General features: G+C 62.6%; 56 protein-coding genes and 1 tRNA gene (2 of these 57 only partly in view). 38 read left to right on the top strand and 19 right to left on the bottom strand.

Annotated features, from left to right (window positions below; translation table 11 throughout):
• The 14 genes from MF606_RS19090 to MF606_RS19025 all read left to right on the top strand — a co-directional run.
• Positions 1–576 carry the 3' portion of an ABC transporter permease gene (locus MF606_RS19090; protein WP_420842268.1) on the top strand. It extends 369 nt beyond the left edge of the window, so 576 of the gene's 945 nt are visible here — the last part of the coding sequence; its start codon lies off the left edge, out of view; its stop codon occupies positions 574–576.
• The gene (locus MF606_RS19085; RefSeq protein WP_240230909.1) at positions 573–1301 is read left to right on the top strand and encodes an ATP-binding cassette domain-containing protein; all 729 of its coding nucleotides are present in this window, start codon (positions 573–575) and stop codon (positions 1299–1301) included. The genes MF606_RS19090 and MF606_RS19085 overlap by 4 nt, the downstream gene beginning before the upstream one ends.
• Before the next feature lie 75 nt (positions 1302–1376).
• Positions 1377–2273 (top strand): MurR/RpiR family transcriptional regulator, encoded by an 897-nt coding sequence (locus MF606_RS19080; protein ID WP_240230908.1) that lies wholly within the window; start codon positions 1377–1379, stop codon positions 2271–2273.
• A 51-nt stretch (positions 2274–2324) separates the two neighbouring features.
• The gene (locus tag MF606_RS19075) at positions 2325–3047 is read left to right on the top strand and encodes an SDR family NAD(P)-dependent oxidoreductase (protein ID WP_240230907.1); all 723 of its coding nucleotides are present in this window, start codon (positions 2325–2327) and stop codon (positions 3045–3047) included.
• 47 nt (positions 3048–3094) lie between these two features.
• A complete protein-coding gene (locus MF606_RS19070; protein ID WP_240230906.1) occupies positions 3095–4255 on the top strand; it encodes a Gfo/Idh/MocA family protein in 1161 nt (386 codons plus the stop codon).
• Positions 4252–5166: a sugar phosphate isomerase/epimerase family protein gene (locus MF606_RS19065; protein WP_240230905.1), complete on the top strand. Its 915-nt coding sequence runs from the start codon at positions 4252–4254 to the stop codon at positions 5164–5166. The genes MF606_RS19070 and MF606_RS19065 overlap by 4 nt, the downstream gene beginning before the upstream one ends.
• Positions 5167–5211: 45 nt before the next feature.
• Entirely contained in the window at positions 5212–6237 is a 1026-nt protein-coding gene (locus MF606_RS19060) for an ABC transporter substrate-binding protein (RefSeq protein WP_240230904.1), read from the top strand.
• A 111-nt stretch (positions 6238–6348) separates the two neighbouring features.
• On the top strand, positions 6349–7815 hold the full coding sequence (locus tag MF606_RS19055; protein WP_338084390.1) for a sugar ABC transporter ATP-binding protein: 1467 nt from the start codon (positions 6349–6351) through the stop codon (positions 7813–7815).
• Positions 7812–8783 carry an ABC transporter permease gene (locus MF606_RS19050; RefSeq protein WP_240230902.1) on the top strand — a complete coding sequence of 324 codons (972 nt, stop codon included), beginning with the start codon at positions 7812–7814 and terminating at the stop codon, positions 8781–8783. The genes MF606_RS19055 and MF606_RS19050 overlap by 4 nt, the downstream gene beginning before the upstream one ends.
• Entirely contained in the window at positions 8783–9760 is a 978-nt protein-coding gene (locus MF606_RS19045; RefSeq protein ID WP_240230901.1) for an ABC transporter permease, read from the top strand. Before MF606_RS19050 ends, MF606_RS19045 begins: the two co-directional genes overlap by 1 nt.
• 16 nt (positions 9761–9776) lie before the next feature.
• A complete protein-coding gene (locus MF606_RS19040; RefSeq protein WP_240230900.1) occupies positions 9777–10556 on the top strand; it encodes an SDR family oxidoreductase in 780 nt (259 codons plus the stop codon).
• A gap of 382 nt (positions 10557–10938) precedes the next feature.
• Positions 10939–11649, top strand: a complete 711-nt coding sequence (locus MF606_RS19035; protein ID WP_240230899.1) for a GntR family transcriptional regulator — start codon at positions 10939–10941, stop codon at positions 11647–11649.
• 220 nt (positions 11650–11869) lie between these two features.
• The gene (locus MF606_RS19030; RefSeq protein ID WP_240230898.1) at positions 11870–12634 is read left to right on the top strand and encodes an SDR family NAD(P)-dependent oxidoreductase; all 765 of its coding nucleotides are present in this window, start codon (positions 11870–11872) and stop codon (positions 12632–12634) included.
• Entirely contained in the window at positions 12631–13359 is a 729-nt protein-coding gene (locus MF606_RS19025; protein ID WP_240230897.1) for an SDR family NAD(P)-dependent oxidoreductase, read from the top strand. The genes MF606_RS19030 and MF606_RS19025 overlap by 4 nt, the downstream gene beginning before the upstream one ends.
• Before the next feature lie 87 nt (positions 13360–13446).
• On the opposite strand, the gene MF606_RS19020 is transcribed toward MF606_RS19025, so the two are convergent.
• From MF606_RS19020 to MF606_RS18970, 11 genes are read right to left on the bottom strand one after another with little or no spacing between them, the layout of a single operon-like run.
• Positions 13447–15117: a M14 family metallopeptidase gene (locus tag MF606_RS19020; protein WP_240230896.1), complete on the bottom strand. Its 1671-nt coding sequence runs from the start codon at positions 15115–15117 to the stop codon at positions 13447–13449.
• Positions 15118–15138: 21 nt separating this feature from the next.
• The gene (locus MF606_RS19015; protein ID WP_420842224.1) at positions 15139–16143 is read right to left on the bottom strand and encodes an ABC transporter ATP-binding protein; all 1005 of its coding nucleotides are present in this window, start codon (positions 16141–16143) and stop codon (positions 15139–15141) included.
• The gene (locus tag MF606_RS19010) at positions 16140–17165 is read right to left on the bottom strand and encodes an ABC transporter ATP-binding protein (RefSeq protein ID WP_240230895.1); all 1026 of its coding nucleotides are present in this window, start codon (positions 17163–17165) and stop codon (positions 16140–16142) included. Before MF606_RS19010 ends, MF606_RS19015 begins: the two co-directional genes overlap by 4 nt.
• 30 nt (positions 17166–17195) lie before the next feature.
• Positions 17196–18593: a dihydroorotase gene (locus MF606_RS19005; RefSeq protein WP_240230894.1), complete on the bottom strand. Its 1398-nt coding sequence runs from the start codon at positions 18591–18593 to the stop codon at positions 17196–17198.
• Positions 18593–20020 carry a hypothetical protein gene (locus tag MF606_RS19000; protein ID WP_240230893.1) on the bottom strand — a complete coding sequence of 476 codons (1428 nt, stop codon included), beginning with the start codon at positions 20018–20020 and terminating at the stop codon, positions 18593–18595. Before MF606_RS19000 ends, MF606_RS19005 begins: the two co-directional genes overlap by 1 nt.
• Positions 20017–21198, bottom strand: a complete 1182-nt coding sequence (locus MF606_RS18995) for a pyridoxal phosphate-dependent aminotransferase (protein ID WP_240230892.1) — start codon at positions 21196–21198, stop codon at positions 20017–20019. Before MF606_RS18995 ends, MF606_RS19000 begins: the two co-directional genes overlap by 4 nt.
• A complete protein-coding gene (locus MF606_RS18990; RefSeq protein ID WP_240230891.1) occupies positions 21198–22427 on the bottom strand; it encodes an amidohydrolase family protein in 1230 nt (409 codons plus the stop codon). Before MF606_RS18990 ends, MF606_RS18995 begins: the two co-directional genes overlap by 1 nt.
• A 17-nt stretch (positions 22428–22444) precedes the next feature.
• A complete protein-coding gene (locus MF606_RS18985; RefSeq protein ID WP_240230890.1) occupies positions 22445–23626 on the bottom strand; it encodes a M24 family metallopeptidase in 1182 nt (393 codons plus the stop codon).
• The gene (locus tag MF606_RS18980) at positions 23623–24705 is read right to left on the bottom strand and encodes an Ldh family oxidoreductase (protein WP_275693101.1); all 1083 of its coding nucleotides are present in this window, start codon (positions 24703–24705) and stop codon (positions 23623–23625) included. The genes MF606_RS18985 and MF606_RS18980 overlap by 4 nt, the downstream gene beginning before the upstream one ends.
• 3 nt (positions 24706–24708) lie before the next feature.
• On the bottom strand, positions 24709–25587 hold the full coding sequence (locus tag MF606_RS18975) for a DUF4438 domain-containing protein (protein WP_240230888.1): 879 nt from the start codon (positions 25585–25587) through the stop codon (positions 24709–24711).
• Positions 25584–26465, bottom strand: coding sequence for a DUF4438 domain-containing protein (locus tag MF606_RS18970; RefSeq protein WP_240230887.1), 882 nt, complete (start codon positions 26463–26465; stop codon positions 25584–25586). The genes MF606_RS18975 and MF606_RS18970 overlap by 4 nt, the downstream gene beginning before the upstream one ends.
• A 195-nt stretch (positions 26466–26660) precedes the next feature.
• Here MF606_RS18970 and MF606_RS18965 point away from each other — a divergent pair, with 195 nt between their 5' ends.
• From MF606_RS18965 to MF606_RS18885, 17 genes are all read left to right on the top strand, one after another.
• The gene (locus MF606_RS18965; RefSeq protein WP_275693100.1) at positions 26661–28181 is read left to right on the top strand and encodes a carboxypeptidase M32; all 1521 of its coding nucleotides are present in this window, start codon (positions 26661–26663) and stop codon (positions 28179–28181) included.
• Positions 28182–28201: 20 nt separating this feature from the next.
• Positions 28202–29398: a pyridoxal phosphate-dependent aminotransferase gene (locus MF606_RS18960; RefSeq protein WP_240230885.1), complete on the top strand. Its 1197-nt coding sequence runs from the start codon at positions 28202–28204 to the stop codon at positions 29396–29398.
• A 9-nt stretch (positions 29399–29407) separates the two neighbouring features.
• Entirely contained in the window at positions 29408–29893 is a 486-nt protein-coding gene (locus tag MF606_RS18955; protein WP_240230884.1) for a VOC family protein, read from the top strand.
• 5 nt (positions 29894–29898) lie between these two features.
• Complete coding sequence (locus MF606_RS18950; RefSeq protein WP_240230883.1) at positions 29899–30900, top strand: succinylglutamate desuccinylase/aspartoacylase family protein; 1002 nt, start codon at positions 29899–29901, stop codon at positions 30898–30900.
• A 25-nt stretch (positions 30901–30925) separates the two neighbouring features.
• Complete coding sequence (locus tag MF606_RS18945) at positions 30926–31834, top strand: polysaccharide deacetylase family protein (RefSeq protein ID WP_240230882.1); 909 nt, start codon at positions 30926–30928, stop codon at positions 31832–31834.
• Positions 31831–32316: an ureidoglycolate lyase gene (locus MF606_RS18940; protein ID WP_240230881.1), complete on the top strand. Its 486-nt coding sequence runs from the start codon at positions 31831–31833 to the stop codon at positions 32314–32316. The genes MF606_RS18945 and MF606_RS18940 overlap by 4 nt, the downstream gene beginning before the upstream one ends.
• Positions 32313–33212, top strand: coding sequence for a dihydrodipicolinate synthase family protein (locus MF606_RS18935; RefSeq protein WP_240230880.1), 900 nt, complete (start codon positions 32313–32315; stop codon positions 33210–33212). Before MF606_RS18940 ends, MF606_RS18935 begins: the two co-directional genes overlap by 4 nt.
• Before the next feature lies 1 nt (position 33213).
• Positions 33214–33891: a GntR family transcriptional regulator gene (locus MF606_RS18930; protein WP_240230879.1), complete on the top strand. Its 678-nt coding sequence runs from the start codon at positions 33214–33216 to the stop codon at positions 33889–33891.
• Positions 33888–34802, top strand: coding sequence for an NAD-dependent epimerase/dehydratase family protein (locus tag MF606_RS18925; protein ID WP_240230878.1), 915 nt, complete (start codon positions 33888–33890; stop codon positions 34800–34802). Before MF606_RS18930 ends, MF606_RS18925 begins: the two co-directional genes overlap by 4 nt.
• Entirely contained in the window at positions 34799–35875 is a 1077-nt protein-coding gene (locus tag MF606_RS18920; protein WP_240230877.1) for a Gfo/Idh/MocA family protein, read from the top strand. The genes MF606_RS18925 and MF606_RS18920 overlap by 4 nt, the downstream gene beginning before the upstream one ends.
• A complete protein-coding gene (locus MF606_RS18915; RefSeq protein ID WP_240230876.1) occupies positions 35872–37431 on the top strand; it encodes an ABC transporter substrate-binding protein in 1560 nt (519 codons plus the stop codon). Before MF606_RS18920 ends, MF606_RS18915 begins: the two co-directional genes overlap by 4 nt.
• A gap of 102 nt (positions 37432–37533) precedes the next feature.
• Positions 37534–39078 carry an ABC transporter substrate-binding protein gene (locus tag MF606_RS18910; protein WP_240230875.1) on the top strand — a complete coding sequence of 515 codons (1545 nt, stop codon included), beginning with the start codon at positions 37534–37536 and terminating at the stop codon, positions 39076–39078.
• A 66-nt stretch (positions 39079–39144) separates the two neighbouring features.
• Positions 39145–40119, top strand: coding sequence for an ABC transporter permease (locus MF606_RS18905; protein ID WP_240230874.1), 975 nt, complete (start codon positions 39145–39147; stop codon positions 40117–40119).
• A 10-nt stretch (positions 40120–40129) separates the two neighbouring features.
• Positions 40130–41056, top strand: coding sequence for an ABC transporter permease (locus MF606_RS18900; RefSeq protein ID WP_240230873.1), 927 nt, complete (start codon positions 40130–40132; stop codon positions 41054–41056).
• Between the two features lie 23 nt (positions 41057–41079).
• Positions 41080–42156 (top strand): Gfo/Idh/MocA family protein, encoded by a 1077-nt coding sequence (locus tag MF606_RS18895; protein ID WP_240230872.1) that lies wholly within the window; start codon positions 41080–41082, stop codon positions 42154–42156.
• Positions 42153–42911, top strand: coding sequence for an SDR family NAD(P)-dependent oxidoreductase (locus MF606_RS18890; RefSeq protein ID WP_240230871.1), 759 nt, complete (start codon positions 42153–42155; stop codon positions 42909–42911). Before MF606_RS18895 ends, MF606_RS18890 begins: the two co-directional genes overlap by 4 nt.
• Positions 42912–42928: 17 nt before the next feature.
• Positions 42929–43372, top strand: a complete 444-nt coding sequence (locus MF606_RS18885; protein WP_240230870.1) for a GlcG/HbpS family heme-binding protein — start codon at positions 42929–42931, stop codon at positions 43370–43372.
• A gap of 224 nt (positions 43373–43596) precedes the next feature.
• Here MF606_RS18885 and MF606_RS18880 read toward each other — a convergent pair whose 3' ends face one another.
• On the bottom strand, positions 43597–44274 hold the full coding sequence (locus MF606_RS18880) for an outer membrane protein (RefSeq protein WP_240230869.1): 678 nt from the start codon (positions 44272–44274) through the stop codon (positions 43597–43599).
• Between the two features lie 202 nt (positions 44275–44476).
• Between MF606_RS18880 and MF606_RS18875 the strand changes: the two genes are divergently transcribed.
• Complete coding sequence (locus MF606_RS18875; protein ID WP_240230868.1) at positions 44477–44971, top strand: DUF6985 domain-containing protein; 495 nt, start codon at positions 44477–44479, stop codon at positions 44969–44971.
• Positions 44972–44985: 14 nt separating this feature from the next.
• Here MF606_RS18875 and MF606_RS18870 read toward each other — a convergent pair whose 3' ends face one another.
• Positions 44986–45903 (bottom strand): LysR family transcriptional regulator, encoded by a 918-nt coding sequence (locus MF606_RS18870; protein WP_240230867.1) that lies wholly within the window; start codon positions 45901–45903, stop codon positions 44986–44988.
• 41 nt (positions 45904–45944) lie between these two features.
• Between MF606_RS18870 and MF606_RS18865 the strand changes: the two genes are divergently transcribed.
• Positions 45945–46997: an NADP-dependent oxidoreductase gene (locus MF606_RS18865; RefSeq protein ID WP_240230866.1), complete on the top strand. Its 1053-nt coding sequence runs from the start codon at positions 45945–45947 to the stop codon at positions 46995–46997.
• A gap of 30 nt (positions 46998–47027) precedes the next feature.
• On the opposite strand, the gene MF606_RS18860 is transcribed toward MF606_RS18865, so the two are convergent.
• The 3 genes from MF606_RS18860 to MF606_RS18850 form a co-directional block, all read right to left on the bottom strand.
• Positions 47028–47111, bottom strand: a tRNA-Leu gene (locus tag MF606_RS18860).
• A 54-nt stretch (positions 47112–47165) separates the two neighbouring features.
• A complete protein-coding gene (locus MF606_RS18855; RefSeq protein WP_240230865.1) occupies positions 47166–47474 on the bottom strand; it encodes an AzlD family protein in 309 nt (102 codons plus the stop codon).
• Positions 47464–48171 (bottom strand): AzlC family ABC transporter permease, encoded by a 708-nt coding sequence (locus MF606_RS18850; RefSeq protein WP_240230864.1) that lies wholly within the window; start codon positions 48169–48171, stop codon positions 47464–47466. The genes MF606_RS18855 and MF606_RS18850 overlap by 11 nt, the downstream gene beginning before the upstream one ends.
• Positions 48172–48476: 305 nt before the next feature.
• Between MF606_RS18850 and MF606_RS18845 the strand changes: the two genes are divergently transcribed.
• Positions 48477–49835, top strand: coding sequence for an MATE family efflux transporter (locus MF606_RS18845; RefSeq protein ID WP_240230863.1), 1359 nt, complete (start codon positions 48477–48479; stop codon positions 49833–49835).
• Between the two features lie 30 nt (positions 49836–49865).
• Here MF606_RS18845 and MF606_RS18840 read toward each other — a convergent pair whose 3' ends face one another.
• Complete coding sequence (locus tag MF606_RS18840; RefSeq protein WP_240230862.1) at positions 49866–50465, bottom strand: TetR/AcrR family transcriptional regulator; 600 nt, start codon at positions 50463–50465, stop codon at positions 49866–49868.
• Between the two features lie 106 nt (positions 50466–50571).
• Between MF606_RS18840 and MF606_RS18835 the strand changes: the two genes are divergently transcribed.
• A complete protein-coding gene (locus MF606_RS18835) occupies positions 50572–51321 on the top strand; it encodes an SDR family oxidoreductase (protein WP_240230861.1) in 750 nt (249 codons plus the stop codon).
• Positions 51322–51391: 70 nt separating this feature from the next.
• Here MF606_RS18835 and MF606_RS18830 read toward each other — a convergent pair whose 3' ends face one another.
• Positions 51392–51811 (bottom strand): winged helix-turn-helix transcriptional regulator, encoded by a 420-nt coding sequence (locus tag MF606_RS18830; protein WP_240230860.1) that lies wholly within the window; start codon positions 51809–51811, stop codon positions 51392–51394.
• 174 nt (positions 51812–51985) lie between these two features.
• Between MF606_RS18830 and MF606_RS18825 the strand changes: the two genes are divergently transcribed.
• Positions 51986–54442, top strand: coding sequence for a beta-glucosidase (locus MF606_RS18825; protein WP_240230859.1), 2457 nt, complete (start codon positions 51986–51988; stop codon positions 54440–54442).
• A 148-nt stretch (positions 54443–54590) separates the two neighbouring features.
• On the opposite strand, the gene MF606_RS18820 is transcribed toward MF606_RS18825, so the two are convergent.
• The gene (locus tag MF606_RS18820; RefSeq protein ID WP_240230858.1) at positions 54591–55160 is read right to left on the bottom strand and encodes a DJ-1/PfpI family protein; all 570 of its coding nucleotides are present in this window, start codon (positions 55158–55160) and stop codon (positions 54591–54593) included.
• A 79-nt stretch (positions 55161–55239) separates the two neighbouring features.
• Here MF606_RS18820 and MF606_RS18815 point away from each other — a divergent pair, with 79 nt between their 5' ends.
• Together MF606_RS18815 and MF606_RS18810 are read left to right on the top strand one after the other, a co-directional pair.
• The gene (locus MF606_RS18815) at positions 55240–55932 is read left to right on the top strand and encodes a helix-turn-helix transcriptional regulator (RefSeq protein WP_240230857.1); all 693 of its coding nucleotides are present in this window, start codon (positions 55240–55242) and stop codon (positions 55930–55932) included.
• Positions 55933–56400: 468 nt separating this feature from the next.
• On the top strand, positions 56401–56733 hold the start of the coding sequence (locus MF606_RS18810) for a D-alanyl-D-alanine carboxypeptidase family protein (protein WP_240230856.1). Its footprint extends 822 nt past the window's final position; the window shows 333 of its 1155 coding nt (coding positions 1–333); the start codon lies at positions 56401–56403; the stop codon falls past the right edge of the window.

Here is a 56733-nt window from a genome sequence, read left to right as displayed (position 1 = left end):
CTGTTGTTCTGGCGCGGCGCGGTGCTGCTGATCAATGGCGCCGTGCAGGTGCGGTTCGACCCCAACCCGGTCTTCAACGAGCTGTTTTCAGGCACGCTGTTCGGCATCAATGCGGCTTTCCTCTGGTTCATCGCGCTATGCCTGGTGTTCTGGGCGCTGCTGCATCGCCACCGTTTCGGCAACCACGTCTTTGCCACCGGCGGCAACCGCTCGGCGGCTACGGCCATCGGCGTCAATACCGGCCGCATCAAGCTCATCGCCTTCGCCCTAGCCGGTTTCATGGCTGCCTTTGCCGGCATTCTTGCCACGACACGCGTCGGCTCGGTGCAGCCGGGGCAGGGCGCTGGTCTCGAACTCCAGGCCATTGCCGCCTGCGTTATCGGCGGGCTGTCGCTGCGCGGCGGTCGCGGCTCGATCCTCGGCGTCTTTCTCGGCGTGATGCTGATTTTCACCATTACCGACGTGCTGCTGCTGATGCGGGCGCCGGGCTTCTATCTCGACATGTTCATCGCCACCCTGATCGTGGCGGCCTCGATCTTCAATCACAGCCTTGACCGCCGGGGAGCCGCATCATGAGCCTGCTGGCCCTGCACAATATCAACAAGTCGTTCGGCCCGCTCAGGGCGCTGACCGATCTCAGCTTCGAAGTCGGCCATAGCGAGGTCGTTGGTCTGCTCGGCGATAACGGCGCCGGCAAGTCGACCACGGTCAACATGCTCTCTGGTATCCATCGGCCCAGTTCGGGTCATATCAGTGTCGATGGCATCAAGCAGGATTTCACCTGCCGGCGGGATTCCGCCGATGCGGGGATCGAGACAATCTATCAGAACACCGCCCTGGTCGACTGCCTCTCCATCTCGCGCAACATTTTCCTCGGTCGCGAGCTGACCGGCCGCTTCGGCTTTCTCGATCTCAAGAAGATGCGCGACATCGCCATGCAGGTGCTGGAAAGCGCTGTGCATATTTCCGGCATCGACTCGCCGGACAAGCTTGTGGGCGATCTCTCGGGTGGGCAGAAACAGGCGGTCGCCATTGCGCGTGCCGTATTCTTTAAGCGCCGGGTATTGCTGCTGGACGAGCCGACATCGGCCCTGTCGGTGCGGGAAACCGAGGCACTCCTCAACCAGGTCACCAGGCTCAAGGCCGAGGGCGTGTCGAGCGTGCTGGTGACCCACAACCTCTACCACGCCTACCAAGTCTGCGACCGCTTCGTGATCATGAGCCATGGCACCAAGGTGTTCGACGTCGCTAAGGCTGACACCACCATCGAGGAACTGACGCAACATGTCGTGCTGACCTGAGGCGTGGACTGGCGACGATGGCCTTGCTGGTGATATCGGGGTCATGCGACGGTCAACTGCGTCGCGGAGACTCAGGTGGCCAGCACGATCAAGGATTATGAAAGTCTGGGTGCGGAACTAGCCGCCCGGCAGGGTTCGCTGAGCCGGCGGCTAGAGCAGGTTGCGCGGTTCTTTCTCAACCATCCCGAGGAAGTTGCCATCAGTACGCTGGTGACGTTGGCCAACCACGCCCAGGTGCCGCCGGCGACAATCACACGCTTCGCCAAGGAACTTGGCTTTGCCGGCTTTGCCGAGTTGCAGGCGGTGTTCCGCGAACGGCTGGTGGGTCCGCGCGCGCCCTATGCCGAACGGGTCAGCAAGCTCCGCCAGGGCAATGGCGCTGCCGAAATCGCCGATGCCGACCTCCAGGATTCGGGACGCATGTTCGAGGGCTTCGTGCAGGCGGCGGTCAATTCGCTGGTGCGCATCGAGGAGAGCCTCGATCGGTCGGAACTGGCGGCGTTCGTCGATGCGCTGGCCGCCTGCGACGCCGTGCATGTCGCGGCCGCGCGGGGCGCTTTCAGCATCGGCGCCTATTCGGTCTATGGCCTGGCCAATGTCGGCAAGCGGGCGCATCTGGTGGACAATCTGGGCGCCATGCGGGCCGAGCAGATCGGGGCCATGGGACCCAATGACCTGCTGCTGGCCGTGACTTTCGATGATTACACACCCGAAACGGTGGAGGCGGCAAAGCTGGCGGCGGCGCGCGGCCGTACCGTGCTTGCCATCACCGATAACGAGCTCAGCCCGGTCGTCGGTGTGGCCAGCCATGTGCTCTATGTCACCGAGGCGCGGCTCGGCCATTTTCGCTCGCAGGTGCCGGCCCTGGTCGTTTGCCAGGCCATCATCGTCAGTCTCGGTCGCCGGCTGGGCGAAGGCGCGCCGTCACCCAAGATGAAAATAAAGAACCAAAAACAGAAAAACGAGAAATAGATTGCAAACGGTGATCACCTCGGCAATTGTGTTGGCGGGGGGATTGGACGGATGCAGGCCAGTTTCGATTTTTCGGGAGCTTCGGTGCTCGTGGTCGGAGCCAGCCGGGCGGGCATCGGGGCATCGATCGCGCGGTCGTTTCAATCGGCCGGCGCCGAGGTGACCATTACCGGCGTCGAGGACCAGCCAGCCGAGGAAGACCGCGGTCGCTTTCGCTATGAAAAGCTCGATGTGAGCGATACTGCCGCGGTAAGGGCGCTGGGCGGCGCGTTCGACAAGCTGGACGTTCTGGTCAATTGCGCGGCCATCACGGCGCGTGGCGAGGAGATGGAGCCGAGCTTTTTCGAGAAGGTCGTCAACGTCAACCTGCACGGCACCTTCCGCACCGCCGAAGCATTTCACCCGCAGCTCAAGAGCAGCGGTGGCAAGCTGATCAATATCGCCTCGATGTATGCGCGCTTCGGCAGCCCCCGCAATCCGGCCTATGGCGCCAGCAAGGCAGCGGTCGAGCAGTTGACCAAGTCACTGGCCATTGCCTGGGCGCCCGACGGCATAAGGGTCAATGCGGTGGCGCCGGGTTTCATCGTCACCGAGCAATCGGCGCGCAGCCGCACCGACCCGGTGCATGTCGCCAATGTGACTGCTCGGACGCCGCTCGGGCGTTGGGGACAGCCCGACGATCTTGCCGGAGTGGTGCTGTTTCTGGCCTCGGAGGCTTCGGCCTTCATCACCGGCGCTTGCCTGCCGGTGGATGGAGGATATTCGGTCGCATAGCCTGCGGGAGCGGAAGAGGAGCCGCGCCCGGGTCATGGGAGGGAGACATGCAGGGGTTGAGCGATATCGGCGTTGCCGTTATCGGCACGGGCTTCATCGGCACGGTGCATCTATGGGCGCTGCGCAGGCTTGGCGTTCGCCTCACCGGCGTGCTGGGATCGAGCGCCGGGCGCGGCGCCGAGCGGGCGGCGGCGCTTGGCGTGGCGCGCGCCTATGCTTCGCTCGATGAGTTGCTGGCCGATCCTGATGTCGACGTGGTCCACGTCACTTCCCCCAATCACGCCCATTACGCGCAGGTGAAGGCGATCCTGGCCGCCAGCAAGCACGTGATCTGCGAAAAGCCGCTGGCCATGACCTCGGTGGAATCCGCCGAGATGGTCGAATTGGCCCGTTCCAGCGGCCGGATTGCGGCGGTTTGTTACAATACCCGCTTCTATCCGCTCAACCAGCAGGCGCGCGGCATGGTCGGCGCGGGGGAGCTGGGCGACATCAGGCTGATCACGGGGCACTATCATCAAGATTGGCTGGCCAAGCCCGGCGATTGGAACTGGCGGCTGGAGGCCGATGAGGGCGGCACGCTGCGTTCGGTCGCCGATATCGGCACACATTGGGTCGATCTCACCAGCTTCATCAGCGGCCTGAGCCCGGTCGCGGTGCTGGCCGAGCTGGCGACGTTCATCCCCGAACGGCAAAAGCCGCTGGGCCCGGTCGAAACTTTCGCGAGGACGAGCGACAGGGCCAGCGAAACCCGCCGCATCCAGACTGACGATGCCGGGTTGATCCTGCTGCGCTTTGATAATGGCGCGCGCGGTTCGGTCACCACCAGCCAGGTCAGCCATGGGCGGAAGAATGCGATGAGCTGGGAGATTTCCGGCGCCAGCGCATCGGCGTCCTGGCATTCCGAGCATCCGGACCATTTGTGGCTCGGCCATCGCGATGAACCCAACCAGATGCTGCAGCGCGATCCGGGCCTGATGAACGCCACCGGCAGTGCCGCCGCCAGTCTGCCGGGCGGGCATGTCGAGGGCTTTGGCGATACGTTCTTCGCATTGTTTCGCGCGGTCTATGCTGATGTGCTGGCGGGACGGCGCTCGCCGCAGTCCAATTACGCCAGCTTCGAGGACGGGCATGACGAAATGCTGTTCTGTGACGCAGTGATCAGGAGCGCCAGGGACGGGCGCTGGGTCGAGGTGGGGGGACGAGAATGAAGCTGGGAATCCTGACGGCGCCATTTGCCGATATCGGGTTGATGGATGTTGCCGATTGGGCGGCCGGGAGTGGCTTTTCAGCGCTCGAAATTGCCTGCTGGCCCCGCGCCGGCGGCGAGACACGGCGCTATGCCGGCACGTCCCACATCGATGTCGCCAACCTGTCCGCCGCTGAGGGCGACGAGATTGCCTCGGCATTGTCCTCGAAGGGGATCACGATCTCCGGGCTGGGCTATTACCCCAATCCGCTGCATGCGGATGCGGCCCATCGCGACGAGGTCATCGGCCACCTCAAGCAGGTCATCACCGCCGCGCCGCTGCTGGGGGTGAAGGTCGTCAACACCTTCATGGGCGGTGATCGCAAGCTCAACGTCGATGAGAACTGGGCGCGCGCCAGGGACATCTTTGCCCCGATCGTCGCGCATGCGCGCAACGCCGGCGTCACGCTGGCCTTCGAAAATTGCCCGATGATCTTCAGCCACGACGAATGGCCCGGCGGGCACAATATTGCGTACTCGCCCAAGATCTGGCGGCGCATCTTCGAAACCTGGGGCGACAGCGTGGGCATGAACTACGATCCCTCGCACCTGGTCTGGCAGATGATTGACCAGCCGCGCTTTATTCGCGAATTCGGCCCGAGGATGGTCCATGTCCACGCCAAGGATGTGATGATCGACCGCGACGGGCTCTACGAAAACGGCATCATGTCATCAGGTATGGGGTGGCAGGTGCCGCGCATGCCGGGTCTGGGTGATATCGACTGGGCCCAGTTCTTCTCCGGCCTCTATCGCGCCGGCTATGACGGACCGGTCATCATCGAACACGAGGACCGCAATTTCGAAGGTACGGACGACAAGCTCAAGCGGGGCTTCCTGCTGGCGCGCGACGTCCTCAATCCATACGTGAAGTAACGAAAATAATGTGCAACGATACGTCAGTCTCAAGGGAGGACTAAGATGAAAAAACTGCTCGTGGCCGCCAGTGTGGCATCCATTCTGGCCGGGCTCGGCGGCGTCGCCGCGGCCCAGGAATATACGATCGGCATTTCGAATACCGTGCAGGGCAATGGCTGGCGCGAGGAAATGATCTGCGCAATGAAAGCGCAGGCGCTCGATTCAGGGCTGGTCTCGTCGCTCAACATTGCGCACCGCAATACCGATGCGGCCGGCCAGCTCGAAGACATCCGCAACCTGATCCAGGCCGGTGTCGACGCCATCGTGGTCAACCCGGCCAATCCTGACGGCATCAATGCCGCCATCAAGGAAGCCACCGATGCCGGCATCGTGGTGGTGGCCGTCGACCAGGCCGTGACCGAACCGTCCGCCTATGTGGTTTCCAACAACCAGGAAGAATACGGCTATGTCGGCGCCAAGTGGCTGTTCGAGCAGCTGGGTGGCGAGGGCTCGGTCGTCTATATGCGCGGCGCTGCCGGTGCCTCAGCCGACAATGACCGCGATGTGGGCTTCAAGCGCGCGCTTGCGGAATATCCGGGCATCAAGGTGGCCCAGGAAATGTTCACCGGCTGGCAACAGGACCAGGGCAAGCAACAGATCCTCGACTACATCGCTGCGGGCATTCCGTTCGACGGTATCTGGACCTCGGGCATCGACAATGTGATCGTCGATGCGCTGGTGGAATCGGGTGCCGAGCTGGTGCCCGTCGTGGGCGCCGACAATGCCGGTTTTGTCGGCCAGCTCGCTTCTGTCGAAGGCCTGGTCGGTGCGGCTGTGACCAATCCGGGTTCGATCGGCGGCGCCGGCGTCACCGTCGCTCTCAATATCCTCAAGGGTGAAAAGCCGGCCGAACAGACCGTGTTGGTCACCCCGGCGCTGTGGGACAATGTGAGCGACGAGGGCAAGGCCAATATCGCCGCAGCACAGAATCCGAACCTCGATCCGGAATGGCCGGTGAGCGTGTCCATTGAAGGCTACACCACCTACACGATCGACGAAGTCATCGCCTGCAAGGGCCCAGGCGAGTGATCTGATCCTGGTCCCCGGTCGCAAGGCCGGGAACCGTCTTTCGACCAAGGGCAGGGTGTCGTCGGTATGACGGAACAAGCGGCTGGGCGTCCGGTTCTGGACGCACGGGGCGTGGCAAAGCGGTTCGGCGCTGTCGCCGCGCTCAAGGATGCATCGCTCACGGTAAGCGCCGGCGAAGTCGTGGCCCTGATGGGCGCCAACGGCGCCGGCAAATCGACTTTCGTCAAGATTCTGACGGGCGCCTTGCGGCCCGATACCGGCTATATCAGGCTCGATGGCGAAGACCGGCACTTTCGCTCGCCAGCCCAGGCACGGCGCTCGGGCATCATGCCTGTTTATCAGGAGCCGTCGCTTATTCCCGATCTCGACGTGGCCGACAATCTGCGGCTGCTCGGCATTCCCATCGATCCGGTGCGGCACTGGGTGGGCGAGCTCGGCATCGCCGATCTGCGGGTCGACGAAACCGTTCGGCACCTGCCGCTGGCGACACTGCGTATTCTGGATCTGGCGCTGACTTTGGCTAGCGAGCCCAAGGTGCTGATGCTCGACGAAATGACGGCGGCACTGCCGACCGACCTGGTCGAGCGCGTGCTGAAGGTTATCCGCAGCCAGGCCGATAGCGGGCGTTCGGTCATCTATATTTCCCATCGCTTCGCCGAGATTGCGCAGGTCTGCGATCGCGCCTCGGTGCTGCGCGACGGGGTGACGGTGGGCGACTTTGCCATCGCTCCGGGCATCGAGGAAGAAATCGTCGAGCTGATGTTGGGCGGCGTGCCGGCTCGCGCCGAAGTGACTGATAACCGTGTGCAGGGTATTGCGACCGGCGCGCCGCGCCTACGCGTGCGCGACCTTGCCGCCGGCTCCAAGCTGGCTGACGTATCGTTCGAGCTTCGCCGCGGCGAAGTGCTCGGCGTGGTCGCGCTGGAAGGGCAGGGGCAGGACGAGTTGTTCGACGTGCTGGCCGGTTTCCGCCGCGCGCAAAGCGGCAGCATCGAGGTCGATGGCAAACCGGCCGCTTTCCACCATCCCGCCGATGCTATCGCGGCAGGCCTGACGCTGGTCCCGGGCGACCGCAAGGATGCGCTGTTGATGCAGCGCTCGGTGCGGGAGAATATTGCGCTGCCGCTATTGGCGCGACCCAGCAAGTGGGGCGCCATCCCGATGCGCCGCGAGGCCGAGCAGGTTGCTACCGCTGTGGAGCGGCTGCAGATCGACATGCGCGCGCAGGGCGAGGTCCGGCGGCTATCGGGCGGTAACCAGCAGAAGGTGACGATCGGCCGCTGGGTCGCGGCGGGCGTCGAGACGCTGCTATTGTTCGATCCCACCCGCGGCATCGATGTGCGCACCAAGCATCAGATCTATCCGCTCCTGCGCGAGCTCGCGGCACAGGGGGCGTCCATTCTCTTTTACACCTCCGAACTCGGCGAGATTGCGCTGGCTTGCGACCGCACCATCGTCATCTTCGGCGGGCGGGTGGTCGACGTCATCGATGCCGGCGATGCCACCGAACAGAACCTGATGCGGGCCGCCTACGGCCTCACAGCCAAGGACCGCGCAACGGCGGGAGAGCTGGCATGATCCGCTCGCTGGGCAGGCATGGCTGGGCCATCGGGCTCATGGCCATTTTCATCATCCTGCTGATCGCCACCCGTGTGATCCAGCCCAATTTCGGGGTGACGGGCCTCGATTCCCTGTCGCGGGCTGCATTGCCCTTTGCCTTTGCGACGGTGGGCATGGCGATCGTGGTTATCGCCGGCGGCATTGACCTGTCCATCGCGTCGATCATGTCGGTAGCCGGCGTCACTGCCGCTGTGCTGATGCAAGGGGCAGGAGACGTGCAGGCAGGCTTCATCGTCCTCGCCGTACTGGGTGTCGGTGCTGGCATGGGGGCGATCAACGGTACGCTCATCGTGCTGACCCGCGTCCCCGATATCGTGGTGACACTGGCCATGCTGTTCGTCTGGGAGGGGGCGGCGCTGCTGATCCTCAATGCGCCGGGCGGGACGGCGACGCCATGGCTGCGCGACGTGATTGTCGGCGCGGTGACGCTACCGGGTGTGCCGTCCCAGTTCACCGCCTGGCTGCCCAAGTCGTTCGTCGTATTGCTGGCCTGCGTAGCAATCATCTGGCTGCCGCTGCGCCGGTCGCGGCTTGGCCTATCCATCTATGCCATTGGCAGCGACCAGAATGCGGCCTTCCGCTCCGGCGTGCCGGTGGGGCTCACCCGCATCGCCGCCTATGCCCTGGCTGGTCTCTTCGCCGCGCTGGGTGGGTTGTCGATCACCCTCAGTACCGGCATCGGGGAGCCCATACCCGGCCCCTACCTCTTGGCCAGCGTGGCTGCCGTGGTCCTGGGCGGCGTCGCGCTGACCGGCGGCATTGGCGGCATTCTGGGGCCGATCATCGCCGTGTTCATCCTGCGCACGCTGCGACTCGACCTGACGCTGCTGTCGGTCGATCCTAACGTGACCACGATCGTCGAAGGCGCCATCATGGTCGCCGTGGTGATGGCTGGTGGCCTGTTGGCAATGAGAGGACGGCACTGATGGCTGGTGTGGCCGAGACGACGTCGCCGCTGCAGCGCATTGGCGGGATCATTCGCGACAATCCGGTGCTGCCGCTTATCGCGCTGCTCTTTGCCCTGGTGGCGCTGCTCGAATTCCTGCAGCCCGGCATCTTCAACGAGCGCTGGGTCGGCAACACCATCCGCTTCGCCATTCCGCTCGCCATGCTGGCGGCGTGCCAGACGTTGACCATGCTGACCGGCGGTATCGACCTTTCTGCCGGCGTCGCGGCCACCGTCGCCGCTTTCGTGGTGGCCACGCTCACGCCTTTGGTGGGCGCGCCTGCCGCCATCGCGCTGTCGCTAGCGGCGACCGTGCTGATGGGGCTGGTCAACGGCTTTGGCGTCGGCGTGTGCCGGGTGCATCCGCTGATCATGACGTTGGGTACGGGGCTCATCGCCACCGGATGCCTGCAGGTCTACCAGCGCTACGTCATCAATACCGGTTCGGTCATCCCTGATATCTTCGAATGGCTGGGCACCGGCCGTACTTTGGGCATGCCCAATGCGCTGTTCCTGTTCGTGCCCTTCGCCATCCTGCTGCTGTGGAGCCAGCGCCGCACCGGCTTCGGCCGCCTGCTCTATGCGCTCGGGTCCAATGAGAACGCCTCGCGCCTTTCGGGCGTACGGTCCTGGCAGGTCATGCTGGCGCTCTATACGCTGTCGGGGCTCATCGCCGGCATTACCGGGCTGCTCTATGTCGGGATTATCAGGGCGCCGTCGCTGTCGCTGGCCAATTCGCTGATGCTGCCCTCCGTCGCGGCGGCGGTGATCGGCGGCACGTCGATCTTTGGCGGGCGCGGCAGCTATTCGGGCACCATTGTCGGCGCGCTGATTTTGACGGTGCTGGGCACGCTGCTGACCCTGCTGCAAATCCCCGAAGGCGCGCGGCGCATGCTGTTCGGCGCCATCATTCTGGCTGTCACCGCGCTCTATGTGCGTATTACCGACCAGACCTGACGCACGGAGAAAATCGATGACTGAACCCTTCGGCCGCTGCCTCGCGGGCAAGTCGATCCTGATCACGGGCGGCCTGCAGGGCGTCGGTCTCGAAGTCGCCCGGCACGCTCAGGCCAATGGCGCGGCTCGCATCGTGCTGGCCGGCCGCGACCCGGACAAGGCGGCGGCGGCGCGGGCCGAAATTCCCGGTGCCGAATTCGTCTTCGGCGAACTGGCCGACCCAGCGACGCCCGATCGCCTGATGGCGGAAGCGCTGGCGCACGGTCCGATCGACGGGCTGGTCAATGCGGCGGGCATCACCGACCGCGCCAGCTTTCTCGATGGCGACGCGGCGCTGTGGGACAAGCTCTTCGCGGTCAACGCTCGAGCGCCCTACCTGCTCATGTCGGCCTTTATCCGTCATCGGCTGAACAGTGGCGCCCCCGGTTCGATCGTTAATATCCAGTCGATGAACGCCCATTGCGGCGCGCCGGACCTGGCGATCTATTCGGCGAGCAAGGGTGCCCTGGCCACGCTGACGCGCAATGCCGCCAATGCGCATCTCAGCGATCGTATCCGCGTCAATGGCATCAATATGGGTTGGGCCGCGACGCCCGGCGAACAGAAGATGCAGGGCGAAACGCTTGGCAAGGGCTCCGACTGGAGCGCCAAGGTCGCTCAGCGCCAACCCTTGGGTCGCATGCTGGAAGCCGCCGAAGTGGCGCGCCTCGCCGTCTACCTGCTATCGGACCTGTCGGGCCTGCAAACCGGCACGCATATCGACCTCGAACAGCGCGTCGTCGGCGCACCGTCCTGAGCATAGCGCGACGGTCGCCCGAAGAGACCATCAGGACGGCCGTTAGCCGTCGGCTCGCGCATCTTCCGCCCACGAGGTCTCTTGCAGACCAATGGATTGTTATCACCTGTACACTGACCCTGCGGCTAGCAGTAGCCGGCCGCCACGCGCCAAGCAGGCCAGGATCAACAGGGCGAATTCGTATGCGGCTATTTCCTGCCGGCCGCAGATAGGTGGCCGCAATTAGACCACGACGACCGGACGTGGACCGATCTTGTGTGTTTCCAACACAATGCTGTAGGAGCCCACGACCTCTTGTTGGATGATGCCACAATCCTTGGCGTGACAAATCGACCAAATAGGCGGATTTTCAACGGCAACGCGGACCTCTGGGAGAATGAGCGTGAACGGCGATTCGGTTCGGTTTGAGCTCCCCCAGCCTAAGCGGATATCTCTGTCGGAAAGCGTGGCCGATACCATCGCGCAGGCGATCTCAACGCGGATCATCTCGCCAGGCGAGCGGATCGTCGAGACATCACTGGTCGAAAAGCTCGGCGTAAGCCGGGTGCCAATTCGCGAGGCGCTCAAGGTGCTGCACGCCCAAGGCATCATCAGCGGCGGCGGCCATCGCGGCTATCGCGTCGCCGCTTTTGACGCCAGCGTGACGCAACAAATCATGGAAGTTCGGCTCAGCCTTGAATCCTTCATGTTGCGCGATGCAATCGAGAACTGGCGCCAAGGTAGGGGTTCCCCGAGCATTCTCGAGCCTTGCATCGACCAGATGCGTGCTTCGGCAAAGGCGGGGAGCCTGCGCAATTCGTTGATTGCCGATCTCGAGTTTCATCGCATCATCCGTCAGGCTGCCGACAATCCTATCGTGGGCACGCTTTGGGATACGATCGCGCGGCACGTGCTGATCGTCTTCAACTTCGAGCGCTTTCGCGATGAAGACCTTGAGGCCATTCCCAGGCAGCACGAGGAATTCCTCGACTGGATCAAAGGACAGGTAGCCAAGTCCGAGACTGCTTTTGGCGATATCCAGACCGCCCTGGAAAATCACATGCTGCTGATCGCCCGCAAGAAGAAGCAGGGCGCCGTCTCGCTAACCCGCTGAGCCGATTTCGCTACTGGCGAGCCTCGCGCCGGTGATGGCTGGGTTCTGTTTGCCCGTTGTCTAATTGTATACTGTATGACAATGTCTGGTGACTGGCGCCCGTATCGTTTGCGCTCGGCCATGCTGTGGCTGAACGGAACTGGCTTGTCCGCGCCACAAGCTTTGGCCATGGCGCTGGTTGTTTCAGCGGCCGAGGTCGTCTCGAGGGAAGGATTATTCAGTGAGACTTGCGGGTATGGTCGCAGTGGTGACCGGCGGAGCAGGGGGCATGGGTCGTGCGACGGCAATGCTCTTCGCGCGCGAAGGCGCGTCGGTAGTGGTGGGGGATGTTGATGCAGACGGCGGGGCCGCGCTCGTCGCGGAAGCCGTTGCCAACGAGCTCAAAGTGAGCTTCCTGCGCACCGACGTGTCCCGAGAGCGCGATGTGGCAGCGCTTGTCGCGAAAGCCGAGGCAGATCACGGCAAGCTTGATACGATCTTCAATAATGCAGGCATCGAGCAACCCGTCACCGCCTCGGATGCTATCACTGAAGACCTGTTTACACGCGTCATCGACATCAACCTGAAGGGGACGTTTTTTGGCTGCAAGCACGCCATTCCGGCACTGTTGCGCAATGGCGGCGGCACCATCGTCAATAACTCCTCGGTGAGTGCCTTCGCCAATGTCGGCGGCAATCTCAGCTACGCGGCGTCGAAGGGCGGCATCATGTCGATGACGCGCGTAATCGCCATCGAATATGCCGCGCGCAATATCCGGTGCAATGCCATCAATCCCGGCGTGATCGATACCGGCATGAACCAGCGAAACCTGGACAAGGCTGAGGACCCCGACGCGCTTGAGCAAAAATGGCGTTCCATCACGCCGCTGGGCCGCATGGGCACGGGCGACGAAATCGGCGAAGCGGTGCTTTACCTGGCGTCCAAGCAATCGTCTTTCGTTACGGGTATCGGGCTGGTCATTGACGGCGGAAGGATTGCCACATGACCGGGAAGCTCGCCGGCAAAATCGCCGTTGTTACCGGTGCCGCACGCGGCCTTGGCCGTGCCGTGGCTCGGCTCTATGCCCAGGAGGGCGCCGTAGTTTATGCGCTCGACATGTTGGGCGATGAGGTCGCAACGCTGTCGGGCGAGGCAGGCGATATCCGGCCGCGCCAGATGGACGTCACTGACGCCAACGACGTTTCTGCCACGCTGGCCGCGATCGAGGCCGAGGCTGGGCGCATCGACGTTCTGGTCAATAATGCCGGGATCATCTTCTTCAAGCCGGTCGAAGAGGTTGCCGTCGAGGATTGGGACCGGCTACTGGCGGTCAATCTGCGCGGCCCATTCCTCTGCGTGCGGGCCGTTGCCCCGGGTATGAAGCGCAGGCGTTCCGGCGCCATCATCAACGTATCGAGCAATGCCGGCATCGTCGGCGGGCTCGATGAATCCACCTATTGCGCATCCAAGTTCGGCCTAGAAGGCTTGTCGCGATCCCTGGCGCAGGAATTCACGCCTTATAACGTCTCGGTCAATACCATTACCCCGGGTCATCCCATGCATACCGCCATGAGTGAGGTCACCTACAGCGCGGAGACTCGCAAGATCTGGAAGGACCCCATGGAGCTGGCTCCGGCTTTCGTCCACCTCGCCCTTCAGAACGCGGCAGGCATCAACGACCAGCGTATTCGCGCCTGGGACATGGTTCAGGAACTGGCCGTTCAGGCCTAAAAAAAGGCCCCGAACCTTGCGGTCCGGAGCTGAGTGGGACGGGAAACGAATTCGGAACGGCAGGCCCCAGCGGGCCTGCCGCTTGGACTAGGTCGACTGTGTCAGGCGATGCGTACCGCCCTTTTCCGACCGGCTTGTCACGGTGATGGCGCTGCCCGCGGGCGCACGAACCAGCCATTCGACCGGGCGGCCATTGGCTGTCCACTGCTGGCCCCAGGGCGACCACGGATAGAGCCGCTCATTGCGCCCCGCCAGGTTGCCAAGATCGGCGATTTGCGGGTTCATTACCAGCTCGCCGCCGTCGACCGTTATTGTGACCTGCACAGGCTTTGCGACCTTGTTGGCGATCGCGACATCAGATAGGTTGGAGGGCAGGTAGCCGTGGTTCGAGACCACGGCGCGGACCTTGTACAGGTCGGTGCCGAGTGGGGTCACGCTGACCTCGTCGACCTTGATCTGTGGCGCGGCAGCGGCGTGGCGCAGATTGAACAGCACGTTCTGGCGGACCATTTCCTCTAGCAGATTTCCGGGCGGGTTGCGGTAGCTCCAGATATTGACCATGCCGCCGATCTCGACCTTGCCCAGTTGGGGATGGTCAAAGCTCTTCCAATCGCGCCAGCCCTTATCGGCCATGTTGGCCTTGACGTAGTCGTAGACCTTCTGCTGGACCTCTTCGTTGCGGGGATAGAGGTTGTAATAGCCCTCCTTTGGCACACCGGCGGAGCGCTCAAGGTCCCAAAGCTCGGTCCCGAACGAGATGATGCCCATCTCCTCATAGGTCCAATCCATCAGGCCGCCGCGGCGGACCACCGACTTGTCGGGCGTAAACTCCTCATAGATCGAGACGGTTGGATAACCGGTCAGTTCCGTGCCGACCTTGCCGATTTCCTTGTAGAGATTGATATCCCGCGCGCTCATGGCGCTGTCCGGCCGGGTCATGGACGGACGCAGGATGATGCCACCATGCGTGTGATAGGCGCACATGCCACAGATATTGGGGTGGTCGAGAATGAACTTGGCCATGCCGAAGGATTCCGGCTCGGACAGCGGGTGGATGCCCGCCCCATATTCCTGGGGCGACCAGTTCGTCGGGAAATTGCGGTTCATGTTGCCATCGAACGGTTTCTCGACCGGCACGTTGACGCCGTCGTAATTGCGCACCGTTCCTTCGGGGTAGAGCCGATAGTATTCGCCGCCCTCTTCGCCGGGCTTGCGCTGCACCATGATGTCGGGATTGCTTGCGCTCTTCTTCCATTCGCCCTTGCTGTCGGGCACGCGCATCCACACGATATAGCCATCCCCGTCGATATCCTCAGGAATGAGGCCTTCGAGGCGGTCTGCACCCGGCATGAAGCGGCCGTTGCCGCACCAGTTATAGTATGGCGGCACGAGGGATAGCTCGGCACCATCAGGATTGATGCGCGGCAGAATGTAGAAGACCTGGCTGTCGACCAGACGCGTTGCTTCCTCGTCGGTCCCATATTTGGTCAGAAGGTGCCAGACCGCATAGAGCGCCGCTGCCGACGTTGCGTGCTCCTCGGCATGAATCTGGCCGTCGATATAGTAGCCAGGCTTTTCCGATGCGGGACCGGTCTTGGGATTGGTGATCTCGATCAGCCAGACATCGCGGCCCTGGAAGCTCTTGGCGAGCGAGGTCATGGTGGCGAGTTCGGGGTGGGCATCGACCATCGCGCGCAGGCGTTCAGTCATTTCATCGTAGGTGTAGTAGCGGTCAAATTTGACGTCGAGAACGGTCATTATGAGGTCCTGGTCGGCAGGTTATGGGGCGGTGCGGATACAGGCACTGAACTGGCCGGGCGAGACTTCCTTGAGCTGGGGTACCACCTTGGCGCAGTCAGGAATTGCCGATGGGCAGCGGGTACGGAACACGCATCCGGAGGGTGGGTTGATCGGGCTCGGAATGTCGCCAGTCAGAATGATTCGTTCCTTTCGGGCATGAATATCCGGGCTGGGCACGGCCGACAGGAGGGCCTTGGTGTAGGGATGATTGGGGGAGCGATAGAGCTTGCGCGTCGGCGCAATTTCCATGATGCGCCCCAGATACATCACGATGACCCGATCGCTGATATGCTCGACCACCGCCAGATCGTGGGCGATGAACAGCATTGTCAGGTTGAACTTGGCCTTCAGATCATCCAGCAGGTTGACCACCTGGGCCTGGATCGAGACGTCGAGCGCAGAAACCGGCTCGTCGGCCACGATGAAGTCCGGTTCGACGGCCAGGGCGCGAGCAATGCCGATGCGCTGGCGCTGGCCGCCTGAAAACTCGTGTGGGAAGCGATCGAGATAGTCGCCACTCAGGCCCACCTGTTCCAGCAGCTCCACGATACGCTGTTCGCGATCTGCGGACGTACCGACATTGTGAACGGCCAGAGCGTGACCCAGAACGGTGCGGATCTTTTCGCGGGGGTTGAGGCTTGCGTACGGGTCCTGGAACACGATCTGCATCCGCTTGCGGTGGCGGCGCATCTCATCCTTGGGCAAGCGGCCGATATCGACCCCGTCGAACTCGATGAGGCCGGACGTTGGTTCGAGCAGGCGGAGGATTGTGCGCCCGACAGTGGTCTTGCCCGAGCCAGACTCTCCCACCAGTCCAACCACTTCGCCGCGCCTGATGTCGAAGCTGACGTCGTCGATCGCCTTGATATTGTTGACGACGCGACGGAGCATACCACCGCGGATAGGGAAGTACTTCCGGAGGTCCGAGACCTTGAGCAGTACGTCACGCGGCTCCGCATTTGCCATGTCAGGTGTGTCGGTCATGCCGTGGCTTTCGTCTTGAGTTCGAGTTCTTGCCAGCGAATGCAGCGCACGCTGCGGCCGCTTTCGAGCGTTTCGAGCGGTGGTTCCGCGGCCGCGCAACGCTCATCGGCGAAGGCGCAGCGCGTGCGGAAGCGGCAGCCGCTCGGTAGTTTGGTGAGAAGCGGCACGTAGCCGGGGATCGTCTGCAGACGGCCCTTGTTCTCGGACTCGCCCATGCGCGGAATGGATTGCATCAGGCCCGCGGTGTACGGCATCAGCGGACGGGTGAAGATTTCTTCGACCGTTCCGGTTTCGACCACCTGGCCGGCATACATCACCACGACGCGGTTGGCCATTTCGGCCACCACGCCCAGGTCGTGGGTGATGAAGACGATGGCCATGCCCATCTTCTTCTGCAGGTTGCGCATCAGATCGAGGATTTGCGCCTGGATGGTCACGTCGAGGGCCGTCGTCGGTTCGTCGGCAATCAAAACGCTCGGCTCGCAGGCCAGGGCCATGGCGATCATGGCGCGCTGCCGCATGCCGCCACTCATCTGGTGGGGGTATTGGTTAGCCCGCCGGTCGGGTTCTGGAATACCAACCAGCTCCAGCATTTCGACGGCCCGCTTGTGCGCATCGGCCTTGTTGAGCTTGTCGTGCTGCTTCACCACTTCGGCGATCTGGGCGCCGATGGTGTGAACCGGGTTGAGGCTGGTCATCGGTTCCTGGAAGATCATCCCGATGTCGTTGCCACGCACGGCGCGCATTTCGCGGTCCGACAAGGTCACCAGGTCCTTGCCACGGAGGCGGATGGTGCCGCGTGAAATGCGGCCGACCTTCTTTGGCAGCAGTCGCATGATGGACAGGCTGGTGACCGATTTTCCGGATCCCGATTCTCCCACGATCGCGAGCGTCTCGCCGGCCCGCACGACGAAATTGACGCCGTCAACTGCACGCACATCCTGGCCTTCGCCGACGATGAACGAGGTCTGCAGGTCATCCACCTCGAGCAACGGTGGTTCATTGACGGGCGTCTGGGTCATTTGGGCCTCCGACGGCAATAGGACAGGCATTCAGGACGTGGTTTCGGTAGTGGAGCGGCCAGCGGGACGAACATAGGCCCCCCAGCCCGGGTGACTTTGCACAGCGCCGTCATAAACCGTTTGGCCGCCGACAATGGTTCGGGTGACACGCCCTGAGAATTCGGCGCCGTAGTAGAGTTGAGCGACATCCCGCGCAAAGGTCAGAAGGGTATCGGGACCGATGCTGGTCTTACCGTCGAGATCGACGAGAATGAGATCGGCGTCGGCGCCCACCTCTATGCGGCCCTTGTTCGGCAGCCCGAAACGGTCGGCGGCATTGCCGCTGAGCAAGGCCACGACCTGCTCAAGGGTAATCCGGCCCCTGGCGGCGGCGTCGAGCATTCCGGGGACGAGTATTTCCGAGCCTGGGCTGCCCGGAGGGGCAGTGACCATGTTCTTTGACCCCGCCAACTTCTCGGCCCGGGAGAACGCCGCGTGATCGGTGGTGACATGCGTGATGACGCCATCCGCAATGGCTTGCCAGAGCGCGTCCTGATCCGCCTTTAGGCGGACTGGCGGATTGATCTTGGCGAATACACCTGCAGAGCGGACGTCATCGTGGGTCCGCAGCAAGTAATGCGGGCACGTCTCGGCGCTGAAGTCCGAAGTCCCTGCAAAGCGGCGCAGCACCGATACCGTCAGCGCGCTAGTGACATGGGCGATGTGCAGCTTTGCGCGCGCCTCGATATTCATGGTCAGGAGCTTTGCCACGGCAACGGCCTCGCAGATGGCAGGGCGCGAGGCGAGGTGAGCATCGATATTGCCCAAATCCGTGCCCTCAAGGTCGGCCTCGGCCCGGGCCAGCAACTGAGCGCTCTCAGCATGAACCACGATCGGCAGACCGGTGGCGGCTGCGGCTTTGAGGGCGCGCATCTGGTCCGCTTCATCGGGGAAGGACAGGCCGAAGAATTCGTCGTCTCGGCCCTCCGGGGCCGGCGTCGTGAAGATCTTGAACCCGACGATGCCGGCAGCCGCCATGGCCGCCACGCTGGCTTCAGTAAGATCGCCAGGAGCAGCGTAAAGCCCGAAGTTGATATGCGCGTGTTCGGCGAAATGTGCGCGCCGGATTTCTACACGCTCCGCTGTGTTACAGCAGGGCTTGGAAATGGGCATTTCGAAGAGGGTCGTGATGCCTCCGGCGGCGGCGGCGCGCGTCTCGCTGTCGACCGTGCCGCGATCGGGGTAGGCGGGCGCCCGGATGTGAAAATGAATATCGATGGCGCCGGGCAAGAGGTGCTTGCCCGACGCATCGATGGCTTGCCTGGCAATGCCTTCACGGCGCGGAAGCAAAGCTGCAATCCGCCGATCGGAAATCGCCACGTCAAGAGGCTGCGCCCCACTCGGCGCCATGACGATCGCGTTGCGGATTATGGTGTCGTACTCGGCCACTACTTGAGCCCCAATTCCGTCAAGGCCTTGGCGACACCATCCAGATTGGTCAGGTGCATGCTGGCATAGTTGGGCGCGAGCACCACACCGTGTCCGCCGGCGCGATAGGTCGCCATGACCGAGCGATAGGCAATGTCCGGCGTCATCTTGGCCGTATCCGCTTTGGTGCGCGGGGCGTCTACTCCGAGGCCCATGAACACCTTTGCCTTGCCGTTGACGCCTTTGACCGCATCCAGGCACTGGCCGAAGACATAGGTGTCGGGGTCCATGCCGGCCGCGATGACATCGTCATAAGGCGCCTCGTTAAGCCCGAGCACGCGATAGAGGACAGCCGTCGCCTCATCGGGCGAGAAGTCGCGCAGGATGGTCTTCTGGAAGAAGCTCAGTTCCTTAGTGAAGACCTCGCCAGCCTGGTGTTGATACGTGATCGGCTTGACCCAGTCGGCATACATGGTCTGCTCTTCCCACGGCCATTGAGCGCGCCGGAAGATGTTGAAATGATTGCGGTTCCAGACATTGAGCCCGAAGCTCATACCCGGCTTGCACCATTTCACCAAACCATAGAGTTCCCGATCCAGGTCTTTGTTGCGCTCGAGCCAGAACTTTTCCCAGATCAGTGCTTCTGGGTTGGCCAAAAGGGTGCGGATGAAGGTGATGAAGGCGCCGTCGACAAATTCCTTGCCCGATGACGCTTCCTGCATGAAGTCATAGAGGTTGAGCAGCGCACGACGGCAGGCTTCGACGTCGATGCCGCGCTCCATGGCCTCCCTGCGGGCATGGGTGGAGAAATCCCCCGGCGCGCCACCCTGGATCAGGGTGTCGAGCGGAGAGTTGCGCTCGTTGCACCACATGACACCGTCGATGTCGTAGTTGCGCACCTGATCCTCGACCATTGAGAGGATCCAGTTGCGATAGTCGGGGTGGCTGGTCGAGGGATCACTGCCGAGGCGGCCAAAGATGTCGACCTCCATGGCTTGGGCCAGGTTGGGGATATCGACCGTGTTGGTTGAGCCGTGCCCGGTGTATTTGAAGAAGGGCTCCATCAGCTCGATGAAGACCTTCATGCCGCGGTCATGCGCCGGCTGGATCACCATGTCGAGGATGTCCTTGCCCTCGAACTCCGGGTCGTTGGCGCGATAGTCCTTGATGAATGTGCCGGAATAGTATGCTGGATCGGGCTTGAAATAGGCGCCGCCCTTCATCGCGAAGGGTTCCGGAACGCCATGGTCGGGCCAGCCATCGAGCTTGTAGGAGATCGAGCGGCCGGTCTTGAGGCCGAGCCAGGAGACCGTCCCCAGCATCAGCACGTTGACGCCGACGCGATCCTTGAGAATATCGAGGACAGTATCGACACCTTCGTCAATGAAGTTGATCGGGCTGACCTGGATGCCCACGAACTTCTCGGCCGGATTAGGCTTTTGGGTCATGCCGCAGCCTTTCCATGCTTGGCAATGAAGCCCTTCATGCGTTCGACCGCTTCCTTGATCAGCGGCAGCGGCTGCAGGAATGACATCCGGATGTAGCTCGGATCATGGTCGCCGAACATGGTGCCGGGAAAGAGCATGACGCCGGTTTCGCGCAATAGCCGCTCGCAGAAGTCTGGCGTGCTCATGCCGGTGCCCGAGACATTGATATAGACGTAGAAAGCACCGCCAGGATTGCCATAGGTCAGGCCCATTTCGTCGAGCGCCGGCAGCAGAAAGGCCCGGCGCTGGGCGTATTCGTCGATCATCGCCTGGATCGGTTCGTGCGGCCCCGTAACGGCAGCCAGCGCGGCATATTGGGAGATGGTGCAGGTGTTGATCGAGAGGGTGTGGCGAACCTCGGTCACCTTGGTGACGAAGTCGGCGGGAGCGGCCAGGTAACCAACACGCCAGCCGGTCATGGCATAGGTCTTGGAGAAGCCATTGAGCGTGATCGTGCGCTCTTTCATGCCGGGCAGGGTGGCAATGGAAAGGTGCTCGTTACCCTCGTAGATGATCTTGGCGTAGATCTCGTCGGAGATAATCAGGATGTCGTGCTTGATCGCCAGCTCGGCGATCTTGCGGATAACATCGGGCGGCGTGACGGCGCCGGTAGGGTTGTTGGGCGAGACCAGCACGAACATCTTGGTCTTGGCAGTGATGCGCTTTTCGATCTCGCCGATATCGAGGGCAAAATCGTCCTTCTGGAAGGTTGGGACGGGCACCGGGACGCCACCCGCAAGGCCGACGGCCGTGTCATAGGTGGTGAACCGGGGGGAGGTGATCAGCACCTCATCGCCGGGATTGATCAGCGCCAGCATGATCAGCGTGATGGATTCCTGCACGCCGGCGGTGACGACGATGTCGTCGGCGCCATAGTCCAGGCCGTATTCCTTCTTGAGGTCCGCCGCGATCGCTGTGCGCAACTGTGGCAAACCGGTGGGACCGGTATAGTGGTGCTGGTTATCATCGATCGCCTTCTTGGCGGCAGCGGTGATGTGGGCCGGCGTGTGGAAGTCCGGGTCGCCGCGGCCCATGGCGATGACGCTTGGCAGCGTGGCGGCGATGGCCAGCATCCTGGTGCGGAATGAACCGTCTTCCTCGACGATGCGGCCGGTCAGCTTGTCAGCGATAACGCTCATCAGTGCATCCTCTTCCCAGCGATGAAGGTCATCTGCACGCGCTCAAGCGCGAACAAATCCTCGTCGGGTTTGCCGTCGACAACGATCAGGTCGGCTTCCTTGCCGGCTTCGACCGTGCCGATCCTGTGGTCCATCTTGGATAGCTGTGCCGCGCGGATCGTAATAGCGCGCAGGGCGTCCATACGGTCGGTGCAGACGCCGACCTCGACCATGAAGTCGAGCTCGGGGGCGATGACGTTGTGTTCGACGGCCGGACTGCCGGCATCGGTACCGAATACGATCGGAACGCCTGCTCTGGCAGCCCGCACCAGACCATCGAAGCGCGACTTGTCGGCCACCGCTTTTTGACGTTCGGCGATCTTCCACTCTGGAATGCCAAACGCGCGAGCGATCTCAGGCTTAGCCTGCATCACCAGGGCGGAGAACGTCGTAACGATCGGCACCTTCTTGTCGAGCAATAACTGGATGGTGGCATCGCTCATGGCGCCGCCATGCTCGACGCAATCGACGCCGAACTCCACGACGCGCTTGATGCAGGCGTCGTAGGTGGCATGGGCCGTTATCGGCAGGCGATTGCGATGAGCCTCGTCGATGACGGCTTCAAGTTCGGCGTCCGTAAACTCGAGCGTGTCGTGGCACGCCATGATCTTGATGAGATCCGCGCCGCCTTTGACCTGGTCACGCACCGCACGGCGCATTTCATCGGCGCCAGACGCTTCGCGACATACCCAATAGGTGTGTCCGCCGGTCTGGATGATGCTCTCGCCCGACACCAGCAGGCGCGGGCCCGGGAAAAATCCCTGCGCTACGGCCTGCTTGGTGAAGAGGTTGGAATTGTGGACGCCGAGATCGCGCACCAGCGTCACGCCGGCGCGCAGGGACTTGAGCATATTACCCGCCGCCTTGTAGGCGCGGATTTCGGGGCTGTCATACATGGACTGCCAGCTCAGCTCGTGCACCCCATCCCACGAAAGGTGGCCGTGCGACTGGATCAGGCCGGGCATAATGGTCTTGCCACCGGTGTCGGTGACAGTGACCGTCGGCGTGCCGATTTCGGCACGCGTGCCGACGCGGGTGATCTTGCCGCTGATGACTTCGACGAAGCCATCCTCGATGATCTCGTCACCCTTGGCGGTGATGACGCGCCCCAGCAGGATCTGATCGACCGGCTTGAGGTCGAACATGGGCTTGGTGATCTTGGTATAGTGCCAGGCAGCGGGTTCGGGCATGATCTTGTCTCTCGGTGCTAGAGCGCGATTGCGCGCTGATCGATGGGAGTTGTCGCAAGAAAGCGGCTGGGAATTTCCACGTGATCGGGATGGACCAGCATGGTGTTGATGGTGCGGAAGCCGTCGAGGCCAGGGCGGTAGACGCCCGGTTCATTGGAAAAGACCATGCCGGGCAGCACTTCGGTCATGTCGCCCGGAGCGAGCCAGGGGGCTTCGTGCCCTTCCAGGCCCATGCCATGGCCAATCCGATGACGGATTGTGTCGCCGAGGTCCGCCTGCCGAAGGGCGTCGAGTGCCGCCTCGTTCACGTCCTGGCACCGACTCCCCGGCTTCAGGGCGCCAACACCGGCGTCGTTGCAGGCTTCCATCGCGATCATCACGCGGCGCTGTTCGGCGCTGACGTCGCCGACGATCAGCGTGGCGCCGCTTTCCGCGTGGTAGCCGCCCAGGCTCGCGCCGACCCCGGAGATCAGGGTGTCTCCGACTTGCGGCCGACGCGAGCTGGTCGAGCCATGCGGCAGGGCAGCGCGCGGGCCCGAATGAACTGAAGCCGATATGCCCAGCTTGGTGCCGGCAAAGGCCAGGCCGTAATCGCGCTTCAACGCCGCAAGCGCGAAACCGGTACAGTCGGCCAGCAAATCGAGTTCGCTGCCACCCTGGCTGATGATGTTGCCTGCTTCCGAATGTAGGCGCGCGAGGCAGAGGTCGGCATAGCCAGCGGCTATGCGTGTCAGCTCGAGCTCGGCCTCGGTCTTGATGAAGCGGAGTGGCAATGCCAGGTCTTCGAGCAGGACCTCGTCGAGCAGTGTCCGGAGCGGATCCAACTGGCGGGCATCCAGCACGTCGATGGCAACACGGCGGGCCTTGGCCTGGTCAAGCATCCAGACGACCGGATGCACAAGCCCGGGGAATTCCTCGTAGATGCCAAGCTCAACGCCGTCGACCGGCTCGGCATTCTCAAGCTCAAGCAGGGGTATGTAGAGCTTTGCCTCGCCCTCCACCGGTACATAAAGGCCGATCGGGCGCTCGTTGACCGAGAAATTGAAGCCACAGGCGTAAAAGACATTGGCAGGGGACAGTAACAGCACGCCGTCGAGGCCCCTGGCCGCTGCGCTTTTGCGCAGGGCGTCGCGCACGGACTGTCGGAATGCAGTCCCGAGCGGCGTGACCGGCCTGACGGTGGGCGAAGCGAGGATCACAGCCGATCCTCCTGATATCGATCAAGCACGCCAATCTCGGACTTGAGGCCCAGCTCGCGACCAAGGGCCTGCAGGTCCTCCAAGACCTCATCATCCAGCGGAACGCCGCCGGCGGACTTCTTGGCAACGCGACGCGCTTCCTGTTCCCCGGGAATGAGGATTTCCGAGAAACCGGGACGCGTCTGGCGGGACTTCACCATCTGCGAAAACTCGCCCATCCGCGCCTTGAACTCGTCGAGTGGCATGAACCACTCGATATCGATCGCGGTGAGGCTGTGGGACACGTCGAGCTTGGCCTGGTTGGCGTAGGGTGTAAGCCCGAAGCCGCCGCCGCCAATAACGCCGGTCAACACGTCCGTCATGAAAGCGAGACCGTAGCCCTTGTATTCGCCGATACCCAGCAGCGGACCCTTCATGGCAGCATCCGGATCGTCGGTGATTTCGCCGTCGGGGGTCAGCGCCCAATCGAGCGGCATCTTTTTGCCCTCGCGCGAGTGCCACAGCATCATGCCCTTGCCGGCGGTGGTCAGCGCAAAGTCCATTACGGCCGGGAAGCCGAGATTGGTGGGAGCGGCGATGCCCCAGGGATTGGTGCCAACAGCGCCTTCACGTCCTCCCCATGGCGCCATCTCCGGGCCGGCATTGGTATAGGCAATGCCGATGCAGCCTGCTTCCATGGCCTGGCAGGCATGGACGGCCGACGAACCGTAATGGGTCGAGTTGCGGACTATGACCTGGCCGATGCCGGAGACCTTCGCCTTCTCGATCGCCAGTTTCATCGCCTTGGCCGCGGCGACCGTGCCGATGCCGTTATGGGCATCGACCAATGCCAAAGCCGGGCTCTGCTTGATGACTTCGAATTGGGCGCGCGGGTCCACCAGCTTTTCGCCGATGCGCTCCTGGTAGCGCCGAAGCCGCCGCACGCCCTGGCCGTGGCCGGGATGAAAGCGGAGCTCTGAGAAAATCAGAGCGTCGGCGAAGAGGCGGGCGTCTTCGCCCGGCAGGCCAAGGGCTTCGAATCCCTCCGCCATAAAGCGTTCCAAGCTGGACCGTTCAACATTCGTCAGCGTGATCGCCATTTGCTATGCCTCGAGCTTGAGAAGCGCGGCGATATTGGCGGAGGCGTCCGTATAGGCGCCAAGTTCGCCCATTGGAGCGGTCATGATCACCGTCATGCCAGGGCCGTAGCCGGAGCGAGGCCCGTCGGTCTGGCCAACGATGCCAATGCTCATCGCCCCGCGCAGGTAACCGTGGTTGTAGCGGCTGTCAGTGTTCTCGATCGCCACGATGTCGCCCAGCTTGAGCTGGTCCAGACCGGCTTCCTCAAGCGCCGCCCAATCGGTGGACTGCATGTGCAGACTGCCGCCCTCGCTGGTCAGGCCAGCGCCTGCGCCGACGAGGAAGGCGGGCACCGTCGCAACCGTGCCAAACTTCAGCACGCCATCCTCAACCTTGTGGGGCAGCACCTTCAACAGATCAGGCGACAGGCCCTTGCAGCTGATGGCTTCGTGGCCTGCGATGCTGATGCCGGTGCCATGGGATTTGACCAGTATCTGGTCGCCAACGGCCATCTTCCTCCGCATTTCTTTCGGGAAGTGGATGATCACCTGCTCGGAAAAGCGGCCGGACTTGCCCGTCACCACGCCCTTGGCGCCCTGCGCCTGGCCGGTCATCACCGTCGCGGTATTGCCCAGGCAAGCGAAGACGTTGAGGCCACGATTCTTCAGGTCGTCGGTGCCGCGGATCGAAACGCCCGGGTGGATGCAGTCGGCAGCCCAGCCAAAGGCGCGATCGCCCACCGACACATTGTAGACGATGCCGCCCCATGCGGGCAGCAGGAAGGGCGTGCCGTCTGCAGCAAGGCGATATGGTTCGGCCGGCAGGCCGGGAAAGCCGGGATGAGCAATGACGCCACCGACCGAAACGGCAACGAGATCGGCTTCGTTGAAACTGACGGTCATTTGGCGGCTCCGATCTGGAAGTAGTTGGAAATATTGGCGGTCGGATCGAGCTCGAACTCGATCCCGCCTTCTGCGCAGCTCATGATCGTCATGATGCCGGGGCCGTGGCCGGTCATGATCGAGTCGCCATGGATGCAGATGGCGATCGAAACGGCGCCCTCGCGATAGGATCGGCCAAAGTGATGGTCGGCATGGCGGATGGCGATGATGTCCCCGAGCCGCATCTGGTCGACTCCGAGGTCCGCCATCAGCTGGCGGTCGCCGCTCATCAGATCCTGATCGACATATTCCGAATTGAGCTCGGCGCCCGAACCCATGATCTCGATGGGGAGTTCGATCGCCACAGGTAGCTTCAGCGCCCCATTGGCGGTTCGGGTCAGGCGCAGTGCCTGGAGCAGCTTCGGGCTGGTCTTCTTGAATTCGACAAGAGGAAAATCATCGAGGGCAATGCCGCGGCCGACAGCTTCAATCTGGATCTGGTCGCCGATGTTCAGCAGTTCGTCCACTTCGGGGGAGAACGCCACCAGCAGGCGGGCGTGTTCTCCGGTCACCACGCCTTTGGCGCCCTTGGCAAGGCCCGTCATGACGGTCGCTTCATTGCCGACACAGCTCAGGTAATGCAGCGCCATGTCGGACTTTTCGTCCGGGTGGGCGATAGAGACGCCGGGCTCGACATGGTCGCCTGCCCAACCGAAGGCGCGGTCGCCGACATGGGCATTGTAGGTCACGCCAAACATGCCGGGCAGGATCACGCCCTTCCCATCGGGATAGTGCGTGTAATGGCCCGGACGCAGGCTCGGGGTGCTGACAAAGCCGCATACGGCCATGGCCACAAGGGCCTCGGAATTCGAGGTCATCGCCCCGAGATCGGTGCTCATTTTTGCGGTCCCACTATTTTCTGACGCCCCGTTTCGCATCGCTTGACAACCACGACATTCCCTGTCCAAAGTTAGTTCGTTAGATTGTCGACAATCTGATAAACGACAAATGTGCATACGGAATGGGCGTCGTCAAGGCACCCGATCAACGAAGCGGCAAAAACTGTCGCACAAAGAGGAAAGTTAGCCAGGCCAATGAGTTACGCGCAGCTTATGGAAAGTGTGGGCAAGGTGAACGACCTTCTCAACACGCAGTCGATCCTGAGCTGGGATGCTCGCACCATGATGCCGCATGGCGGTCATGAGACGCGCGGCAAGCAGTTGGCGACGCTGTCGGTTTTGACGCGGGACCTTCTCGTTTCTACCGAAACCCGCAGCCAGCTCGACAAGGCCGAGGCGGAAGTTGCCGCCCTGCCCGACGGCGCTGTGGAAAAAGTCATGGTTGCCCAGGTGCGTGAAGCCATCGACTATCACCTGGCCATTCCCGCCGAACTTACTCGCAAGCGAGCGGAGCTGGGCTCCAACGGTCATGCCGTCTGGGCCAAGGCGCGCGCAGAGAGCGACTTCAGCCAGTTCATCCCGATCCTCGAGCAGACGGTCGCGCTCAATCGCGAAATGGCCGAGTGCATTGGCTACAGCGCCCATCCCTATGACGCGTTGATGTATCGCTTCGAACCGGGCGAAACGGTCGCCAGTCTCAAGCCCCTCTTTGCCCGCCTACGCGAAGCGCTCATGCCGCTGGTCAAAGCAATCGGGGAAAGAGAGCAGCCGCGATTCGACTTCCTGGAACGCCACTATCCTGTCGACCAGCAGCACGCGTTTGCCTTGGCGATGTCGCAGAAGGTTGGCTACGACCTCAATCGCGGGCGCCTCGATACCACGCTGCATCCGTTCGAGGTGTCGTTCACGCGCAATGACGTACGCATCACCACCCGCTTCAACCCCAACTACATGGCAGCCAGCCTCTTCGGGGCGCTGCATGAAGCGGGTCACGCCCTCTACGAACAAGGCGTCAATCCTGCCTATACCCGGACACCCTTCGCTACCGATCTGGTCGGTCTCTATGCGGTCGGCGGCGTCAGCTTCGGTGCGCACGAGTCGCAGTCGCGCCTGTGGGAAAACCACGTCGGGCGGAGCCGCGAATTCTGGGAGGTGAACTTCCCCGAAGCCCAGAAATTCTATCCAGACCAGTTATCGGACGTGACGGCGGAAGAGTTCTTCCGTGCGGTCAACCGGTGCAAGCCAGGCTTTATCCGCGTCGAAGCCGATGAGCTGACCTACGACTTCCACGTCATGCTGCGCACCGACATCGAGGCTGGCCTCATCGACGGTTCGCTGGCGGTAAAGGACCTGCCGGAGGTTTGGAACGCCAAGATCAAGGAATACCTGGGTCTCGACGTGCCAAACGACGCCAACGGGGTGCTGCAGGACGTTCACTGGTCTTCGGGCCAGATCGGTACCTTTTGCAACTATACCATCGGCAATGTGATGGCCGGCCAGCTGTTCGAGACGGCCAGCAAGGACGCCGCCATCGCCAATGGCCTGTCCACCGGCGATTACGAGCCGCTGCGTGCGTACATGATTGAGAATGTCCACCAGCACGGTCGTCGCTACATGCGCGACGAACTGCTGGTCAAGGCAACGGGCCGCAAGCTCGATCCAGAGCCCTATATCGCCCACCTCACCGCAAAATACAGCGAACTTTACAACCTCTAGGGGAGGAGAGGCTTATGCAAATGTCTGAATTACACGCCAACCGATTGGCGGACCGCGTCAAACTCAAGGACGCACACATCATCACCCGCATGGCTGATATTGCCGAGGGACTAACCGACGTCATCAAGCTTGGTCGGGGCGACCCGGACCTCGATACGCCCGCCCATATCGTCGAGGCGGGCCGGGATGCGCTGGCGCGCGGCGAGACCCACTATGGCCATCCGCTCGGTCTGCCCGCATTGCGCAAGGCTATTGCCGAGAACATCAAGACCCATGGCGGCGCCGACTACGCGCTCGATGAGATCGTGGTCACCCCTGGCGGCCAGCACGCCATGTTCGTCATCGCCCTGGCGCTGCTCAATCCTGGCGACGAAATCCTCGTCCCGTGCCCGGGCTACAATCCATACGGTCAGGCCGCCGAAATGGCGGAGGCCACGGTCGTCAACATCCGCATGAGCATGGAAACCAACTTCACGCTCACCGCCGACATGGTCAAGGCGGCCATCACGCCCAAGTCCAAGGTCTTGGTGCTGATCAACCCCAACAACCCGACGGGCACGGTGACCGCGCCCGACGAAGTGGAGAAGATTGCCAAGCTGGCCATCGAGCACGATCTGATCGTCATTTCCGACGAGATCTATGCGCGCCTGACTTACGGCAACCAGCGTATCCAGCCGGTAGCGTCACTGCCGGGAATGCGCGAGCGTACTATTACTCTATCGGGCTTCTCCAAGGCCTACGCCATGACGGGCTGGCGCATCGGCTATTTCGCCGGCCCGCGCGAGCTGATCGTGGCAATGGCGGAGATCAACCACGCCTTCGCTATCTCGGTCGCGTCCGTCAGCCAGCATGCCGCGCTCGCGGCGCTGACCGGTCCCCAGGACTGCGTCGAGCAAATGCGGCTCACCTACGACGAGCGGCGAAAGGCCCTGTGCGAAGGTCTGGACGCACTGCGCATTCCTTATGCCGAGCCGCAGGGTGCCTTCTACGTTTACGCCAACGTCGCCGCGATCGGCGTTCCCGCCAGCGTGTTCTGCGAGCGCATGCTCGCTGAGGGCAGGGTGCTGATGTACCCCGGCACCGTCTATGGCGACTACACGGACGACTTCGTTCGCATGTCGCTCACGCAGCCGGTCGACCGCATCCGCGAGGCCATGGTTCGCATCCAATCCGTCGTCAACACCATCCGCGCCGAGCGCAACGCGCCGGCAGCCTAAGGAGATATTATGTCCGTCAAATCAGACAATCCCAACGTCAAGTCGATCAAGCACATGGCCTTCGCCGTGCGCGATGCCGCGCAAGCCCTAGGCACTTACGCGAAGTTCCTTGATGTGCCGGCCGACACGACCATCACCGATTTCCCCAAGTCCAAGAACCGCGTCGCGCTCTTCAACCTGGGCGGCATCGAGTACCAGCTGTGCCAGTCCATGGAAGCCGGCGGCCGCTTCGACGCCTGGATCAAGCAGCGCGGGGCCGAGGGGCTGCACCACATCTGCTACGAGGTCGACAACATCGATCAGGCGCTCGATCACGCCAAGCAGCAGGGCGCCGACCTGCGGATCTGCCAGGCCTGCGGCGTCTATGGCTCCCACCCCCATCCCGAAGGCTACGTTGCCTTCCTCGACAACGATGCCGGCGGTATCGAGATCGAGTTCATGCAGGTCTACACGCCTGAAGAACTCCAAAAGTACAACGCCTTCAAGGGAATCTAGGCAGCATGTCCGAAGCTAAAACCATTACCGTCGGGACCGCCGTCGCTGCACCCGGAACCATCGTGCGCGGCGCAATCCCGGTTACTGAACTGGCGGGCGGCACCAAGGTCGAAATTCCACTGGTGGTCGTCAACGGCGCCAAACCGGGTCCGGTTTTCTGGGTGGACGGCGCCATTCATGGCGACGAGCCCGAGGGACCGATGGCCTGCGCCATCGCACTCAAGGAAGTCGATCCGGCGCAGCTTGCCGGAACCCTGGTCATGGTGCCCGTGCTCAACGTCATGGCGTTCGAGAACGCCAATCGTGGCAATCCGCTCGACACCTTCTCGTTTGACATGAACCGCATCTACCCCGGCCGCGCCAACGGCTATCTCAGCGAACGCGTCGCCTTTGCGCATTCCGAATGGATGAGCAAGGTCGCCGACATCGAAATCTCGATCCATTCCGGCGGCGCTCATTCATTCCTGGCCAAGGCGATTTTCGTGGACGAGACGCCCGAGTCCGTCGAGCTGGCCATGGCGATGGGGGAGGGCTGGGGCTGCATCATGAGCAACTTCCTGCCCAAAGGCAGTCCGATGGCTCAGATGAAGGAGATCGGCAAGACCGGCATCACCGTCGAGCTGGGCGGCCGCTCGGCAACTTCGCCCGAGAAATTTGCCCAGGTCGCGCGCGACCTGGCGGACTCCATCCTCAACATCCTGCGCCACTATAAGATGTACCCGGGCACCCCGACCTATCCGACCGATGCCACCAAGGGTCAGCAGGAAGCACTGCTTGCACCGGCTTCGGGCATTTTCGTGCCAACGCCGGGCGTCGATTTTCTCAAGCCGATGAAGAAGGGCGATAGCCTCGCCAAGATCATCAACATCTTTGGCGATGAGCTGGCCCACCTGGTTGCTCCGGCAGACGGCATGTTCTTTGGCCTCCGTGCCTTGCCGAATGTGAACACCGGCGACTGGTGCTGCTTCTTCAACAAGGTGGAAGGACCGCGTGCCTGGACGCCGTGAGGCGGCCGGCACAGGGGACATACAGATGCGCGACTTCGTTGGCTACGCAGACCGACCGCCGACCATCCGCTGGCCCAACAATGCCAGCGTCGCGGTCAACTTCGTGCTCAATTACGAGGAAGGCTCCGAGTACTCGATCGCCAATGGCGATGGGCGCTCCGAGACCGCATTGATCGAAGTCAACGCTGCCCGCGTCCCCGCGGGCAGCAGGGATCTCGCCGCGGAGAGCATGTACGAATACGGCGCGCGGGTGGGCTTCTGGCGCATTGCCCGCCTGTTTCAGGACCGCAAGGTGCCGCTGACGGTTTTTGCGGCCGCCGCGGCCCTGGAGCACAATGCGGAAGTCGCCCGCGCTATTGCCGAGACCGACTGGGACATCGTCGCCCATGGCTATCGCTGGGTGGAGCACTACCATCTCGATGAAGCCACCGAGCGCGAGCACATCGCCAAGGCCCACGAGAGCATCCAGCGGACCGTGGGTCGCGCCCCGCAGGGCTGGTATTGCCGGTACAGCCCCAGCGAGAACACCCGTCGCCTCCTCGTGGAACATGGCGGCTATAGCTATGACTGCGACGCCTATAATGACGACGTGCCCTACTGGCTCGACGTCGATGGCACCCAGCACATGGTTATCCCGTATTCGCTCGTCACCAACGACGCCAAGCTGCTGGCTGGCGGCGGTATCGAGAACTCGGCGGATTATGCGCAGTTCCTGATCGACACCTTCGATGTGCTGGCGGCCGAAGGCCGAACCACGCCGCGCATGATGTCGGTGGGCATGCACCCCCGCATCATCGGCCATCCAGGGCGAATTGCCGGTCTGGTCAAGTTCATGGACCACATCGCTGGTCGCGATGACGCCTGGGTCGCCGGGCGTAGCGACATAGCCGACCACTGGCGGGCCATGATGCCCGCGATGGGAGGGGCCGCATGACCGCTGGCGTCGTCATAGCCGATACGTGCACGGCCGAAGAGTTTGCGCCTTTCGGCACGCTCATCAATCGGCCTGTTGCGGCAGGCCAGCGCCAGTTTTACTCCGACTGGTTGGGTGGCGAGGGATTGGCGCCGGTCTTCCACGTCAACAACGTGCTGCCGACTGTCCTGCCGGCAACTGTGACCAAGCTGGAGAGACATCCCCATGCGGCGCAGTGCTTCCTGCCGCTCGACGTCAGCCGCTACCTTGTGACTGTCGCGCCGTCTTTGTCGGATGGCTCCGCTGATCTGGCGGGCATGCGCAGTTTCCTGCTGCCGGGCAATCTTGGCGTCGTCTACGCCAAAGGCGTCTGGCATGCCGGAGCGAGTGTGCTGGACCGCGCGGGCGCCTTTGCCGTGCTGATGTGGCGTGGCGCCAACGACGACGACGTGTTCGTCGATATCACACCCACTCAACTGATTTCCCAAGGACCCAATTCATGATGCGGATCCCAAAACTGTTCGTGCCGGCCATTACGCCGTTCAAGGCTGACCTGAGCATCGACAGCGATCGCTTCGTCATCAATTGCAAGGCCCTGCTTGATGACGGCGCCGATGGGTTGGCGCCATTTGGCACCACCAGCGAAGCCAACTCGCTGAGCGTCGCAGAACGGATCGACCTGCTCGACACCTTGATCGATGCCGGCGTCGCTCCCCAGCGCCTTATTCCCGGAACCGGCTGCGCGGCGCTGCCCGACAGCATCGCCTTGACCAAACATGCCGTTTCGCGCGGTGTGCTTGGTACGCTGGCGCTACCGCCGTTCTATTACAAGGGTGTGCCGGAACAAGGGCTGATCGACAGCTTCTCGGCGATCATCGACGCGGTTGGTGACAGCCGCCTCAAAATCTACCTCTACCATATTCCGCAGATGACCGGCGTTCCCATTACCCTGACGCTGATCGAAGGGCTGCTGGCCAAGCATCCCGGGGTCTTTGTCGGCCTCAAGGATTCCTCCGGCAACTGGGACAATACCCACGCGGTCATCAAGGCGTTTCCGGAGCTCGATACGTTCTCGGCCTCCGAAGCGCTGATCCCGCAAAACGTTGCAGCAGGCGGGGCGGGCTGCATCAGCGCATCGGCTAACGTGAACGCCCGCAATATCGTCGCGCTGATGCGCGCTCTGGGCAAGCCGGAGGAGTCTGCGATCGCGGCCGGCGTGACCGAAGTTCGCAAGATTTTTGAGAGCCTGCCGCTCATCCCCGCCATCAAATCGGCAACGGCCAAGCGCCATAACGATGCGGCATACGCCATTGTCCGGCCGCCCTTCGTGCAACTGGCCGATACCCACGCCGCCCAGATTGCGCGTGCTGTCGAGCTAGCATCGGCTGGAGGGCGCTGAGATGGTCATGGAGCCCCAGGCTACAGAGATTACCAAGATTGAGAGCGTCCCACTGCGCGTGTCGGTTGCCGACATTATCAGGCAGGCAATCATCAATGGCTCGATGCGGCCCGGCACCCCTGTGGTGGAAATGGCTCTTGCCGAACAACTCAACGTTTCGCGCGCTCCCGTCCGCGAGGCCATCCAGATCCTGGAGGCCGATGGCCTTATCGAGAGCGAGCCCTACAAGGGTAAGCGGGTAAAGCCGCTGACGCTCAAGGAAGTGGAAGAGCTCTACAGCCTCCGCGAGCAGTTCGAGGCCTTCGCCATCCGTCGGGTGATTGAGCGCGAAGTCGATGTATCGGAACTCCACACCCACTCCGATGCCATGTTTCAGGCCGCCGAGCGGAACGACCTGGCAGCGCTCAATGTCGCCGACGAGGCCTTCCACCGCAGCCTGATCCGCTTGGCGGATCACGGCCTGATGTTGGGCTTCTGGGACAATCTATACCTGCGCATCCGGCAGATCATGGCGCTGCGCAACAGTGCAAATCGCGACCTGCGGGCCGTGGCGCAGAACCACCCTCCGATCATCGCCGCGATCGAAAAGCGGGACATGATCCTCGCCATTTCGCTGATCTCCGACCACACGCGCTCGGCGTCCCAGATCGCGCCGGAAGAGTTGGGACTGACACCGTGACGCGCACCGTTCTCATCACTGGGGCAGGCGGCTTCGTCGGGTCGCATATGGCGGAGGGCTTCCTCGCCATGGGTGACAAGGTCATCGCGCTGGACGCGCAGTTCGACCCGACAACGCGGCTGAGGCTGCGTGCTGCCGAACTGCTCGAAGCGCCGTTGACCGTCGATGTTCTTTCGCAGGACCTTGCGGTCGACCTGGTGGTTCACGGCGCTGCCATTACCACGCCACCACGCGAGTTTGGCCTCAGCGACGCGGAGCATGTGGCCGCCAATGTCGCCCTGCTGGACGCCGCTCTCGCGCTTGCTACAGCGCATGGTGCTACCAGCTTCGTTTTCCTTTCGTCGTCCGGCGTTTTTGCTGTCGAAGACGGTGACGCGGTTCACGTTGAAAACACGATCCCTACCGCAACGTCGCCCTATGCCCTGGCGAAGCGTGCGGGCGAGGACGCCACCAGTGCTGCAAACAGCGCGCTGCTGCGCACGCTTTCGGTCCGCCTGGGTCCGATATACGGCCCCTACGAGATCGCTCGCACCACTCGCCGCGTCGTGTCGCAGATCCGCCGCTGGCTGGACCTCGTCGCGGCGGATGAGCCTATCGTGGTTCAAGTGCCCGTCGAATCCCGTGACTGGACCTTTGCGCCAGATCTCCCGCGGGCTCTCGATGCCTTGCTCGGCATCGAGCCAGCCATGTCCGGGATCGTACACCTGACGTCGGGCGCTATTGTTTCCAACATTGACCTCGCCGACTCGATCGCCAGTGTTGTGTCTGGCGCTGAAATCCGGGTCGAGCCGAGCGGCGAGGCCCCGCGGCTGCCAATGCGTAGCGACAGGATTGATCTGGCCGCACTGCACGCCTGGACGCCTCTGGCGCGGGGCATTGCCGAAACCTACTTTGCCGAGGTGCTGCAATGAATCCATTGCGCATCATTCTCGTCGGACTCGGTGCCCGCGCACAATTTTGGATGCGGGTCATTCGCGAGAATCCCGATTGCACCATAGTGGGCCTCGTCGACCCGTCCGAAGCGGCCCGCAGTCGGGCGCTGGAACAATGGCCCAATGCCATCGCCGCTGCTGATGTCAGCCTGCTGGGCCAGGTCGAGGCCGAAGCGGTGCTGCTGGCGACGCCGCCCGGCGGCCGCGAGGCGCAGATGGAAGCCGCTTGCGCGGCGGGGCTCGCCATTCTTGCCGAGAAGCCCTTGGCCGATAGCGTCGAACTTGCCGCTCGTTACGTCGAAATGGCTGAAGCCGCCGGCGTGCCGCTGATGGTTGGGTTGAACTTCCGCTTCCTGCCGGTCACCCAGCAGGCGATCCGGCTGTTCGATGAAACCGTGGGTGCCCCCGAATTTGCCCGGTTCACCTACGAACGCTGGCGCGACGGCTGGAAGCCCAACTTCAACAAGTATCCGCTCACGATGGATCAGCCGATGCTGTGGGAGCAGTCGATCCACCATTTCGACCTCATGCGCTATGTCTACAAGTCCGAACCGGTGCAGGTCTTCGGCAAGACGTTCAACCCCAGCTGGTCGATGTATCGCGATGACGCCAACGTCTCGGCGCTGATCACCTTCGCCAATGGCGTAACGGTCAACTACCAGGGGCTCTGGCAATCAAACTGGCAGGCGCCGGGCTTCCAGTGGCGCAGTGAGTGCGCCCGTGGCGTCGTGATTCAGAACGACCAGTTTGGCGAGCTGAACTACGCGCTTCATGGCGACGCCGCGCTCACCAGCGTGCCGCTTCCGCCCTATGAGCAATGGATCAATGACGCGGTAGCGTTGCTCGCCGCTTTCGTCGACGCCCTGCGCGGCACGGCTCCGCTGCTGTGTTCCGGGCGAGACCACCTCAATTCGCTTCGCATGGTTCAGGCCTGCGTACTTTCTTCCAAGCTTGGTCAAGCGATTGATCCGGCCGATCTCGACTTGGGTGCGAAGCGAGAGATCGGCTCACTCTCCAATCAAACTGCACAACAACAAAGGACGTCTCCATGAACACCGTGAGAAATTTTCTCATGGCAGGGGCTGCTGCGCTTGTATTGCCCGCAGCCTCCGCCTTCGCTGCCCCTCCCGCGGACACGCTGGTGGTTGGTATTTCCGCCGACGCGTCGACTTTTGATCCCGCCGCGATCAGCAGCCGCGACAACTCGAACATGGCCAAGCACCTGTTCGGGACGCTTTATGAGGTCGATGCCGAAGGCAAGATCGTGCCGCAGATGGCCGAGTCCTACGTCGAGGCTCCGGACGGCCTGAGCTACACTTACACGCTGAAACCCGGCCTCACCTGCGAAGATGGCGAGGCACTCACCGCTGAGGACGTCGCCTATTCATTCAATCGCGCCGCCGATCCGGCAAACGCCTTTACCGGCAATACGCCCGGCTTCGTCTACTCGTCCATCGGCTTTGCCGGCGCCGAAGCTGTCAGCGATCTCGAAGTCAAGATCAACCTCGAGAAGAAGAACCCGGTTTCCTTCGGCCTGATCGCCGAAGTGTTCCTGCACTGCAAGGACAGCTACGAAGCCATGAGCCTGGAAGATGCGGCGGCAAAGCCCATTGCCTCCGGTTCCTATCGCCTTGCATCCTGGGACCGCGGTTCGCAGGTCGTGCTGGAAAAGATCAAGGATCCGGGCACGTTCCAGAACATTATCTGGCGCCTCATTCCGGAGGCTTCGACCCGCTCGGCCGAGCTGATCGCCGGCAATGTCGACATCATCACCAACGTCTCCCCAGACCAGATCGAAGCCGTTGATGCTTCGGGCACTGCCACGGTCAAGGGCGTGCAGGGGACTCGCCGCATCTATGTCGGCTTCAATCAGCGCGAGGACTTTGCCACCGGCTCCGAAGGTGGGGCTGCAATCCAGAAGACCGACGTGCGCGTCGCCCTGCAATATGCCGTCGACGTCGAGGCCATCTGCAGCCAGTTGCTCAGCTTCGAGTGCAAGCGGGCCACCGGCCTGGTGAACCCGCCAAACGACAATCCGAACCTGACGCCTTACGCCTATGATCCGGACAAGGCGGAAGAACTGCTCGATGCTGCCGGGTATCCGCGTGGCGAAGACGGCACCCGCTTCGAGATCACGCTCCAGGCCCCACGTGGTCGCTACCTGAACGACGCCAACGTCGCTCTGGCTATCGGCCAGTACCTGGACGACATCGGGGTCAAGACCAACGTCGAACTGATGGAGTGGGCCTCGGTCTACGTGCCCATGCTGTCCAAGCACGACATGGGTCCGATGTTCTTCCTCGGTTCGGGCGGCGGCACCTGGAGCGCGCTCTATGACATGGCCGACCTGTCGGCAGTCGATGCCGGTACGAACTATACCGAATGGAAGAACCCTGACTGGTTCTCCGGCTGGCCTGAGCTCGCCGCGGCCACCACCGAAGAAGAGCGTCGCGTCGTCATCGACCGCATGCTTGAGGTTTTCTACAACGATCCGCCGTGGCTGATGCTGTACTTCCAGCCGGACTTCTACGGCGTTTCCAACCGCGTCGACTTCCATCCGCGTCGCGACGAGAAGGTCTACCTCTTTGACGTGGGTCTCGTCCCCTAATCGATCCGGCACGCGGGTCACCGATCCGCGTGCCGCCTCCAAGCCGAGCGATGATCGGCAGCAGCATGAACAGGTCAACCGGTTAGAGAAATGGCAAAGAGCATGCGTGTTTTCAATCGATACCTACTGGCCCTCGCGATGGCGCTTCCCGCGGCCGCACATGCCGCGCCGCCCGAGAATACTGTCGTCGTCGGCCTTAGCGCAGATGCCTCGACGTTTGATCCAGCTCAGATCTCGAGCCGCGACAATTCCAATATTGCCAAGCACATCTTCGCGACGCTTTTTCAGGTCAATTTCGAGGGGCAGGTGGAGCCATACCTCGTCGACAAGACGACCGTGAGCGACGACGGACTCGCCTATACCTTCACTATCAAGCAGGGCCTGACCTGCGATGACGGCGAGCCGTTGACCGCCGAAGACGTGGCTTATTCGTTCAATCGTCCTGCCGACAAGGCGCTGGGTTTCACCGGCAATACGCCTGGCTTCGTCTATACCACCCTGGGCTTCAAGTCGGCCGAGGCTGTGGACGAACTCAACGTCACCATCAACCTCACGGCCAAGACGACGCTGGCCTTGGGAATGATGTCTCAGGTCTTCATCCACTGCAAAGACAGCTACGAGAAGATGACCCTTGAGGAGGCCGCTTCCAATCCGATCGGGTCTGGCTCGTATCGCCTGGCAACCTGGGATCGCGGTTCCCAGATCGTACTCGAAAAGGTCAAGGATCCCGGCAATTTCGAGACCATTATCTGGCGCATCATCCCGGAGGCCTCGACCCGCACTGCCGAGCTGATTGCCGGCAATGTCGACATCATCACCAATGTCGCCCCCGACCAGGTTGCCGCCGTTGATGCCTCGGGCACCGCAACTGTCGCCAAGGTCGACGGCACCCGCCGCATGCAGATTGGCTTCAATCTGGGCAAGGGTGTCGAAGGTATGCCGGGTGCTGCCGAAATCCAGGATCCCAAAGTCCGCTTCGCCATGCAGTACGCAGTTGACGTTCCCAGCATCTGCAGTCAGCTGCTTGGTACCGAATGCACGCGCATGACCAGCCTGGTCAATCCGCCGAACGGCAATCCGGACCTGGTCCCTATCCCTTACGATCCAGACATGGCCGAAAAGCTGCTGGATGAAGCCGGCTATCCGCGCGGCGAGAACGGCGTTCGCTTCAGCATCCGTCTGCAGGGCCCTCGCGGTCGCTACCTCAACGACGCGAATGTAGTGCAGGCCATTGGCCAGTATCTCAGCGATGTTGGCATTAACACCGAAGTCGAGCTTCTTGAATGGGCATCGGTCTACTCGCCACTGCTTCGGACCAAGGAAATGGGCCCGCTGTTTTTCCTGGGGCAGGGCGGTGTCACCTGGAACCCGCTCTACGACATGAGCCTGTTTTCTACCAAGGATGGCGCCACGAACTACCAAAGCTGGACGGACCAGCGCTGGTTTGACGATTGGGCCCTGGCGATCGATGCGGACACAGTCGAGGAAGCGCGTCCTGTCATCAATCGCATGCTCAAGCTCTTCTACGAAGAGGGCCCGTGGCTGCAGCTCTACTTCCAGCTTGATTTCTATGGCGTGTCGAACCGCCTGGACTGGAAGCCACGTCGTGACGAAGAGATTGATCTCTTCACCGCTTCCCTGAAGTAGCCTTCTCTCGCTGGGTGCGCCGCCAGGCGTGGCGCACCCTCCCTTTCTCTAGTTGGGCCGACCGCCATGTGGACCTTCATCATCCGGCGCCTGTTACAAAGCGCCATCGTCATCATTGGGGTAACGCTCATCACGTTCACCGCGCTGCAAATGAGCGGTGATCCGACCTACCTCTATGTAAGCGAACGGGCGACCGACGCGGAAATCCAGCGCACACGTGAGGCGCTCGGCTTCGACAGGCCCTTGCCCGAACAATACATCACTTTCCTCGGGAAGCTGGCCCAGGGCGATTTCGGCGATTCACTATCCTACAAGCGCCCCGCGATCGAGGCCGTCATGGAAGCGCTGCCGGCAACGCTGGAGCTGACCCTTTTCGCAATGTTCCTGGCGATTGTCGTCGCTATCCCGCTCGGGATTGTGGCCTCCCTCAATCGGGGGACGCCGGTCGATGGATCGATCATGACGATGGGCATGCTGGGCCAATCCATACCGAGCTTCTGGCTGGGCATCATGATGATCATGTTCTTCGGCCTGCAATTGCGCATCCTGCCGATATCGGGCCATGTGCCGTTCATCATGCCGCTGGTGCAGGGCAATTTCGTCCAGGCCTTCAGCAGTTTACCCCAGGCGCTGTATTACCTGATAATGCCCGGCTTCGCTGTCGCGTTCTATTCCATCTCGCGCAACGCCCGTCTCGTGCGCTCCTCCATGCTCGAAGTGCTTGGCCAGGACTTCGTCCGGACGGCTCGCGCCAAGGGGATCAGCGAGACGGCCGTGGTTATCCATCATGCTCTGCGCAATGCGTGGCTGCCCGTGGTCACCATGATCGGCCTCGAGTTTGGCTTCCTGATCGGCGGCGTTGTGGTGGTCGAAATGGTGTTCTCGTGGCCAGGCATCGGCCGGCTCGTGTTCAACGCCATCAACCAGCGCGACATCCCCGTGGTGCAGGCCGCGGTCGTTACCCTGGCGCTGATATTCATCGCGCTCAATCTCATCGTCGATCTTGTCTACGCAAAGATCGATCCCCGCGTGAAACTCTAGGGAGGCCGGCATGTCTGTAGAAACTATCCCGTCGACGGCGCCGACCAAGACTCCTGTGATGTCACATCGCAAGCGCGAACTGCGCCGGGCCATTCGCTCCATGGTGCAGGCAAAGTGGCCGCTGGTGGCGCTGATCATCCTCCTTGCGGTCGCGATCGCCGCCGTTTTCGGTCCGTGGATTTCTCCGCTCGACCCCAATCGGCAGGACATCATGATGCGTCTGGCTGATCCCCTGACTGAAGGGCGCCGCAATGCGTTCTTCCTGTTGGGCACCGATGGGCTGGGGCGCGATGTCCTCTCGCGCCTGCTGTACGGCGCTCGCATTTCGCTGATGGTCGGCATTTGCGCCATCATGGTCGGGGGAACCATCGGCGTCGTGGCCGGACTGGTTGCCGGCTATTTCGGGGGCTGGATCGACGACGTCATCATGCGGTTGGGCGATATCCAGCTTGCCTTCCCCTTCATCCTGCTCGCCATCATGTTCCTGGTCATCCTGGGACCGGGCGTCATGAATATCATTATCGTGCTTGGTGTGGGGCAGTGGGTGACCTATGCCCGTATCGTCCGCGCACAGACCCTGTCGCTGCGCGAGAAAGAGTATGTGGAAGCCGCCCGCGCCATTGGTGACTCGACCTTCCTCATCATCTTCCGGACGATCCTGCCCAACATCATCGCCCCGCTGACGGTTATTGCCTCGTTCAATGTGGCCTCGGTGATCCTGTCGGAGGCTTCACTCTCCTTCCTCGGCCTGGGCGTGCCGCCCAACGTGCCGACCTGGGGCGCAATGCTGGCCGATAGCCGCGACCAGCTGATGGCCAACAAATGGTGGCTCGCCTTCTTCCCGGGCATTGCGATCGTCTTGACCGTACTGTCCTTCAACATCCTGGGCGACTGGCTGCGCGACTTCCTGGATCCTCGCCTCAAGACCATGGCGTAACTCGCAAACGAGAGAACAAGAAAATGAAAGTCGGTATTGTTGGCGCGAGCTTTGCTCGCTCCGCCTATCTTCCTGCACTCCGTCATGTTGAGGGGGCCCAGGTCGTGGCCCTGGCCTCTGGCCGGCTCGAAAGCGCCCGTTCGGCCGCGGACGAGTTCGGCGTTCCCGCAGCCTATGATGACTGGCAGGAAATGCTGGATCGCCATTCGCCGGACCTGGTGCTTATCGCCACACCCACCGACCTGCATGCCCCGATCACCCTGGCAGCGCTCGAACGCGGCGCCCATGTTCTCTGCGAGAAGCCGACGGCGATGGATGCGCGCGAAGCCGCTACAATGCTCGACAAGGCGGAAGGGCTCGGCCGCCTGCACATGATTGACCATGAGCTGCGCTTCAACCCCAATCGTGCCAGGGTCGCCGAGATGATCGCCAATGGTGATCTGGGCGAAATCCGTCACGTCAACGTCGCCAATATCGGGGCCTCCTGGGCCAATCCAGCCGCTCGTCCCAAGGGTGATTGGTGGAGTCTTGCTGAGCACGGCGGGGGCCGTCTTGGCGCTAATGGCAGCCATCAGGTCGATATGCTGCGCTGGTGGCTCGGTCCGGTCGCCTCGCTGGTCGGCCAGGCGCTGACTGTGATCCCCAACCGCGTCGACAAGACCACCGGCGAGCCGTGGACCGCCACTGCCGACGACGTCGCCTATTTCACGATGCAGATGCAGACCGGCGCCCTGGCTCAGGTCTTCATGAGCGGCGTTGCGGCGAACAATATCGGCAACCTAACCCAGGTCTTCGGCTCCAAGGGCACTATCCTGCTCGACAACGAGGATGAAAAACTGCTGTTTGCCAAGGTGGGCGGCGCTTTCGAAGACATCACCGTCGCCGACCCCCTCGCGGCCCTTCCTGGTCTGAACAAGGGCATCTGGAACGTCTCGGTTGTTGCTGCACTGCGCGAACTTACCGCCGCCATCGTTGAAGGCCGCAAGCTGCGGGCCGGCGCCACCTTCTTCGACGGACTAGCCAATCAGCAAGTGCTCGACGCAGTCAAGAAATCGACGGCGACGCGGGCCTGGGTCGATCTTCCGGCAGAACGCAAGTGATACGCGAACTTCGTCAGCAGCGGGTCATCGTTACCGGCGCAGGGCAGGGCCTGGGCGCTGCCATAGCTCGGCGCTTCGCCGCTGCTGGCGCCCGCTTGGCGCTTATGGACTATGATGCTGCGGCCCTGGCCGAGACCACCCGGGCCTGTGGTCCTGGCGCTATCGGCATCGAGGTTGATCTATCCGACCGCGCAGCAACCAATGCGGCCATTGCCAAGACTTTCGGTCAGATGGGGCGGGTGGATACCCTGATCCACAATGCCGCAATTCTGCGGCCTACGCCCTTCGCCGACCACGACTTCGAGAGCTTCTTCCAGACGGTCAATGTCGGCCTGCAGGCCGGCTTCCAGCTGTCACATGCCGTCTGGCGCGGCATGCGAGACAATGGTGGGGGTGCTATCGTCTATGTCTCGTCCCGCTCGGGCATCGAAGGCTTCGTTGATGAGTCAGCCTATTGTGCCGGCAAGCATGCGCTTGAAGGGTTGGCGAAAACGCTGTCCCTGGAAGGTGCTGCCTTTGGCATCACGGTGAATACCGTAACGCCCGGCATGTACATGCGCACGCCGATGTCCGATCGAAACTACACCGACGATATCAAGCAGAAATGGGTGGACCCGGCTCTCCTGACGTCCGCCTTCGTGGCCCTCGCTGAAGGGCGGTTAGCCGACAGAAGCGGGGAACGTCTTGACGCGTGGGTGGTGTCGCAATCCATCGACGGTGCCACGGGAGCATCGGCGGCCTCGCTTCGCCCCTAAACCGTAAGGAACTACGCATGCTTTCAATCGCCCGTCTGGACATCGCCGACGCTCGTATCCTGATCGCCGCAGCTCGGGCCAAGGCTGAGGCCATTGGCGTACCGATGTGCATCGCCATCACCGACGAAAGCGGCAACCTGATTGCATTTGAGCGCATGGATGGCGGCAAGGTAACCAGCACAACGATCGCCATCGACAAGGCCTACACGGCCGCCGCGGCCAAAAAGGCGACCCACGAATATGGCGCGGCCAGTCAGCCCGGTAGCCCGGCCTATGGCATCAATTCGGCAATCGGGGGGCGCCTGATGGTCGTCGGCGGCGGCTTGCCCGTCATTGTCGGCGGAGCGGTCGTTGGCGGTATCGGGGCTAGTTCGGGAACGCCAACGCAAGACACCGAGGTCGCTCAAGCGGGTGTAGATGGTCTTTTGGCGACAATGAGCACAGTCAGTAGACCGCTCTAGAATGAAGGTCGGCACGTTGCTCCGACGCGGTCCTGGTGACAGTCGCGGAGACGTCTCAGCTCGAACCACGGTGCCGCGGATCAGCGTTGAGATTTGGGCACGACCGCCGCCGCGACGCGGTCGCTCCCAGCGTCGAGACGCTATTTAAGTCCACGCGAAGCTGAAGGGGCTCGCCTAAAGGAAGGGAGTCCCGACAACAGCGCCGCGTGGATTCGGCACGCCGACTAGAACTTGTAATTTACACCCGCGCGAACAACGCTGAAGCGTTGGGCTACGTCGAGATTGCCGACCGGCAGGCCGTTATAGGGCTGGGCGCCGAGGTCGACGTAGAGATATTCGGCCTTGAACGAGATGTTGTCGGTCGCCTTGGCTTCGAGGCCGGCGCCGATGGTCCAGCCCATATGGGTGGCCGATTGCGAGGTGGTGACATTGCCCGGGTTGGTGGTGATGCTGGTGGTGCCGCGACCGGCGGCGAAACCGGCGGTGACGAAGGGCATGACCGGGCCGAAGCTCATGCCGGCGCGACCCCGCACCGTGCCGTAGAAGTCGATGCCCGACTTGAAGCTGCCAATGCCCGGAATGTCCTCGGAATAGCCGATATTGGCCCATTGCAGGTCGGCTTCGGCGCCGACGACGAAGCCGCCCATATCCATGTTGTAGCCAACCTGGCCACCGAGCTGCCAGCCATTGCTGTTGTTCTGCGTCTCGATGCCGGCAGCCGGACGGCGGGTGAGCGTGCCCCAGCCGAAGCCACCATTGACGCCGGCATAGAAGCCCGACCAGCCCGTTGCCGGGGTGGGCGAATAGATTGGGCTGGTACCGCTGTTCCAGCCGAGATCGGCGGCCTGGCTGGCAGTTGAGAGCAGCAGGATCGCGGAAAGCATGATGCCAAGACGCTTCATGGATGTCCTCGTTAACAAAAGGGAAAGCTCAAGAATTTCCTGCTAAATGCAACCGAAGACATTAACGCCCGGGTAAGGAACAAGGTTAACGCCATGCCGGAATGCATGGCTCGTGTTCACAATTGCGCGGGGTGGAGGGCGCTGCTTGCCAGCGGCGTCCGCGGCTGGCTTTGTGCCGCCATTGCGATCGGGGACCATGCCAATGTTCAAAGTGCCGTATTTCGACAATGCCGAAATGGAAACGATCGAGGCGGTGGAGGACGCGGGCGCTGCGGCGGCATTGGCCGCCTTCGTCGCGCTGACACCGGCGGACCGCCTGGCCGATGCCCGGCACGTCTTTGCCTATTACAAGGACTATCATCAGGCCGTGGGTGGCGAGGACTGGCTGGACGAACAGATGGGCGTGCCGGAAACACCGGCCGACATCTGGCGCCATGTCACGCCCGGGGGCGAAATCGCGGTGGAGAAGGGCCGCAAGGGCGACGATAACTGGTATGTCGTCATGGAGGCCAATTGCGCCTGGGAAGAAGAACACGGCCTCATGCTGGTCTGGCGCAACGGCACGACGCTCACCAAGGTCGGCGGTTATGACGGGCATCTGACCAACGTCAACGCCTATGCTGACGACAGCCTGGTCGACGTCGTCTACGCCGCCTCCGATCCCACATTCACCACGCGCCTCGGCGATGTCGGTTGAGGCCATTGCCGCAATTACCCGTGCGGTCGGCTCGATGTCAGTGCCTGCCGCATGTACTCGACAAAGACTCGCACCGTATGGGGAACGCGCGGGGTCCAGGGCCGCACGGCATTGACATGGGTGGCGTAGCGTCCCTCTACCACGTGGTGTTCCAATAGTCGGACGAGCGCGCCGCTGGCTACGAGCTGGCCGCACATGAAGCTCGGCAGGATGGAGATGCCGCCGGCGTTGAGAGTGGCCTGCAAGATGGCCTCGGCGCCATTGGCCCGGAAGGCGCCGCCTACAGCAACCGCATCGATCCCCTGGTCGCTTCTCAAGCGCCAGGTAGGCTTCTGCTGGTTTTCCCAGCTATAGAGAATGCAACGATGGTCAACCAGGTCGGCCGGCCGTGCGGGATGGGGTTTTCCGGCGAGGTAGGACGGCGATGCGACCAGCCACCAGGCGACTGGGCAAAGCTGCCAGATCGTATCGGTGTCGCGGATGAGGTCCGACATGCGCAGGGCGATGTCGAAGCCGTTCGCGGCCAGATCGACCACATCCTGGCTCAGCGACAGTTCCACGGCCAATCCCGGATAGCGATCCAGGAAGGCTGGAATCAATGGCGCTATCAGGCTTGCGCCTATGCCGGCGGATGAGGCGATGCGCAGGTGCCCCGTGGGCTGATGCGCGCGGTCCTTCAGGCCCGTCATGGCATCGTCGGCATCCGCCATCACCCGCGCAGACTCGGCGAGGAGCGTCCGGCCGGCGTCGGTCAGCGATAGTGAGCGTGTGCTGCGATTAAGCAGCTGCACGCCGAGGTCGACCTCCAGGGCCTTCACCTTGGTGCTGGCGGCCGATTTGGAAAGGCCCAGTCGCGCCGCCGCCAAGGTGAAGCTCAACGCCTCCGCGACATGGGTAAAGACGAACAGGTTCTCAAGCATCTGGCGGCGCATGATTGTTCTTAACACAGAACAATAGGTTCGATAGATGACCATTGTCGCGCAACCGCGGATCGCCTTTCATGCCGGAAAATCAACGAGCAGAGGCAAGCCCTATGACCACGATAAGCAGAATGGTTCACCTTGTGAGCCGGCCGGATGGCTGGCCGGCGCCAGACGATTTTGCCTTTGTCGATATTGCCCTGCCATCCACCGGCCGGGGACAGGTGCTGGTGGAGAATCTCTACCTGTCGGTCGATCCCTATATGCGCGAGCAGATGGATGGAGGCTGGCCGCTCAATGCGCCGCTCGAAGGCCGATCCATCGGTCGGGTCCTCGCGTCGCGCGATGCCCGTCTGGCCGAGGGCGATCTGGTGTTTCATCGAAGCGGCTGGTGCAGCCACGCTGTGCTCGGCGCCGAAGACGCGAGCCTTTTGCCAGAGCATGCCGGCATTTCCAGCAGCGCCTATCTGAGCGCGCTTGGTGGAACGGGCTTGAGCGCCTATGTCGGCTTGAGCAAAATCGCCAAGCTGCAGCCGCTCGAAACAGTCTTCATTTCCGCCGCTGCAGGAGGGGTCGGCACCATGGCCGGCCAGATCGCACAGCTGCTGGGCGCGTCAAGCGTGATCGGCAGCGCGGGCTCCGCCGAGAAAGTCCGGCGCCTGGTGGGCAAGCTCGGGTTCACTTCTGCGTTCAACTATCGCGACGGCAATATCGCGGCCCAGCTGCGCGCGGCGGCGCCCGCAGGCATCGATGTCTATCTGGATAATGTTGGTGGTGAACATCTCGAAGCTGCCATCGGATCGCTGCGCGACCGCGGCCGTGTCGCGTGGTGCGGTGCTATCGCGCAGTACAATGGGACGATCCCTCCGCCCGCCCCGCGCAATCTCTTCGATGTTGTCGGCAAGAGCCTCAGGATCGAAGGCTTCCTGGTGCGCGACTACCGCCATTTGCAGCCCGAACTGGAAGCACTGCTGGTGCCGCATATCCGTTCCGGGCGGATCAAGTTGGAGGAGACGATCACCGTTGGATTCGACAACATCGTCACAGCGTTCATCGGCATGCTGCGCGGCGAAAATGTCGGCAAGGCGATCGTACAGGTTTGCTGAAACCAGGAATATGGCGCGGTTGTGGGAAAATGGTGCCCCCCGCCGGACTCGAACCGGCACGTCTTGCGACGGAGGATTTTGAGTCCTCTGCGTCTACCATTCCGCCAGAGGGGCACGGCAAGGTCTCTAGCGCAGGTCGGCGATTGCCGCAACAGCGCCGTTGCGGGTCTAGCCGGCGAATACCAGTCGCGCGAGATACACCACCAGCACACCGGCGGCCATGGCGGCGAACAGATTGCGGGTGACGAAGTAGACCAGCGTGGTGGCGGCGGCGGCGATAACCTCGGCGGCGCTGCCGGTCACCAAAGCCGGGGCGACCAGCGAGGCCAGCACGGCGCCGGGAATGTGTTTGAGCCAGGAGGCGGCGAAGCCGTGACTCGGCAGGCGATTGGCCAGCAGCAGACCACCGGCCTTGACCATGAAGGTCACCAGCGCCATGCCCAGAATAGCGATAAGGGCTTCCGTGCTAGTCCACATGGCGCACCCGATCGAGAATGGCGCCGGCAAGGCTGCCGACAATGCCGCCAATAAGAATGTACCAGGAGCCAGGAATCAGCTTGGCAGAGATGATGGCGACAAGCGCGCCGACCAGCCAGGGCACGAGATCGGCCTTGCCCTTCCACATGCCGAGCAGCAAGGCAAGAAACGTGGCGGTGAAGGCGAAGTCGAGGCCGTATTTGGTGGGGTCGTCGATGACCGAACCCAGCACGTGCCCGGCGACGGTGGTGGCCATCCAGACACCGTATGCGACGATGCCGGCGCCGACGAGGAAGCCGACAGTCCCGCGGCTGCCCTTGCTCATCTCGCCGACTGTCAGGGCCCAGGTTTCGTCCGAAACCATGAACATGGTCAGTGCGCCGCGCAGTTGCTGTCCAGGGCCGAAGAGCGGGCGCAGGGTAGCGGTCAGCAGCACATAGCGCAGGTTGATGATTAGGGCCGCGACGATCAACGGTCCGATGGGCAGGCTCGATGGTGTCACCGTCCACAGGTCGAGCGCCACGAATTGCGCCGAGCCGGCAAACACCAGCCCGCTCATCAGGATGACTTCGAGCAGGCTGAGGCCGGCGCCGCGCGCCAACACGCCCCAGACGACGCCATAGGCGGCAATGGAAATGGCCACCGGCACGAAGGTGCGGGCGCCTACGTAAAGGTCGTCGGAAAAGCGGGAAGACATGGTGGTGACGCTCATAGGTGAATATGTAGCGGGCGCCGTGGCCAAACACACCAGAAAACGACAGGCAAATGATGACAAGTGGTGATGGCTGCAATCGGGAGCGGTGATGGGCGGATTGACGCCCCGTCAGGCCGGGCGTATCTAACCCGCGTGTCATTTCCAAGCCTCCAGCGCCCGTCCAGCCGGCATCCTGTTTTCGGGGTGTGAATAGGTCCCCGCCACGGTCTGAATTTTGCTCAGACCAATGTGGCCTCCGGGGCCCGTGACGTGACGCGCTCTTTGTCGAGGTTTTCCGGAGTGTTCAGATGAACCCCCAATCCAAGCCGCTCTGGCAGCGGTTCGCCATCTTCCTCGTGCCGCTCATGGCATCGAATATTCTGCAGTCGCTCTCGGGCACCATCAACTCGATCTATATCGGGCAGATGATCGGGGTCGAGGCGCTGGCCGCCACCGCCACCTTCTTCCCGATCCTGTTCTTCCTGATGAGCTTCATCATCGGGCTCAGCGCCGGCTCGACCATTCTGATCGGCCAGGCCTGGGGCGCCCGCAATGTCGACAAGGTCAAGCAGGTGGCCGGGACCACGCTGGTCACCACCATCGTGCTCGGCATTGCCGTCGCCATTGTCGGCGGCATCTGGACCGAACAGATCCTGACCGTATTGGGGGCACCGGAGAACATCCGTGCCATGTCGGTCGGCTACGCCCGCATCGTGCTGATCGGCATGCCCGGCTTCTTCGTCTTCCTCGTCGTCACCTCGGTGCTGCGCGGGGTGGGCGATACGATGACGCCGCTGTTCTCGCTGATCCTGTCGCTCTGCGTATCCATGCTGGTCACCCCGGCGCTGATCCAGGGCTGGTTCGGCCTGCCGCAGCTGGGCGTCAACGCCGCCGCCTGGGCCTTTATCGCCGGCTTCGTCAGCGTGCTGCTGTTCCTGTTTGTCTACATGCGGGCGCGCAGGATGCCGCTGGCGCCCGATGCCATCCTGCTTGGCGCCATGCTGAAGCCCGACTTCAAGCTACTCGGGCTGATCCTCAAGCTGGGCATACCGGCGGGGCTGAGCATGGTGATTTCCTCGATCGCCGGAATTGTCGTGGTTGGCCTCGTCAACCGGTTCGGTTCCAACGCGACGGCCGCTTATGGCGCGCTGGGGCAGGTGATGAGCTATGTGCAGTTCCCGGCCATGTCGATCGGTATCGCTGCTTCGATCTTCGGGGCACAAGCCATCGGCGCGGGGCAGATCCAGCAATTGGGCGCGATCACCCGTACAGCGCTGATGCTCAATGCCATCATTACTGGCGGGCTGGTGCTGATCGCGTATCTGTTCAGCCAGCATCTGGTGGCCCTGTTCATCACCGATCCTGAGGTGATCGAGCTCACCGAGACACTGCTGCACGTGGTGCTGTGGAGCATTGTCTGCTTTGGCTGGAGCGTGGTGTTCTCGGGCATCATGCGCTCGAGCGGCACGGTCTATGCGCCGATGGTCCTGTCGCTGGCGTGTATTCTCCTGATCGAACTTCCTGGTGCGGTGTTGCTGAGCCAGACCAGCCTGGGGCTGACAGGCATCTGGATCGCCTATGCCGCCAGCTTCACCATGATGCTGGTCTTGCAGGCCAGCTGGTACCAGTTCGTGTGGAAGAAAAAGAAGATCGTGGCGCTGATATAGACGGAAAGGCGGGCCTCTTGCCCGCCTTTTTCATGCGCCGACCAGCGAATCCCAGGCGGCCAGGGCGCCGGTGACGATGCGGTCTAGATCGGCCTGTTGGGCGCCGTCGCGGGCCTCGATGGCGAGGCCGTTGATCACTGTGGCGTAGAAGGTGGCGACGGCCTGCGGGTCGGCGGTGGCAGGAACGTCGCCGTCGGCAATGCCGCGCGCCAGCCGGGCCACCAGATGGTCGCGCGTCGCTTGCCGACGGCGGGTCAAATGGGCACGTACTTCGGCATTTTGCGGGGTTCCGACGGTTGCCGACAGCACGATGAAGCAACCGGGCGGCGTGTCTGGATTGAGCTGGGATGCGGCGTTGCGCAGCAGCGTCTCGGTGAAAGCAATGCGCGCCGTGGGGGCAGCGTCGAGCGCTTCCGCTGAAAAGCAGCCATACATGTCCTCGTAAAGCTGCAGCGCTTCGAGGAACAGGTTCTCCTTATTGCCGAAGGCGGCGTAGAGGCTGGGCTTGCCGATATTGAGCGCCTCGGTCAAGTCGCCGATGGACGTGCCTTCATAACCACGCTCCCAGAACAGCAGCATGGCCTGACGCAAGGCGTCCGTCCGATCGAATTCGCGTGGGCGTCCTGCCAAAACCGGGTGTCCAACTCATTGCGTACCGATCAGTATAAAATCATTGACCGACTGGAGCAAGTCGGTCTAGCTATTGTGTACCGATCGTTAGAAAATGGAGATCATGATGCGATCCAAACCTGAACTTCTCGACCAGGTTGCCCTGGTTACCGGTGGTAGCCGCGGCATCGGTGCCGCCATTGCCATCGCGCTGGCCAAGGCGGGCGCCAATGTCGCCTTCACCTATGCCAGCAACGGCGAACGGGCCGAGGAGATCAGCCGGCAGATTACCCAGCTCGGCCGCAAGGCGCTGGCATTCCAGGCTGACTCGGCCGATGCCGATGCCGTCGTCGCTGCGGTCGAGCGAACCGTGGACCATTTCGGTCAGCTCGATGTGCTGGTCAACAATGCCGGCGTTGCCGATGGCGGCGCCTTTGCCGATGTCTCGCGGGCCGATTTCGACCGGTTGTTCGCCATCCATGCCCGCGCGCCGTTCTTCGCGGCGCAGGCCGCGGCGCGGCACATGCCCAATGGCGGGCGCATCATCTCGATCGGCACCAATCTTTCTACCCGTGTCCCCGATCCGGGCCTGGCACTTTATGTATCGAGCAAGTCGGCGCTGATCGGGATGACGCGGGCGCTGGCGCGCGAACTGGGCCCGCAGGGGATCACGGTCAACACCGTCGATCCCGGCTCAACCGATACCGACATGAATCCGGCGAACGGTCCCTATGCCGGCAGTCAACTGGCGCATAACGCGCTGGGCCGCTTCGGCGCACCCGAGGATGTCGCCGCGGCGGTGCTGCATCTGGCCGGTCCCGGCGGACGCAGCATTACCGGAAGCTCGATCCTGGTCGATAGCGGCTACAACGCCTAATGCAAATGGCAACGCCCCAGCCGATCAGCGCAAGCGCCGGTTGGTTGGGGCGTTGTAACAAGAGGGGTCGTCAGTCGCCGCGGGCGTAGGCGACCTTGCGCGGCTCGGACGAGGTCGTGGCGTTTTCGCGCGCGTCATAAATGGCGCGGGCGTCGATGATCGAGCTGTGATTTTCGCCCGCCCAGTCCCAGAGGCTGCTGATCGGGCCCTGCAGGGTCTTGCCCAGTTCGGTCAGGCTGTACTCGACGCGCGGGGGCACCTCTGGATATATGGTGCGGGTCACCAGGCCATCGCGTTCCAGATTGCGCAGGGTGAGGGTCAGCATGCGTTGCGAGACGCCGTTGATCAGGCGCTTGAGTTCGTTGAAGCGCAACGTGCCGTTGCGGCCCAGCATGCCGACCACCATCACGCTCCACTTATCGCCAATGCGATTGAGAACGTCCGACATGGCGTGGCAGTTGGATGATTTGGAGGTGTCCTGAAGGGACATGGGCAAATCCTTCGGTCTTGTAACTCAGGCACAAATATAGAGACAGTTCCTTTCTGTGCCTAGGGGCGATTGTCGCGATCCCGTCACATGCAGCGTTCACCGATCCGGATGAATTGACAGCCGCCCTGTCGGCGCGGTCTTTGGATGGCCAAGAACTCTACCCGAGGAATCGCCATGACTGACCGTATCGAACAGCTCGCCGATCAGATGACGCTGGAAGAGAAGGTCTCCCTTCTCTCAGGCGAGGATTTCTGGTCGGTGCCGGCCGTTCCCCGACTGGGCATTGGCAAATTGCGGGTCACCGACGGACCCAATGGCGCACGCGGCGGCGGTTCGCTGATCGGCGGGGTCAAATCGGCGAGCTTTCCCGTTGGCATTGCCCTGGGAGCAACATGGAATGTGGAACTGGTCGAGGAAATCGGCGCCGCCCTGGCCGACGAGGTCAAGTCCAAGAATGCCCATATGCTGCTGGCGCCGACGGTCAACATCCACCGCTCGGTCACCAATGGCCGCAATTTCGAATGCTATGCGGAAGACCCGATCCTCTCGGGTGAGCTGGCCGTGGCCTATATTGTCGGCCTGCAGGGGCAGGGAATCGGCGCGACGATCAAGCACTTTGCCGGCAATGAATCGGAGATCGAGCGCACGACCATGTCGAGCCAGGTCGATGAGCGCACCCTGCGCGAGGTTTACCTCATTCCGTTCGAATGGGCAGTGAAGAAGGCCAAGACCTGGGGCGTGATGAGCTCGTACAACCGACTCAACGGCACCTTCACCTCAGAGCACAATTGGCTGCTGACCGACGTGCTGCGCCGCGAATGGGGCTATGACGGCGTGGTCATGTCCGACTGGTTCGGATCGCACTCAACCGCCGAAACCGTCAATGCCGGGCTCGATCTCGAAATGCCGGGGCCGCCGCGTGATCGCGGCCAGAAACTGATCGAGGCCATACAATCGGGCGCGGTGAGCGAAGCGACTTTGCGCCAGCGCGTCGTCGCCATGCTGCGGCTGATGCAGCGCGTTGGCTCGCTCGACGATCACAGGCCATTTGCCGAAGCCGCCAACGACCGCCCCGAGCACCGGGCGCTGATCCGCCGCGCTGGCGCCGAAGCGGCAGTGCTGCTCAAGAACAATGGCGCCTTGCCGCTGAGAGGCGATGGCAGCATTGCCGTTATCGGCCCCAATGCGAAGATCGCGCAGATCATGGGCGGCGGCAGCGCCCAGCTCAATGCGCATTACCGGGTGTCGCCCTGGGACGGGTTGGTCGCCGCTTTGGGTGAGGACCGTCTCAGCTACGCGCCGGGCTGCACCAATCACCGGTTCGAGCCGGTGCTGCGCGGATCGCTCAAGGTCGAGTATTTTGCCAATGAGCAGCTCGCCGGCGAGCCGGTGCACGTGGCGATGCAGGACGAAGCTCAGGCCTTCTGGATCGGCCACGTCGCTGACGGCAAGGTCGATGTCCAGCATTTTTCCGCCCGCATCAGCGGCACATTCACGCCGGAAACCAGCGGCGAGCATCGCGTCGGCGTCTATTCGGCCGGCTTTGCCAAGGTCTATGTCGACGGCAAGCTGATCGCCGATGCCTGGACGCAGTGGACCAAGGGCCGGACCTTCTTCGAGGAAGGTTGCGACGAGGTGGTCGGAACGGTCGGGCTTGAGGCCGGACGCGCCCATGAGGTGGTAATCGAGTTCGCCACCAAGGATTTTGCCACGCTCGGCCTTGCCGCCTTCGCGGCCGGTATCGGCCTGCCATTGGGCAATCAGGCCATCGCCGACGCGGTGCTGGTCGCCCGCAATGCCGATACCGCCATCGTCTTTGTCGGCCGCAATGGCGAGTGGGATACGGAGGGTAGCGACTTGCCGTCGATCCAGTTGCCGGGGCGGCAGAACGAGCTGATTGCTGCCATCGCCAATGCCAATCCCAACACGATCGTGGTGCTGCAAACCGGCGGACCGGTCGAAATGCCGTGGATCGGGTCAGTCGCGGCTCTGCTTGAGGCCTGGTATCCGGGACAGGAGGCGGGCAACGCCATCGCCGACGTCTTGACCGGCGCCGCCGAACCGTCCGGCCGCCTGCCGCAGAGCTTTCCGGTCAAGTGGAGCGACAATCCGGCCCATAGCCAGGATCGGGAGGTCTATCCCGGTCTCGATGGCAAGGTCCGCTACGAGGAAGGCGTGTTCATCGGCTACCGGCACTATGACAAGGTCGGCACGGCGCCGCTGTTCCACTTCGGCTTCGGACTTGGCTATACCAGCTTCGCCGTGAGCGACCTCACGGTCGACGACGCCGAGTTCGAGGCGGACGGCCAGGTGATGGTCGGGGTGACGGTCAGCAATACCGGCGCGCGCGATGGCGCGACGGTGGTGCAGCTCTATGTGTCCGATGATACTGCGTCCGTACCGCGCCCGGCCAAGGAGCTCAAGGCGTTCAGCAAGGTACAGCTCAAGGCCGGAGAAAGCCGCCAGATCACTCTGCCACTCGATGCGCGATCATTCGCCTTTTACGGCGAGAAGTCCCGGCACTGGCTGGTCGAGGATGGCAGCTTCACGCTGCAGGTCGGCCTGTCCTCGGTGGACCTGCCGCTCAGCGCGCAGGTGCATCGCCAGACCACGCTGATGCTGCCGGTTTAGGCCGCTTCACCTTTCCCTTGGGGGAGAGGTCGGCGCGCAGCGCCGGGTGAGGGGGCCTTTACTGGGTCGGATGTTGGGGAAGGCCCCCTCACCCGACCCAGGAGGGTCGACCTCTCCCCCGAAGGGAGAGGTGAAGGGTCTGCGCGGATCAGGCCACCTTATGCTCGGCGCCGTACATGCCGAGGTAGTAGTCGAGATTGCCGTCGCGCAGGCCGAGCGTTTCCATTATGCCGCTCATGAAGCTGACCGGCGCCGTGCCGGGAGCCGTGACGATCTTGCCGTCGACCACGGCATTGGGCTGGTCCTTGTAGCGGGCCGCACCTTTGTAGCCTGTCGGCGGCAGGTTGTCGGCCGAGTTGGAGGTATGGTCGACCTGGTCGAGCAGCCCCGCCTTGGCCAGCGTCAGCGTGCCGTCGCAAATGCCGGCAACGGTCTTGCCGGCCGCCTGCGCGGCAATCAGCGTTGCGCTGATATCGGGGGCGTGGGGCTTGCTCCAGATGGTGCCGCCATTGACCACAAGTGCGTCGATGGCGTTTGGATCGATGTCTTCGACGGCCATATCGGGCATCACCTTGAGACCGCCGGCCGAAGTGACGGGCTTGCCGCCCGGCGTCGCGAAGCGGGTGTCGATCTGGTAATATTCGCGAGCGCCAGCATTGAGCAGGGCCGTTTCCCAGTCGGCATAACCGTCGGTGAGAATGGTTACGATGGTTGTCATTTGGCGTCTCCTTTGCTTGTGATGGCCTGACCCTAAGCGCCGATCCCACCAGTTTTTGTCAGCAGCGGACGTCCCCTCAATGGCCAAACGAAGCGAACGATTGCTTGCCCTGATGCAGGCGCTACGCCGCCGTCGACGGCCGGTGACCGGGCAGGTGCTGGCCGATGAAATGGGCGTGTCGCTGCGCTCGCTTTATCGCGATATCGATACGCTCAAATCCATGGGCGCGGCCATCGATGGCGAGGCCGGGCTCGGTTTTCAGCTTCGTGCCGATTATTTCCTGCCGCCGCTGATGTTCACCGAAGAGGAGGTGGAAGCGGTGGTGCTGGGCCTGCGCACGCTCATCTATGGGCCCGATGGCGAGATGAGCGCCACGGCGCGCGATGCCAGCGCCAAGCTGGCGGCGGTTCTGTCGCCCGAACGCCGGCAGGATATGGATGCGGTGGGACTGTTCGTCATGCCGCGCAGCGTCGGCGGCGACGATTTTCGCCTCGGTCAGTTGCGCCGCGCCCTGCGTCAGGAGCAGCAGATCAGTATCCGCTATCACGATGCCGAAGGCTCCCCCACCGGTCGGACCATCTATCCGCTGGCGCTGGGCTATTACGAAAACCGGCAGGTTCTGGTGGCCTGGTGCACACTACGGCAGGATTGGCGCCGTTTCCGCATCGAGCGCATCGACGGTATCGACGTGCTCGATGCGAAGCTGCCCGAGCCGCGCCGGACGCTGTTTCACCGCTGGCGCACCAGCCTTGGCCTGCCCGACCTGAGCTAAGCGGCGGGGCCATAGCACTTCAGGGATATTGGGAAACGTGGCGTGTCTATCCGACTTATCCCCGGCCCCTTCGCCCATGCCATACTCCTCCGCGTTGCCCACGTCAGAGCCCAGTCATGACGAGTGATGGTCGTGGGGATAGCCGGAGGAGGAGGGGTCGCCTTCCTTGTGCGGGGGAAATTCGGCAGCCGCGCCTGCAATACTGGTAGCGCCTGAGCCCGGACCCGTTAGACAACCCGGCATGGTGGCGAGGCAACTGCCTCAACACAAACTATCCATCGAGGCAGATGCCTCGCCACCATCGCTCTACCTGAGCGAACACGGGACGACACGACAACCGCACTGCAGGCGGCGCTTCGGCACGTCCATAGCCTTCAAAAGCCTGTCAGTGTGACCATGCGTCCATTGAGGTCGCAGGGCGGCGCTGGTAAGAGAAGCCGCCTTCCAATAGTCCGGAGCCGTCCACTCTTGCTGCTTGTCCGCCGTCTTTTGCTCGTCGCCTTCCTTGCCCTGGTCAGCCTGACGCCCGCCCGCGCCAATCCGATGCTGCTGGTGGATATGGACAATTTCGACGTGCTTTACGCGCAGGAAGCCGGCCAGCCCTGGCACCCGGCGTCGCTGACCAAGCTGATGACGGCCTATGTGGTGTTCGAAAAGATCGCCGAAGGCTCGATCACGCTTGAGACGCCGGTGACCATTTCGCGCAAGGCGTTCAACGAGGCGCCGTCCAAGTCGGGCCTCGCCGTCGGTAGCGCCGTGACGCTCAAGGACGCGCTCTATCTGATGCTGGTCAAATCGGCC

Source organism: Devosia lacusdianchii (assembly GCF_022429625.1).
Lineage (GTDB): Bacteria > Pseudomonadota > Alphaproteobacteria > Rhizobiales > Devosiaceae > Devosia > Devosia lacusdianchii.
Note: the sequence above shows the minus strand (reverse complement) of the source record. Positions and strands in the feature narration are given on the sequence as shown.

Excerpts from the sequence above, each read along its gene's own strand:
- MF606_RS18960 (WP_240230885.1), top strand. The coding sequence starts at position 28,202 with ATGTCTGAATTACACGCCAACCGATTGGCGGACCGCGTCAAACTCAAG.
- MF606_RS19040 (WP_240230900.1), top strand. The coding sequence starts at position 9,777 with ATGACTGAACCCTTCGGCCGCTGCCTCGCGGGCAAGTCGATCCTGATC.
- MF606_RS18995 (WP_240230892.1), bottom strand. The coding sequence starts at position 21,198 with ATGAGCGTTATCGCTGACAAGCTGACCGGCCGCATCGTCGAGGAAGAC.
- MF606_RS18845 (WP_240230863.1), top strand. The coding sequence starts at position 48,477 with ATGAACCCCCAATCCAAGCCGCTCTGGCAGCGGTTCGCCATCTTCCTC.
- MF606_RS18990 (WP_240230891.1), bottom strand. The coding sequence starts at position 22,427 with ATGCCCGAACCCGCTGCCTGGCACTATACCAAGATCACCAAGCCCATG.
- MF606_RS18820 (WP_240230858.1), bottom strand. The coding sequence starts at position 55,160 with ATGACAACCATCGTAACCATTCTCACCGACGGTTATGCCGACTGGGAA.
- MF606_RS18910 (WP_240230875.1), top strand. The coding sequence starts at position 37,534 with ATGCGTGTTTTCAATCGATACCTACTGGCCCTCGCGATGGCGCTTCCC.
- MF606_RS18950 (WP_240230883.1), top strand. The coding sequence starts at position 29,899 with ATGTCCGAAGCTAAAACCATTACCGTCGGGACCGCCGTCGCTGCACCC.
- MF606_RS19010 (WP_240230895.1), bottom strand. The coding sequence starts at position 17,165 with ATGACCCAGACGCCCGTCAATGAACCACCGTTGCTCGAGGTGGATGAC.
- MF606_RS18825 (WP_240230859.1), top strand. The coding sequence starts at position 51,986 with ATGACTGACCGTATCGAACAGCTCGCCGATCAGATGACGCTGGAAGAG.
- MF606_RS18920 (WP_240230877.1), top strand. The coding sequence starts at position 34,799 with ATGAATCCATTGCGCATCATTCTCGTCGGACTCGGTGCCCGCGCACAA.
- MF606_RS18880 (WP_240230869.1), bottom strand. The coding sequence starts at position 44,274 with ATGAAGCGTCTTGGCATCATGCTTTCCGCGATCCTGCTGCTCTCAACT.
- MF606_RS19020 (WP_240230896.1), bottom strand. The coding sequence starts at position 15,117 with ATGACCGTTCTCGACGTCAAATTTGACCGCTACTACACCTACGATGAA.
- MF606_RS19075 (WP_240230907.1), top strand. The coding sequence starts at position 2,325 with ATGCAGGCCAGTTTCGATTTTTCGGGAGCTTCGGTGCTCGTGGTCGGA.
- MF606_RS18965 (WP_275693100.1), top strand. The coding sequence starts at position 26,661 with ATGAGTTACGCGCAGCTTATGGAAAGTGTGGGCAAGGTGAACGACCTT.
- MF606_RS19025 (WP_240230897.1), top strand. The coding sequence starts at position 12,631 with ATGACCGGGAAGCTCGCCGGCAAAATCGCCGTTGTTACCGGTGCCGCA.
- MF606_RS18970 (WP_240230887.1), bottom strand. The coding sequence starts at position 26,465 with ATGAGCACCGATCTCGGGGCGATGACCTCGAATTCCGAGGCCCTTGTG.
- MF606_RS18830 (WP_240230860.1), bottom strand. The coding sequence starts at position 51,811 with ATGTCCCTTCAGGACACCTCCAAATCATCCAACTGCCACGCCATGTCG.
- MF606_RS19045 (WP_240230901.1), top strand. The coding sequence starts at position 8,783 with ATGGCTGGTGTGGCCGAGACGACGTCGCCGCTGCAGCGCATTGGCGGG.
- MF606_RS19060 (WP_240230904.1), top strand. The coding sequence starts at position 5,212 with ATGAAAAAACTGCTCGTGGCCGCCAGTGTGGCATCCATTCTGGCCGGG.
- MF606_RS18855 (WP_240230865.1), bottom strand. The coding sequence starts at position 47,474 with ATGTGGACTAGCACGGAAGCCCTTATCGCTATTCTGGGCATGGCGCTG.
- MF606_RS19050 (WP_240230902.1), top strand. The coding sequence starts at position 7,812 with ATGATCCGCTCGCTGGGCAGGCATGGCTGGGCCATCGGGCTCATGGCC.
- MF606_RS18955 (WP_240230884.1), top strand. The coding sequence starts at position 29,408 with ATGTCCGTCAAATCAGACAATCCCAACGTCAAGTCGATCAAGCACATG.
- MF606_RS18915 (WP_240230876.1), top strand. The coding sequence starts at position 35,872 with ATGAACACCGTGAGAAATTTTCTCATGGCAGGGGCTGCTGCGCTTGTA.
- MF606_RS19085 (WP_240230909.1), top strand. The coding sequence starts at position 573 with ATGAGCCTGCTGGCCCTGCACAATATCAACAAGTCGTTCGGCCCGCTC.
- MF606_RS18815 (WP_240230857.1), top strand. The coding sequence starts at position 55,240 with ATGGCCAAACGAAGCGAACGATTGCTTGCCCTGATGCAGGCGCTACGC.
- MF606_RS19065 (WP_240230905.1), top strand. The coding sequence starts at position 4,252 with ATGAAGCTGGGAATCCTGACGGCGCCATTTGCCGATATCGGGTTGATG.
- MF606_RS18875 (WP_240230868.1), top strand. The coding sequence starts at position 44,477 with ATGTTCAAAGTGCCGTATTTCGACAATGCCGAAATGGAAACGATCGAG.
- MF606_RS19070 (WP_240230906.1), top strand. The coding sequence starts at position 3,095 with ATGCAGGGGTTGAGCGATATCGGCGTTGCCGTTATCGGCACGGGCTTC.
- MF606_RS18850 (WP_240230864.1), bottom strand. The coding sequence starts at position 48,171 with ATGTCTTCCCGCTTTTCCGACGACCTTTACGTAGGCGCCCGCACCTTC.
- MF606_RS18935 (WP_240230880.1), top strand. The coding sequence starts at position 32,313 with ATGATGCGGATCCCAAAACTGTTCGTGCCGGCCATTACGCCGTTCAAG.
- MF606_RS19015 (WP_420842224.1), bottom strand. The coding sequence starts at position 16,143 with ATGACCGACACACCTGACATGGCAAATGCGGAGCCGCGTGACGTACTG.
- MF606_RS18930 (WP_240230879.1), top strand. The coding sequence starts at position 33,214 with ATGGTCATGGAGCCCCAGGCTACAGAGATTACCAAGATTGAGAGCGTC.
- MF606_RS19000 (WP_240230893.1), bottom strand. The coding sequence starts at position 20,020 with ATGACCCAAAAGCCTAATCCGGCCGAGAAGTTCGTGGGCATCCAGGTC.
- MF606_RS18905 (WP_240230874.1), top strand. The coding sequence starts at position 39,145 with ATGTGGACCTTCATCATCCGGCGCCTGTTACAAAGCGCCATCGTCATC.
- MF606_RS18945 (WP_240230882.1), top strand. The coding sequence starts at position 30,926 with ATGCGCGACTTCGTTGGCTACGCAGACCGACCGCCGACCATCCGCTGG.
- MF606_RS18895 (WP_240230872.1), top strand. The coding sequence starts at position 41,080 with ATGAAAGTCGGTATTGTTGGCGCGAGCTTTGCTCGCTCCGCCTATCTT.
- MF606_RS18870 (WP_240230867.1), bottom strand. The coding sequence starts at position 45,903 with ATGCGCCGCCAGATGCTTGAGAACCTGTTCGTCTTTACCCATGTCGCG.
- MF606_RS18885 (WP_240230870.1), top strand. The coding sequence starts at position 42,929 with ATGCTTTCAATCGCCCGTCTGGACATCGCCGACGCTCGTATCCTGATC.
- MF606_RS18975 (WP_240230888.1), bottom strand. The coding sequence starts at position 25,587 with ATGACCGTCAGTTTCAACGAAGCCGATCTCGTTGCCGTTTCGGTCGGT.
- MF606_RS18900 (WP_240230873.1), top strand. The coding sequence starts at position 40,130 with ATGTCTGTAGAAACTATCCCGTCGACGGCGCCGACCAAGACTCCTGTG.
- MF606_RS18940 (WP_240230881.1), top strand. The coding sequence starts at position 31,831 with ATGACCGCTGGCGTCGTCATAGCCGATACGTGCACGGCCGAAGAGTTT.
- MF606_RS18835 (WP_240230861.1), top strand. The coding sequence starts at position 50,572 with ATGCGATCCAAACCTGAACTTCTCGACCAGGTTGCCCTGGTTACCGGT.
- MF606_RS18980 (WP_275693101.1), bottom strand. The coding sequence starts at position 24,705 with ATGGCGATCACGCTGACGAATGTTGAACGGTCCAGCTTGGAACGCTTT.